The sequence below is a fragment of the Paenibacillus sp. J23TS9 genome, assembly GCF_018403225.1.
In the GTDB taxonomy this organism is placed as follows: domain Bacteria; phylum Bacillota; class Bacilli; order Paenibacillales; family Paenibacillaceae; genus Paenibacillus_AQ.
Genome location: NZ_BOSG01000001.1, coordinates 57,672 through 115,342, shown reverse-complemented (window position 1 = coordinate 115,342; position 57,671 = coordinate 57,672). Strand labels below are relative to the sequence as shown.

50 protein-coding genes, 1 pseudogene and 2 riboswitches (1 of these 53 only partly in view) are annotated in these 57,671 nt (G+C 48.7%); of the genes and pseudogenes, 11 read left to right on the top strand and 40 right to left on the bottom strand.

Translation table 11 applies throughout. The features are described from left to right. The first annotated feature begins 195 nt into the window (after positions 1-195). Positions 196-292, top strand: a riboswitch (glycine riboswitch). A gap of 3 nt (positions 293-295) precedes the next feature. Continuing rightward, positions 296-431: riboswitch (glycine riboswitch) on the top strand. Positions 432-638: 207 nt separating this feature from the next. From gcvT to gcvPB, 3 genes are read left to right on the top strand one after another with little or no spacing between them, the layout of a single operon-like run. Beyond that, complete coding sequence (gene gcvT, locus KJS65_RS00550) at positions 639-1,760, top strand: glycine cleavage system aminomethyltransferase GcvT (protein WP_213648120.1); 1,122 nt, start codon at positions 639-641, stop codon at positions 1,758-1,760. Positions 1,761-1,777: 17 nt separating this feature from the next. Next, entirely contained in the window at positions 1,778-3,109 is a 1,332-nt protein-coding gene (gene gcvPA, locus KJS65_RS00545) for an aminomethyl-transferring glycine dehydrogenase subunit GcvPA (RefSeq protein ID WP_374706163.1), read from the top strand. Beyond that, positions 3,106-4,563, top strand: coding sequence for an aminomethyl-transferring glycine dehydrogenase subunit GcvPB (gcvPB, locus tag KJS65_RS00540; RefSeq protein ID WP_213648118.1), 1,458 nt, complete (start codon positions 3,106-3,108; stop codon positions 4,561-4,563). The genes gcvPA and gcvPB overlap by 4 nt, the downstream gene beginning before the upstream one ends. 180 nt (positions 4,564-4,743) lie before the next feature. Here the strand turns inward: gcvPB and KJS65_RS00535 are convergent, their stop codons facing one another. Together KJS65_RS00535 and KJS65_RS00530 are read right to left on the bottom strand one after the other, a co-directional pair. After that, positions 4,744-6,270: a flotillin lipid rafts scaffold protein FloT gene (locus tag KJS65_RS00535; RefSeq protein ID WP_213648117.1), complete on the bottom strand. Its 1,527-nt coding sequence runs from the start codon at positions 6,268-6,270 to the stop codon at positions 4,744-4,746. Further along, a complete protein-coding gene (locus KJS65_RS00530) occupies positions 6,270-6,806 on the bottom strand; it encodes an NfeD family membrane protein (protein ID WP_213648116.1) in 537 nt (178 codons plus the stop codon). The genes KJS65_RS00535 and KJS65_RS00530 overlap by 1 nt, the downstream gene beginning before the upstream one ends. 164 nt (positions 6,807-6,970) lie before the next feature. On the opposite strand from KJS65_RS00530, the gene KJS65_RS00525 reads away from it, so the two are divergent. Both KJS65_RS00525 and KJS65_RS00520 read left to right on the top strand, forming a co-directional pair. Beyond that, a complete protein-coding gene (locus KJS65_RS00525) occupies positions 6,971-7,513 on the top strand; it encodes an RNA polymerase sigma factor (protein ID WP_213648115.1) in 543 nt (180 codons plus the stop codon). Further along, a complete protein-coding gene (locus tag KJS65_RS00520) occupies positions 7,500-8,459 on the top strand; it encodes a DUF4871 domain-containing protein (RefSeq protein WP_213648114.1) in 960 nt (319 codons plus the stop codon). Before KJS65_RS00525 ends, KJS65_RS00520 begins: the two co-directional genes overlap by 14 nt. 95 nt (positions 8,460-8,554) lie before the next feature. On the opposite strand, the gene KJS65_RS00515 is transcribed toward KJS65_RS00520, so the two are convergent. The 4 genes from KJS65_RS00515 to KJS65_RS00500 form a co-directional block, all read right to left on the bottom strand. Next, complete coding sequence (locus tag KJS65_RS00515; RefSeq protein ID WP_213648113.1) at positions 8,555-9,718, bottom strand: iron-containing alcohol dehydrogenase; 1,164 nt, start codon at positions 9,716-9,718, stop codon at positions 8,555-8,557. Positions 9,719-9,866: 148 nt separating this feature from the next. Then, positions 9,867-11,459: a UDP-glucose--hexose-1-phosphate uridylyltransferase gene (locus KJS65_RS00510; RefSeq protein WP_213648112.1), complete on the bottom strand. Its 1,593-nt coding sequence runs from the start codon at positions 11,457-11,459 to the stop codon at positions 9,867-9,869. A gap of 12 nt (positions 11,460-11,471) precedes the next feature. Next, positions 11,472-12,461 (bottom strand): UDP-glucose 4-epimerase GalE, encoded by a 990-nt coding sequence (gene galE / locus KJS65_RS00505; protein WP_213648111.1) that lies wholly within the window; start codon positions 12,459-12,461, stop codon positions 11,472-11,474. 1 nt (position 12,462) lies between these two features. Further along, complete coding sequence (locus KJS65_RS00500; RefSeq protein ID WP_213648110.1) at positions 12,463-13,641, bottom strand: galactokinase; 1,179 nt, start codon at positions 13,639-13,641, stop codon at positions 12,463-12,465. Positions 13,642-13,815: 174 nt separating this feature from the next. Here KJS65_RS00500 and KJS65_RS00495 point away from each other — a divergent pair, with 174 nt between their 5' ends. Beyond that, positions 13,816-14,697, top strand: coding sequence for an AraC family transcriptional regulator (locus KJS65_RS00495; RefSeq protein WP_213648109.1), 882 nt, complete (start codon positions 13,816-13,818; stop codon positions 14,695-14,697). 78 nt (positions 14,698-14,775) lie between these two features. Here KJS65_RS00495 and mgrA read toward each other — a convergent pair whose 3' ends face one another. The 4 genes from mgrA to KJS65_RS00475 form a co-directional block, all read right to left on the bottom strand. Continuing rightward, entirely contained in the window at positions 14,776-15,780 is a 1,005-nt protein-coding gene (mgrA, locus tag KJS65_RS00490) for an L-glyceraldehyde 3-phosphate reductase (protein ID WP_213648108.1), read from the bottom strand. Positions 15,781-15,893: 113 nt separating this feature from the next. Next, the gene (locus tag KJS65_RS00485; protein WP_213648107.1) at positions 15,894-16,637 is read right to left on the bottom strand and encodes an NAD-dependent protein deacylase; all 744 of its coding nucleotides are present in this window, start codon (positions 16,635-16,637) and stop codon (positions 15,894-15,896) included. Between the two features lie 187 nt (positions 16,638-16,824). Further along, the gene (locus tag KJS65_RS00480; RefSeq protein WP_213648106.1) at positions 16,825-17,487 is read right to left on the bottom strand and encodes a bifunctional 2-keto-4-hydroxyglutarate aldolase/2-keto-3-deoxy-6-phosphogluconate aldolase; all 663 of its coding nucleotides are present in this window, start codon (positions 17,485-17,487) and stop codon (positions 16,825-16,827) included. A gap of 138 nt (positions 17,488-17,625) precedes the next feature. Then, entirely contained in the window at positions 17,626-18,594 is a 969-nt protein-coding gene (locus KJS65_RS00475) for a sugar kinase (protein WP_213648105.1), read from the bottom strand. A gap of 190 nt (positions 18,595-18,784) precedes the next feature. Here KJS65_RS00475 and KJS65_RS00470 point away from each other — a divergent pair, with 190 nt between their 5' ends. The 3 genes and pseudogenes from KJS65_RS00470 to ilvD all read left to right on the top strand — a co-directional run bounded on the left by KJS65_RS00470 (position 18,785) and on the right by ilvD (position 22,191). Continuing rightward, positions 18,785-19,819, top strand: coding sequence for an acyltransferase family protein (locus tag KJS65_RS00470; RefSeq protein WP_213648104.1), 1,035 nt, complete (start codon positions 18,785-18,787; stop codon positions 19,817-19,819). A 194-nt stretch (positions 19,820-20,013) separates the two neighbouring features. Further along, positions 20,014-20,253: pseudogene (locus tag KJS65_RS00465) on the top strand (KGG domain-containing protein); the annotation flags it as partial. A gap of 249 nt (positions 20,254-20,502) precedes the next feature. Then, positions 20,503-22,191, top strand: coding sequence for a dihydroxy-acid dehydratase (gene ilvD / locus KJS65_RS00460; protein WP_213648103.1), 1,689 nt, complete (start codon positions 20,503-20,505; stop codon positions 22,189-22,191). Between the two features lie 200 nt (positions 22,192-22,391). Here the strand turns inward: ilvD and KJS65_RS00455 are convergent, their stop codons facing one another. Then, entirely contained in the window at positions 22,392-22,757 is a 366-nt protein-coding gene (locus KJS65_RS00455) for a VOC family protein (protein WP_136606690.1), read from the bottom strand. A gap of 175 nt (positions 22,758-22,932) precedes the next feature. Continuing rightward, complete coding sequence (locus KJS65_RS00450) at positions 22,933-24,351, bottom strand: polysaccharide deacetylase family protein (protein ID WP_213648102.1); 1,419 nt, start codon at positions 24,349-24,351, stop codon at positions 22,933-22,935. Positions 24,352-24,601: 250 nt separating this feature from the next. Here KJS65_RS00450 and KJS65_RS00445 point away from each other — a divergent pair, with 250 nt between their 5' ends. Next, positions 24,602-25,756, top strand: a complete 1,155-nt coding sequence (locus KJS65_RS00445) for an AI-2E family transporter (protein ID WP_213648101.1) — start codon at positions 24,602-24,604, stop codon at positions 25,754-25,756. Here the strand turns inward: KJS65_RS00445 and KJS65_RS00440 are convergent. From KJS65_RS00440 to cymR, 15 genes are all read right to left on the bottom strand, one after another. Beyond that, entirely contained in the window at positions 25,725-27,500 is a 1,776-nt protein-coding gene (locus tag KJS65_RS00440; RefSeq protein ID WP_213648100.1) for a peptidoglycan D,D-transpeptidase FtsI family protein, read from the bottom strand. The two genes, KJS65_RS00445 and KJS65_RS00440, sit on opposite strands and share 32 nt — an antisense overlap. 164 nt (positions 27,501-27,664) lie before the next feature. After that, positions 27,665-29,842, bottom strand: coding sequence for a methyl-accepting chemotaxis protein (locus KJS65_RS00435; RefSeq protein ID WP_213650578.1), 2,178 nt, complete (start codon positions 29,840-29,842; stop codon positions 27,665-27,667). A gap of 207 nt (positions 29,843-30,049) precedes the next feature. Continuing rightward, positions 30,050-31,366, bottom strand: a complete 1,317-nt coding sequence (locus KJS65_RS00430; protein ID WP_213648099.1) for a peptidase U32 family protein — start codon at positions 31,364-31,366, stop codon at positions 30,050-30,052. Between the two features lie 24 nt (positions 31,367-31,390). Further along, positions 31,391-32,323 (bottom strand): peptidase U32 family protein, encoded by a 933-nt coding sequence (locus KJS65_RS00425; RefSeq protein ID WP_213648098.1) that lies wholly within the window; start codon positions 32,321-32,323, stop codon positions 31,391-31,393. Positions 32,324-32,335: 12 nt separating this feature from the next. Next, on the bottom strand, positions 32,336-33,382 hold the full coding sequence (gene mltG, locus KJS65_RS00420) for an endolytic transglycosylase MltG (protein ID WP_244864341.1): 1,047 nt from the start codon (positions 33,380-33,382) through the stop codon (positions 32,336-32,338). Positions 33,383-33,485: 103 nt separating this feature from the next. Beyond that, a complete protein-coding gene (locus KJS65_RS00415) occupies positions 33,486-33,797 on the bottom strand; it encodes a DUF1292 domain-containing protein (RefSeq protein WP_211147024.1) in 312 nt (103 codons plus the stop codon). Then, positions 33,790-34,098, bottom strand: a complete 309-nt coding sequence (locus tag KJS65_RS00410) for a DUF1292 domain-containing protein (protein WP_136606696.1) — start codon at positions 34,096-34,098, stop codon at positions 33,790-33,792. Before KJS65_RS00410 ends, KJS65_RS00415 begins: the two co-directional genes overlap by 8 nt. A gap of 12 nt (positions 34,099-34,110) precedes the next feature. After that, positions 34,111-34,527, bottom strand: a complete 417-nt coding sequence (ruvX, locus tag KJS65_RS00405) for a Holliday junction resolvase RuvX (RefSeq protein ID WP_136606697.1) — start codon at positions 34,525-34,527, stop codon at positions 34,111-34,113. A 9-nt stretch (positions 34,528-34,536) separates the two neighbouring features. Continuing rightward, the gene (locus KJS65_RS00400; protein WP_127601893.1) at positions 34,537-34,797 is read right to left on the bottom strand and encodes an IreB family regulatory phosphoprotein; all 261 of its coding nucleotides are present in this window, start codon (positions 34,795-34,797) and stop codon (positions 34,537-34,539) included. A 227-nt stretch (positions 34,798-35,024) separates the two neighbouring features. Continuing rightward, positions 35,025-37,646 (bottom strand): alanine--tRNA ligase, encoded by a 2,622-nt coding sequence (gene alaS, locus KJS65_RS00395; RefSeq protein ID WP_213648097.1) that lies wholly within the window; start codon positions 37,644-37,646, stop codon positions 35,025-35,027. A gap of 402 nt (positions 37,647-38,048) precedes the next feature. Next, positions 38,049-39,116: an AI-2E family transporter gene (locus tag KJS65_RS00390; RefSeq protein WP_213648096.1), complete on the bottom strand. Its 1,068-nt coding sequence runs from the start codon at positions 39,114-39,116 to the stop codon at positions 38,049-38,051. A gap of 183 nt (positions 39,117-39,299) precedes the next feature. Then, positions 39,300-39,506: a hypothetical protein gene (locus KJS65_RS00385; RefSeq protein WP_136606700.1), complete on the bottom strand. Its 207-nt coding sequence runs from the start codon at positions 39,504-39,506 to the stop codon at positions 39,300-39,302. A gap of 13 nt (positions 39,507-39,519) precedes the next feature. Then, complete coding sequence (locus KJS65_RS00380; RefSeq protein ID WP_136606701.1) at positions 39,520-40,041, bottom strand: PRC-barrel domain-containing protein; 522 nt, start codon at positions 40,039-40,041, stop codon at positions 39,520-39,522. A gap of 140 nt (positions 40,042-40,181) precedes the next feature. Further along, a complete protein-coding gene (locus KJS65_RS00375; RefSeq protein WP_213648095.1) occupies positions 40,182-41,333 on the bottom strand; it encodes a cysteine desulfurase family protein in 1,152 nt (383 codons plus the stop codon). Positions 41,334-41,348: 15 nt separating this feature from the next. Then, a complete protein-coding gene (cymR, locus tag KJS65_RS00370; protein ID WP_213648094.1) occupies positions 41,349-41,768 on the bottom strand; it encodes a cysteine metabolism transcriptional regulator CymR in 420 nt (139 codons plus the stop codon). Between the two features lie 459 nt (positions 41,769-42,227). Between cymR and mnmA the strand changes: the two genes are divergently transcribed. Next, positions 42,228-43,364, top strand: coding sequence for a tRNA 2-thiouridine(34) synthase MnmA (gene mnmA, locus KJS65_RS00365; RefSeq protein ID WP_213648093.1), 1,137 nt, complete (start codon positions 42,228-42,230; stop codon positions 43,362-43,364). 122 nt (positions 43,365-43,486) lie between these two features. On the opposite strand, the gene KJS65_RS00360 is transcribed toward mnmA, so the two are convergent. The 13 genes from KJS65_RS00360 to KJS65_RS00300 all read right to left on the bottom strand — a co-directional run. Further along, positions 43,487-44,812: a replication-associated recombination protein A gene (locus KJS65_RS00360; RefSeq protein WP_213648092.1), complete on the bottom strand. Its 1,326-nt coding sequence runs from the start codon at positions 44,810-44,812 to the stop codon at positions 43,487-43,489. A gap of 87 nt (positions 44,813-44,899) precedes the next feature. Further along, positions 44,900-46,396: an alpha-L-fucosidase gene (locus KJS65_RS00355; RefSeq protein ID WP_213648091.1), complete on the bottom strand. Its 1,497-nt coding sequence runs from the start codon at positions 46,394-46,396 to the stop codon at positions 44,900-44,902. A gap of 26 nt (positions 46,397-46,422) precedes the next feature. Continuing rightward, complete coding sequence (locus KJS65_RS00350) at positions 46,423-48,027, bottom strand: ABC transporter substrate-binding protein (RefSeq protein ID WP_374706162.1); 1,605 nt, start codon at positions 48,025-48,027, stop codon at positions 46,423-46,425. 135 nt (positions 48,028-48,162) lie between these two features. Further along, positions 48,163-49,056 carry a carbohydrate ABC transporter permease gene (locus KJS65_RS00345; RefSeq protein WP_213648089.1) on the bottom strand — a complete coding sequence of 298 codons (894 nt, stop codon included), beginning with the start codon at positions 49,054-49,056 and terminating at the stop codon, positions 48,163-48,165. A 13-nt stretch (positions 49,057-49,069) separates the two neighbouring features. Beyond that, positions 49,070-50,044 carry an ABC transporter permease gene (locus KJS65_RS00340; protein ID WP_213648088.1) on the bottom strand — a complete coding sequence of 325 codons (975 nt, stop codon included), beginning with the start codon at positions 50,042-50,044 and terminating at the stop codon, positions 49,070-49,072. An 87-nt stretch (positions 50,045-50,131) separates the two neighbouring features. Beyond that, the gene (locus KJS65_RS00335; protein WP_213648087.1) at positions 50,132-50,287 is read right to left on the bottom strand and encodes a hypothetical protein; all 156 of its coding nucleotides are present in this window, start codon (positions 50,285-50,287) and stop codon (positions 50,132-50,134) included. Between the two features lie 18 nt (positions 50,288-50,305). Then, positions 50,306-52,558: a helix-turn-helix domain-containing protein gene (locus KJS65_RS00330; RefSeq protein ID WP_213648086.1), complete on the bottom strand. Its 2,253-nt coding sequence runs from the start codon at positions 52,556-52,558 to the stop codon at positions 50,306-50,308. A 231-nt stretch (positions 52,559-52,789) separates the two neighbouring features. Further along, positions 52,790-53,347 carry a GNAT family N-acetyltransferase gene (locus KJS65_RS00325; protein WP_213648085.1) on the bottom strand — a complete coding sequence of 186 codons (558 nt, stop codon included), beginning with the start codon at positions 53,345-53,347 and terminating at the stop codon, positions 52,790-52,792. 176 nt (positions 53,348-53,523) lie between these two features. After that, positions 53,524-54,477, bottom strand: coding sequence for an aminopeptidase (locus KJS65_RS00320; protein ID WP_213648084.1), 954 nt, complete (start codon positions 54,475-54,477; stop codon positions 53,524-53,526). Positions 54,478-54,525: 48 nt separating this feature from the next. After that, on the bottom strand, positions 54,526-55,197 hold the full coding sequence (locus KJS65_RS00315; RefSeq protein WP_213648083.1) for an AroM family protein: 672 nt from the start codon (positions 55,195-55,197) through the stop codon (positions 54,526-54,528). 108 nt (positions 55,198-55,305) lie between these two features. Then, positions 55,306-56,250 (bottom strand): DUF1177 domain-containing protein, encoded by a 945-nt coding sequence (locus tag KJS65_RS00310; protein ID WP_213648082.1) that lies wholly within the window; start codon positions 56,248-56,250, stop codon positions 55,306-55,308. A 46-nt stretch (positions 56,251-56,296) separates the two neighbouring features. Then, positions 56,297-57,355 carry an S-methyl thiohydantoin desulfurase family protein gene (locus KJS65_RS00305; protein WP_213648081.1) on the bottom strand — a complete coding sequence of 353 codons (1,059 nt, stop codon included), beginning with the start codon at positions 57,353-57,355 and terminating at the stop codon, positions 56,297-56,299. Between the two features lie 11 nt (positions 57,356-57,366). Continuing rightward, positions 57,367-57,671, bottom strand: the final stretch of a protein-coding gene (locus KJS65_RS00300; protein ID WP_213648080.1) for an OPT/YSL family transporter. The gene runs 1,306 nt beyond the window's last position; the window shows 305 of its 1,611 coding nt (coding positions 1,307-1,611); its start codon lies beyond the right edge, outside the window; its stop codon occupies positions 57,367-57,369.

Below are 57,671 nucleotides of genomic sequence, written 5' to 3'. Positions count from 1 at the left end.
AAATAAATCGTGTTTGCTTGGATGACTGTATAAACATTGTAACGTGTCCATATAGAAATCAATACAGTAAAATGGATGAAAATCCGTATTTTTACTTAATACTCCTCCTTGCCGCTGATCATGCCTCCTCCTATAATCTTGTTGACATTACAGTGGCCTTTGAGTATTAATGATATTAAGACAATTCAATAGCGGATGAAGGTAATGGGAGAGATTACTGAACTTTAGTGACGCCGAAGGAGTAAGCCCTTGCAAGGGTGAATCTCTCAGGCAAAAGGACCATTATTGGACGCATCTCTGGAGAGAATTCTTAAGCGAAAGAATCACCCAAGGGGAAATTTGCTGGCCGGTGCAGGAATCGTATGGACGCCTTTTGTTATCCCTTTTTTGCCCGGAATCAGCAAGGTAACTCTCAGGTACCAAGGACAGAGCATGAAGATCAGTATGCCGTAAAAAAGGCATGCTTGTTCTTCTGCCTGTCCTTTTTGTGTTACGTAAAACGTAAACCGACGTAATGCTTTTGCAGACGCATGGACCGCTTTTAGAGGTAGTTTTTCTTGCAATTAAAGAATTGATCAGCTTTGTTGAAAATGTATTAATTTTATATTTCCCAAAAATAAAAAAGAGAAGGTGATCTCGTGTCCGAGCTTAAACGAACCCCGCTTTACCCTCTTTATGCCGAAATATCCGGATTACGCTGCATCGATTTTGGCGGCTGGGAGCTGCCTGTTCAGTTCAGCGGTATTCATAAAGAGCATGAGGCTGTCCGTGAAGCCGCCGGTTTATTCGATGTATCGCATATGGGTGAATTCATGGTGAGTGGTCCTCAGGCTGAAAGCTTTATCCAGCATGTGACTGTCAACGATGTAACTACCCTTACCCCCGGACAGGCGCAGTACAGCGCGATGTGTTATCCGGATGGCGGCGTGGTCGATGATCTGCTGGTCTACAAGCTGGGCGAGCAGTCTTACATGCTGGTCGTGAATGCATCGAACCTGGATAAGGACTGGGAATGGCTGCAGCAGCATCTTGTGGATGGTGTTCAAATGACTAATGAGTCTGAAGGAACAGCTCTCCTTGCGCTTCAGGGACCCAAAGCTAAAGAGATTCTCGCTCCGCTCGTTGATACGGATCTTGCTCAGCTCGGGGCGTTTCACTTCCTGCAGCAAGTCCCCCTCCTCGGCGCATCTGTCCTCATCTCACGCACCGGTTACACCGGCGAAGATGGCTTTGAGATTTACCTGCCTGCTGGAGATGCTCCCGCTGTATGGAAGGGACTGCTTGAACACGGCGGCGCCCATGGTCTTCTTCCTGCTGGACTCGGTGCCCGCGATACGCTCCGTTTTGAAGCCAAGCTGCCTCTTTACGGACAAGAGCTGTCCCGAGATATCTCTCCGCTGGAAGGCGGCATTGGCTTTTTCGTGAAGCTGAACCAAGCTGATGATTTTATTGGCAAAGAAGCCCTCCGGCAGCAAAAAAATGATGGTGTACCACGAAAATTGGTTGGTATCGAAATGATCGATCGGGGAATCCCGCGTTCGCATTATCCGGTATATTCCGGTGAAACGCAGATAGGTGAAATTACTACAGGAACGCAGTCTCCCACGCTAAAGCGCAATCTGGGGCTTGCTCTGATTGAGAGTGGTCATGCCGCAATAGGCACACAGGTTGAAGTGGATGTCCGCGGCAAACGACTGAAAGCTGAAGTTGTAAGTGTCCCCTTTTATAAAAGAGCCCAAAAAGGAGCTGACTCCAAGTGAAGCACCGTTATCTGCCTATGACCGAGCAGGATCAGCAGGATATGCTGAAAACCGTCGGAGTGAACTCTATTGAAGAGCTGTTTAAAGATATTCCTGAAGAAATTCGTTTTAAGGGCGAACTGCCTGTCTCCAAAGGTTTGGACGAATATGCCCTCACCAGCCATTTATCCGCACTAGCCGCCAAAAACGCCAATACTGACCAGTATCCAAGCTTCCTTGGTGCCGGCCTGTATGACCATCATGTTCCCTCAGTGATTAACCATGTCGTTTCGAGATCCGAATTCTACACTGCTTATACGCCTTATCAGCCTGAGGTCAGCCAAGGCGAGCTGCAGGCCATTTTTGAATTTCAATCTTATATTTGTGAGCTGACAGGCATGGCTGTAGCCAACGCCAGCATGTATGACGGTGCAACCGCTCTTGCTGAAGCCGGTTCGCTGGCAAGTGCCGCCACCAAGCGCAGCAAGCTCGTGGTTTCCACAGCAGTTCATCCAGAATCCAGACAGGTGCTTCTCGCCTATGCGCATGGTCTTGGGCTTGAAATCATTGAGGTGGGCACGAAAAATGGCGTGACGGATATGGATGAGCTTGCGAAGGCTATTGCTGATGACACCGCAGCCGTTCTGGTGCAAAATCCAAACTTCTTCGGCTCGATCGAGGATCTCGCTTCCATCGGTGAACTGGTGCATGCTCAAAAGGGCCTCATGATCGTAAGTACGAATCCAATATCTCTTGGACTTCTGGAAGCCCCCGGCAAGCTTGGCGCAGACATCGTCGTCGGAGATGCACAGCCGCTTGGCATTTCTTCCTCCCTCGGCGGTCCGACATGCGGATTCTTCGCTGTTTCGAAGGATCATATGCGCAGAATGCCAGGCCGGATTGTAGGCCAGACCGTCGACCGAAACGGCAAGCGTGGCTTCGTGCTGACGCTGCAGGCCCGTGAACAGCATATCCGCCGTGAGAAGGCGACCTCGAACATCTGCTCAAACCAAGCGCTGCTTGCGCTCTGCGCTTCCGTATACATGTCTGTAATGGGCAAGCAGGGGATGATCGAGGTCAGCCAGTTGAATCTGCAAAAAAGCCATTATGCCGCAAAGCGCCTTGCAGATGTGCCTGGAGTGACAATGCCGTTTACATCCCCTTACTTCAACGAGTTTGTTGTTAAACTGCCTGATGGCGTTTCCGCTTCCGCTGTAAATTCCAAACTGCTGAAAGAAGGCTTCCTCGGTGGATATGACCTGGGCCGCTCTTATCCGGAGCTGGAAGGCCATATGCTGATTGCTGTCACGGAACGCAGAACCAAAGAACAGATAGACCAATTCGCATCACGGCTGGAGGGCTGTTTATGATACAGGAAAAAGCATTGATATTTGAGCTCAGTCACCCCGGCCGCATTGCCTATTCCCTGCCGGAACTCGACGTGCCTGCCCTGGATGCTGCGTCCGTCATTCCAGCCTCCATGCTGCGCAGCGAGCCTGCGGCTTTGCCAGAGGTTTATGAAGTGGATGTCATCCGCCATTACACGGAGCTCTCTCGCCGCAATTTCGGTGTGGATAACGGGTTCTACCCTTTGGGCTCCTGCACGATGAAATATAATCCGAAGGTCAATGAAGATGTGGCCCGTTATGCCGGATTTGCTAAAATTCACCCTTATCAGCCAGAGGAAAGCATTCAGGGAGCTTTGGAGCTGCTGTACCAGCTGCAGGTAGACTTGGCCGGACTCACAGGCATGGATGCAGTCACGTTGCAGCCTGCTGCCGGTGCTCACGGCGAGTGGACCGGTCTGATGATGATCCGCGCTTATCATGAAAGCCGCGGAGAGCATCGCGATAAGGTCATCGTACCTGATTCGTCACATGGTACTAATCCGGCAAGTGCTTCCGTTGCCGGCCTACAGACCATTACCATTCCGTCTACGGATAAAGGCCTTGTCGATCTGGATGCACTCCGCGCAGCTGTAGGAAGCGACACGGCTGCCCTGATGCTGACCAATCCGAATACGCTTGGTCTGTTCGAAGAACAAATTCAGGAGATTGCTGCTATCGTTCATGAAGCTGGCGGTCTGCTGTACTATGACGGCGCCAACTCCAATGCCATTATGGGTATTACCCGTCCTGGCGATATGGGCTTTGACGTTGTGCATTTGAACCTCCATAAAACGATGAGCACGCCGCATGGCGGCGGGGGTCCCGGAGCTGGTCCAGTCGGCGTGAAGAGCCTGCTCGTACCGTTCCTTCCGCGTCCATTCGTTTCAAAAACTGAACATGGAGCATTCACTCTTGAAGGCGGGAACGACCAATCTATCGGCCGTGTGAAGGCTTATTACGGTAACTTCGGTATCCTGGTGCGTGCTTACACCTATATGCGAAGCTATGGTCCGGAAGGTCTGCGCCGCGTATCCGAATGCGCTGTGCTGAACGCCAACTACATGATGAAACGACTCGAGCCTTATTTCGATGTACCCTATCCGGGCATCTGCAAGCATGAGTTTGTTATGTCCGGTACACCGCTGAAACAATACGGGATACGCACCTTGGACGTCGCGAAGCGGCTGCTCGATTTCGGGTATCATCCGCCAACCATTTACTTCCCGCTTAACGTGGAGGAGTGCATGATGATCGAACCGACGGAAACAGAAAGTAAAGATACCCTGGATGCGTTCATTGATACAATGATTCAAATTGCCAAGGAAGCCGAAGAGCAGCCGGAACTGCTCCTGAATGCCCCTTACGATACGCCGGTTACCCGTCTGGACGAAACGACAGCGGCACGCAAGCCGGTTCTGAACTGTGCCTGCAGCTGAGTAATCAGCCGGATATAAACCAAGTCGAAGAGTAGATGCCTTCCGTTCTTATATCTAAAAAAGCGCATTCCCAGGAGGGAATGCGCTTTTCCTTTATTTGAATATGTGAGAAACAATGCACGAAACGAAAATGCCATCTTCAACTTCTTGGTTCAGGGATGTGAACTACCGTTTCCGAATCTATTCCTGCGCTGCGCCCGCTTCCAGACTAACCAGCTCATGAGGTGATTGCTGGGCAACCGCCGGAGCAGGTTTCGATTTGCTGGTCAAATTCTTGATCAGACTCTCGACATCGATGCCGGACACATTTTTCAGCATTTCAGGTGCCGTAGACATCAGCTCCGTCACATAGTTGCTCACACGGGCTGCGCCTTCGCCTTTGCCTGTATCGACCACCGTAAGCTTGTCGATCGAGGAGAGCGGCTGGGCGATTTTCCCTGCCAGTTCTGGCAGCATCTTGACGATAATATCGAGCACTGCAGCTTCGCCGAATTTTTGGAAGGCTTCCGCCAGCTTCTCTTTTGCTTCCGCCTCAGCCAAACCGCGCAGCCGGATGACTTCGGCTTCTGCAGTACCTTTGGCCCGCTCTGCATCGGCAACAGCCTGACCTTCCAGACGTTTCTGCTCGGCAGAGGCCCTGGCCTGCGTTTCGATGGAGTATTGCAATGCGTCGGCTTCGCGCATTCTGCGAGCTTTATCCGCTTCAGCCGCCTGTTCAACCGCATAGCGGTCGGCATCCGCCTTTTTCTTCACTTCAGCGTCGTACTGCTTCTGACGTACCACAATTTCTTTTTCCTGCAGATCGATCTCCCGGTCTTTACGAACCAGTTCCACCTTCATCTGCTCTTCTACCATGGTTTGTTTAGCGCGTGCTTCCTGAATATGGTAGGCCTGATCCGCTTCCGCCTTAGCCGTATCCTGATCTTTCTTAAAGGACGCGACCTTAAGCTCTTTCTCCTTCGAGGCTTCCGCAATATTGGTATCCCGCAGCAGCTCCGCCTTCTGACCCTGCTCTTCTGCATTCGCCTTTTGGATCCGTGCATCGCGCACCGCCTCAGCTTCCGCTATTTCGGCATCCCGTTTGACTGCAGCGATCCGCGGTTTACCGAGAGCATCCAGATATCCCTGCTTATCGCGCACATCCTTAATGGTGAAAGATACGATCTGAAGGCCCATTTTCTTCAAATCGCGTGCCGCAACCCCTTGAACCTCCTGCGCGAACTTATCACGGTTCCGATATACTTCCTCTACGGTCATGGAGCCCAGAATCGCACGCAGATGGCCTTCAAGCACTTCCTGTGCCTCGCCTTTCAGCGCTTCAATTGGCTTACCAATGAACTGCTCTGCCGCGGTGGCTACGTCTTCAATGCTGCCTCCAACCTTGATGATCGCTACGCCATCAGCAATAACCGGCACTCCCTGCTCGGTGTATACCTCAGGTGTCGAAACGTCCAGCTTATGGGAAAGCAGCGAAATAAATTCCGATTGCTGGAAGACCGGCAGAATAAATGCGCCGCCCCCACGAACAATTTTAATTTTACGTCCGGAGTCATCCTCCGAGATGTTTTTACTGCCTAAAAAAGATCCCGTCACGATCATGGCCTCATCCGGTCCCACCGTCTTATAGCGTGCCCAGAAAGCCAAACCCAAAACGAAAATAACCCCTACAACAATAATCGGAATAATCAGGTACTCAGGCAAATCCATTAAACAACATCTCCTCTTCTCTCATCTAGATTGGTGACACGAAGTACCCCGTCTTGCACATCCACAACGACTACCCGTGTACCGGCAGACAGCTGGTGGCGCTCAAGGCTTGAAGCAATATGCAGCGTATTTCCGGCACCGAGCTTGATCATGACCTCGCCGTATCCCGTCTCGGGAATCGGAATCGTGACCTCTCCAATGCGGCCGGAAAGCTCGCGGATGGAATACCCGGTGGAATTTTCACTGTTATCCATGGGCTTGACATAAAAAAAGTAGACAAGCGCTGAAATCACAACAGCGATAACCACCGACAGCAAAACCACTACAAAACCGCTCCAGACCGTATAATGCGCCAATAAAATGCCCGCTCCGCCAAACACCGTTACTGCGCTTGCGATGACCATTGGCTTCAGGAAGTCAACTGACATAAAATCGAGCAGCCCGTCGAGTGCATGGCTGACCAGATCGCCCAGCAGCACGCTGACCGCCGCAAACAGGATTCCGCCTGCCAGACAGCTCCAAAACAGCGTTTCCATGGTAGCATCCTCCTAAATATGTTCCAAACTGTCTATATAAAGATATACGTATTAAGGTTCGATCTTGTTTCAAATCTTTCCTGCTTGATAAAATATTGTAAAGATATTTGCAGAATACGGAACTTTATTGCAGGTCAGTTGTCTACTTTACGGGAGGGATGAACATGGATGGCCTGGCTGATCTCATGATTGCCGATGACCCGTATGACGCGCTGCGCGATCTCATGCGCTGTTATTCGCAGGATGTCTGGAACTTCGCCTTTTTCTTAACGAGGAACAGGGAAGCCGCTGACGATATATCACAGGAAGTTTTTTTGAAAGCTTACGAACACTGGAGGGGTTTTGAGAGGCGTAGCTCCCCCAAAACCTGGCTGCTGGCCATGGCTCGCAACTTGAGCCGGAACTGGCTGAAATCCCACAGCGTGAGAAAAGTAGTTCTGATGGAGCAAATTTTTCATCGCAGTATGGTCAGCTCAGCCGAGACAGAATATTTGGACCAGCTGCAAACACAAACCATCTGGCACCATATGTTGCAGCTGCCTGCCAAATACCGGGAGGTGCTGCTTCTCGATGCCCATTACGGAATGGGTTATTCCGATATCGCAGAGCTGCTTGGCATTGCCCAAGGAACGGTCAAATCCCGGATACATCGTGCAAGAAAACGGATGGAGAAAGCGATGAAAGGAGACCTGCATGATGAACAATGAGACGAAACCACAGTGGTACGAACAGCTGAAAACGCCTCCTTTTGAAAAACCGATGTTCACACCTCAAATGGAGCAGCAGGTACTCCAGCAGCGGCTTCGAATGCAAAAGCAGTACCGTGCAGCCAAACAGCTCAAAGCTACCGCTATCATCGGCGTGGCCGTTGTAATGACGGTTGTACTAATTTTGGCCGTCACAGGAAGACTGGGCACGGACAGCTCTACCGATTTGGCTGGACTATGGCTCAAGAATGATGAAGCCAAAGCATGGGAGCCTCATTCGGTGTATATGCAGCACTCCACCCCCTTGATCGAAGCAATCCCCGGAGGTGACTACCAGGCGGGCAATGCATCAAGCTGTTACTGGCTGCTAAATATCCCTTATGAGCAGCTTCAGCAATCAACCATTCAAATCACAGCTACTGAACGGAACACCGGAATGGCAGTGACTGAGCTGCCTGAAACGGCCATTGACCGAACCATGAGCAATAAAGATTCAATTCGGTTCGGTTCCGATTTCGCGCTGCCTTTTGCCGGAACCTGGAGATTCGATGTCATGATTGACGGGCAAAAGAAGGGTGATGTCGTCTTTGACATCCCCGATTCCGATTGGCAGATCGCACCGGATTTTGAGTTTGAAAATTCGGTGATAACCGGAAAAAACATGAGAATGGGATATGTATCCAGCGGCTTTACAGCGGGCAAGCCAAACAAGTTTCTATGGCATTTGTTTAACGTTGAAAAGCTGGCAAAACAAATACGTGTCAATGCAGTCAAGCAGGGTTCCACGGATGTCCTTACCTTGCTGGAAACCAGGCTCAGCGGAAGTGAATGGCATAAAACCCTGCCAAGCTCCATGCAGCTGCCTGAATCCGGACTTTGGAGACTGCTGGTATATGTGGATGACAAGTTTTTTGACAGCATGATTGTTGTGGTGAAGGAGCCATAGAATGAGATATGCAATAAGAACAAATAGGCATACACGAAAAGGACCTCCCGGTCGGGAAGTCCTTTTCGTGTTCTATTGATCGTTGATCGTATATTTTACAGAGACATTTTATAAATTTCTACCACGTCTTCTTTATTCAAGGTTCTGAATTTGCCGAAAGGCCCGAAGCGAACGGTTTTCTCTGCCATCACATCAATTTGGCTATCATCGATGTCATAGTCCGCCAAGCGGCTAGGTGCGCCAATCGAGCTCCAGAAGTCGCTCAATGCCTGAATGCCTTCTTTTCCAACCTCTTCATCAGTTTTGCCGGACGGATCGATATGGAATACATTGACCGCCAGCTGCGTGAAGCGCTCAGGGTTCGTATGAAGGTTATATTTCATCCAGTTCGGGAACAGTATCGCAAGTCCGCCGCCATGTGGAATATCATAAACTGCCGACACGGCATGCTCGATATTATGGGTCGCCCAGTCCCCTGCATAACCCATATTCAGGATACCGTTCAGGGCCATCGTTCCGCAGTACATAATCGTTGAACGGTCCTCGTAATTTTCCAGATCATCGATCAGACGTGGTGCAGTGTCAATAACCGTGCGCAGGATCGTTTCGCAGAAACCGTCTTGTACCGGGGTGTTCCGCTCGGTATGGAAATAATGCTCCAGCACGTGGGACATCATATCCACCATGCCATAGACCGTTTGATCTTTAGGCAGCGTGAAGGTGTTAACCGGATCCAGAATTGAAAACACAGGGAAAGCATGGGGACTGCCCCAGCCCATTTTCTCCTGCGTCTTCTCGTTGGTAATGACCGAACCCGCATTCATCTCGGAGCCGGTTGCCGCAATAGTAAGGACGGTACCCAGCGGAAGTGCATCTTTGGCCGCTGCTTTGCGCTCTACAAAGTCCCACATATCTCCGTCATATTTGGCACCCACGGCAATGGCTTTCGCACAGTCGATGACACTGCCGCCGCCAACCGCCAGAATAAGGTCAATATTTTTCTCACGACACAGGTCTACACCCTTATGTACCGTGGACAAGCGTGGATTGGGTTCAACGCCGCCGAGTTCTGTCACCTCTGCGCCGATTTCCTTCAATAGGCCGTTTACATGATCGTACAGGCCGCTGCGCTTAATGCTGCCGCCACCGTAAACGAGCAGAACGTTCTTGCCATACTTCGGTACTTCTGTCTTTAATGTATCAAGCTTACCTTTGCCAAAGATGAGCTTGGTCGGATTATGGAATTCAAATGGATTCACGTAAAATCGCCTCCAGGTCAAATAAATAGATACTACCCATTTATTATAACCCTCAGTGCGGACAAGAAACAAACCGCCCTTATCCGAATACACGGAAATGAACGGTTTGTATGATTAATGCCTTGACAGCTATGCAATTAAAAGGAAATTAATGAGCCTGAACACATCCAATATGCGAAACAAATCGGTGGAACGCTTCCTTGCCCGCCTGGGTTCTCTTATAAACACCTGCATGACCGAGTATTTCAACAAAAATGCTGCCAACTTCGGACTGGACGAGCTTCCATGCTTCTTCCTTGCTGCGTTCCGTGCCAAACTTTGCAATGAGCTGTTCAATCCAAGGCTGATGCAGCTTCAAGGCATGATCCTTCTGGTCCATCATAGCATCGTACAGATCGCTGTCACCTGCAAGAATATCAGAAGTAAGATCCAGCTCCTCTTTCAGCCTTCCGGGCAAAATTGCGAGTCCCATCACTTCGATCAGGCCGATATTTTCCTTTTTAATATGATGCATCTCTTCATGCGGATGGAAAATACCTGCGGGATACTCCTCACTGGTACGGTTGTTCCGGAGCACCAGATCCATTTCATAGCTACCATCCGGTGTTCGATGCACGATCGGGGTTACCGTGTTATGTGGTATCTTTTCCCCATTCTCTTCGCTGAATGCCAGGATATCAACTTCCGGATCACTGTACTGCTTCCACGATTCATAAATCATATCCGCCAGCTCGAGCAGGACGCCGCTGTCTTGTCCGGTCAGACGGAGTACGGACATCGGCCATTTCACGATACTCACCGACACACCCGAGTAGTCCGAATGAGTGAATACCGCTTCCTTCGGCGCATTTTGAATCGGGAACGTATGCCGCCCCCCTTGAAAATGGTCATGGGTCAGGATGGATCCGCCCACGATCGGAAGATCGGCGTTCGAGCCGATAAAGTAATGCGGATACAGGTTCACAAATGCCAGGAGCCGCCTCAGACTGTCTTTGGTGAGCTTCATCGGCACATGATTATGATGGAACACAATGCAGTGCTCGTTATAATACACATAAGGCGAGTACTGAAATAACCACGGTTCTCCGTTCAGCGCAAGCGGAATTGCACGAAGATTCTGCCGTGCGGGATGGTTTACCCGTCCTGCATATCCGACGTTTTCGCGGCATAGCTGGCATTTAGGATACACCGGTGGCGGCAGCAGCTTCGCCATGGCGATTTCCTTCGGACTTTTTTCCGGCTTGGATAAATTAATCGTCATTTCGATAGTACCGTATTCCGATTCATGCTCCCAATACACGTTTTTGTTAACCCGATCCATACGGATGTAGTTGGAATCAATCGATAGCTGGTAAAAGCGTTCCGTTGCTGCCTCGATGCCCTGAGCTGCTTCCAATCTTTCGAACTCCCGGATCACCTCGGAAGGCCGTGCCATAAGATTGCCCATAATTTTGGCATCCAGCAGATCGCGGTACGTGTCCGTGTTCTCCGGAATGAGGCCGATACCGAAACCGTAATCAATCAATACATCCAGTGCGGGCTGCGGCCCTTCCAGACGCTCCAATGCCTCATCTCCCATAAAGGGCTCGCTGAAACCAAACAGCTCGAGCAGGAGATTGCGGCTGTAATCTTCATCCAGTGGTTCGATTAGTCTCCGTTCCAGCGCGAAGCTTACGAGCAGATCGATTGCTTTAAGGGCTTCATGCTGCGGTGTTGTTCTGGTTGCTTCAGATGCGTTCAATGCTCTTCCCCCTTACTCTTCTCCGTAGCCTTGCGGATGGCTCTGATGCCAGCTCCATGCGCTTTGAATGATGTCTTCCAGTTTTTCGCGGGACGGGTTCCAGCCGAGCACTTCCCTGGCTTTTTGAGAAGATGCGACCAGCACTGCCGGATCACCGGCACGCCGTGCTTGCATGACCACAGGAATATCTAAACCCGTCACCTTCTTCGCCGTTTCGATGACATCCTTCACCGAGAACCCTTCGCCGATTCCGAGGTTGAATACATTGCTGCTTTCTCCTTTGCGCAGATAATCAACGGCACGGAGATGGGCGTCGGCCAAATCGCTCACATGAATGTAGTCACGAACGCAGGTTCCGTCCTCCGTCGGATAATCGTCGCCAAACACCGCAATACTTTCCCGCTGCTTCAGTGCCGTTTGCAGCACGAGCGGAATCAAATGGCTTTCCGGGCGGTGATCCTCACCAATTTTTCCGCCGTCATGCGCACCCGCCGCATTGAAATATCGCAGAGCCACATATTTGATACCAAGTACTTGATCAAACCAGGACATCATCCGTTCCATCATGAGCTTGGTTTCCCCATATACGTTGGTCGGCTGTGTGCGGTCGTTTTCCATAATCGGTACGCGTTCCGGCTCGCCGTACGTCGCCGCTGTGGAGGAAAATACGATGTTACGCACATTCGCAGCATCCATTGCTTCCAGCAGGCATAGTGTACCGTATACGTTGTTGTCGTAATATTTCACCGGTTTCTGCATGCTCTCCCCGACAAGTGAATTGGCAGCAAAGTGGATAACAGCATCAATATTATTTTCGCTGAAAAGCTTCGCCAGCAGCTCCTTGTCTCTCAGATCACCTTCATAGAGCTTGCCGCCCAGCAGCGCATTCCGATGCCCCGTTTGCAGATAATCGAGTACAACAACCTCTTCGCCGCGTTCCAATAAAGCCGCTACCGTGTGGGAGCCGATATATCCCGCTCCGCCTGTCACCAATATAGCCATCTTATTTGTCCTCCTTCAGCTCTTTTACGCCGTCGCCGGTTCCACAAACATAGAATTCAGCCTTGAGTCCTGTACGCTCCTGGTAGGCTTGGCCTACTTGCTGCACGAACTGCTCTACCGAATCCTCATGCACGAGAGAAACTGTGCAACCCCCAAAGCCTGCTCCTGTCATACGGGCTCCAAGTGTTCCGGGAATGCGCTGCGCTTCTTCAACCATGGCATCAAGCTCTTCACAGCTCACCTCGTATAAATAACGCAATGATTCATGCGATTCGTTCATCAGCTTGCCGAATTGATCCAGATCATTATTTTTCAAAGCTTCCACAGAATCGAGCACCCGTTGGTTTTCCTCAACGACATGCTTCGCCCGCCGTCTGACCGTTTCATCCAGAATATGATCCTGCAGTGTTTCATACTGATCCGGTTTCAGCTGTGCCAAATATTTGAGTGCATGAATATCCTTCTTCAGAATCTCCAAGGCCGCTTCACACTGCTGTCTGCGCTCATTGTAAGCCGAATCCACCAGGCCTCTGCGTTTGTTGGTATTGCCGATAACAATTTTATAAGCACCCGTACGGAATGGTACATGCGTATATTCAAGCGTATCGCACATCAGCAAAATCGCATGATCCTGCTTGCCGTTAGCTACGGCAAACTGATCCATAATGCCGCAGTTCACGCCAACATATTGATTTTCTGCCCGCTGCGAAAGCAGCGAAATTTTTACCGTGTCTGTGTCACAGCCCTCCATCGTTTGCAGTGCAAATGCCGTCACCACTTCAATGGAAGCTGAGGAAGATAGGCCTGCGCCATTGGGGATCTCTCCATGATAGAGCAGGTCATAGCCTGTCGTGACCGGACAGCCGGATTTTTTATTTTCTACCATCACGCCAACCGCATAATCTACCCATTCACCGGTTTTTTCCTTGCCCAGCTCCTTCAGGCTGAATTCCTTTTCATATGGAAAATTGGTTGTTGCGAGGTGGATCTTTTCATCATCACGCCGGCGCGCCAGCAATGTCGTTCCGAATTCAAGGGCTGCGGGAAGGACATAACCTCCGTTATAATCGATATGCTCCCCGATCAAATTCACACGGCCCGGAGCAAAAAATACCTCCACGTCATGCTTGCTGTCTCCGTACTTTTCGATAAACTGCTTTTTAAGTAATTCTGTTTTCATTTGTGATGCACCATCCTTTCCTTATGGTTACTTCCTGACTTTATTATAGAAAAAAGCGCTGCCTTTCGTAATGCAATTATGTTTGTTCTATATGGATATATGTGACCTCAAAGATTATAATAGCAATATCCTTCATCTATCATTACCCACCTTAATAAAAAAGGAGTCTTTTTTATGGCAGTTCAGGAAAGCTACAGCGTGGCATCCAATCCGGTTTATCATGATAAAAGCCCTCTGCATGTGCTGTTTGCCGGCGAAAGCCAGACCAAGCCGCTGCATATCGTCGGACCAAAAATATATGACTACTATCTGCTTCACTACGTGGAAAGCGGTAGGGGGATGTTTCGCTCTGAACATCATACCTATGAGCTGGGAGAAGGAAGCTGTTTCCTCATTCATCCAGGCCGGCTTGTCAGCTACGCTTCGGATGCAAATGATCCCTGGCGCTACCGCTGGACTGCTTTTTCCGGGAGCGAGGCCCAGGCGCTTGCAGACTCAGCCGGCTTCTCCGGCGGGCAATCCGTTCTTTTCACAAGCAGCGGCAGCCTTATCCCCTCATCAATCAAACGGATAGCCGATGTCTTTTACAGTAAAAAGGAAAGTGCTGACATGGCTGCACTTGGTTATCTCTATCTTATTTTTTCCGAAGCCAGGGAGATTCTGACCAGCGAAATCCGTCTGACAGGAACCGAATCTCAGGTGCAGAGGACCGTTAAGCAAATGATCCACTATATGTCCGCTCAATATGCGCATCCCGTATCGATTGAACAAATGTGTGAAAGCCTCGGCTACAACCGCGCGTACCTATCCCGGATATTCAAAAAAGAGACCGGCATGTCTCCTGTTACGTATCTCCTAAAGCTCCGGATCGACAAGTCGCGCCAACTGCTCAGAGAAAGGCCGGAGCTCTCGATTGAACAGGTCGCAGCCTCAGTCGGGCTCACCGATGCCTTATACTTTTCGCGTCAGTTTAAGCGGCTGTGCGGCCATGCTCCGAGCCATTATCGTACACTCGTCGCAACCTCCCCCTCCTCCCTGCATGACTGTCTCTATTAACCCGCAATTTCATTCCATTCACAAAATAAGCCCGCATACTCCATCAGGAGCATGCGGGCTGGGTCATGAGCAGGATATTTATGACTCGCTTTCCGTTTTCAAAATCGCCTCGATACGGTCCAGCTCTTCGCTGCTAAACTCGAGATTTTTCAGGGCGGCGACGTTATCTTCAATCTGGCTGACACGGCTGGCGCCAATCAAGGCAGAAGTGACTTTGCCTCCGCGAAGCGCCCAAGCCAGTGCAAGCTGCGCCAGACTTTGACCGCGGGCCGCCGCAAGCTGGTTCAATGCGCGTATTTTACGTTGAACCTCAGGTGTAATATCATTGACGTTTAAAAATACGGATGAACTCGCAGCCCGGGAATCCTCCGGAACGCCATTCAAATATTTATTGGTGAGCAGTCCTTGTTGAAGAGGTGTGAAAGCAATGCTGCCCACACCGTTCTCATCAAGCACGTCCTGCAGGCCGTTCTCAATCCAGCGGTTGAGCATCGAGTAGCTAGGCTGGTGAATAAGCAGCGGGGTCCCTAAAGATTTTAGTATCGATATGGCTTCCGCCGTCTTCTCGGCCGTATAGTTAGAAATGCCGACATATAACGCCTTGCCGGAACGCACGATATGATCCAGTGCCATCATGGTTTCCTCAAGCGGCGTGTTCGGATCGAATCGATGGGAATAGAAAATATCAACATAATCCAGATCCAACCGTTTCAGGCTTTGATCAAGGCTGGAAATCAGATTTTTACGGGAGCCCCACTCGCCATAAGGTCCCGGCCACATATAATATCCGGCTTTGGAGGAGATGATCAGCTCATCCCGATAGCCCTTCAAGTCCTGCTTGAGAATTCTTCCGAAGGTTTCCTCGGCGGAGCCGGGAGGCGGGCCATAATTATTCGCCAAATCAAAATGGGTAATGCCCAGATCAAACGCTCGCGTGACCATATTGCGGGCATTCTCAAACGTATCCACTCCGCCGAAATTATGCCAAAGGCCAAGAGATATGGCCGGAAGCTTGAGTCCCGACCGGCCGCAGCGGTTATAAACCATCTCTTCATACCGTGCTTCGCTAGGTGTATATACCATTGCAATCCGCCTTTCTATGATAAGGTGCCATTACTTAGAAAATATCATATCTCTTTTGCGCCTGCTTTGACAAGAAACCGATTACAAGGCTCGTTGAACCGCGTTTGATACCATCAGATGCCGAGAATTCGACTAACCTGATCCATAACTTCACCAATTTTATCATTGATCAACAGGTTGGCCCTCTGATCATAAGGCGTCGGGTCCATATTGAGCAGCACCGAACGCGGCCCTTCATAATAAGAAACAAGCTCTGCTGCTGGATGAACCGTCAATGACGTCCCTCCGACGATGAGCAGATCCGCATTCGTGATCGCATCCATGGAGCTGATGAGCACCTGCTGATCAAGTGCTTCCTCATAAAGAACCACATCCGGTTTCACGATTCCTTGGCAAAATGGGCAACGCGGTACCAGATGCTTGCTGGCCATCACCTGCTCCAGTCCGAAAAAGCGTCTGCAGCCCATACAATAATTACGGTGCACCGAGCCATGCAGCTCAAGAACCTCTTTACTGCCTGCCTTTTGATGCAGTCCATCGATATTTTGCGTCACCACGGCCTTCAGCTTCCCCTGTTCCTCCAGCTTAGCCAAAAGCCGGTGGCAGCCGTTCGGCTGGGCGTCCGGATGAAGCATTTTGCTGCGGTAAAAATCAAAAAAGATTTCGGGCATTTTGACGAAAAAAGAGCGGCTGAGCATAAGCTCGGGTGGATAAGGAGAATGCTGCTCGGTTTGGTACAAGCCTGCGGCGGAGCGGAAATCGGGAATGCCACTCTCTGTAGAGGAACCCGCTCCGCCAAAAAAGACGATATTATCACTCTGTTCAATCCAAGAGGCTAATGTTTCAATCTTCTGCACTTTCTGTGCACCTCCACATATGATCGGGTTCCATGCCCTTGCTTTCTAATTTTTTTCGATTTCGATAAAGTAATGGATACATGATCAGCCTGCCTCCCATGGGGACGGCAGGCTGACTTCATAAGCCGCTTTGACACGGCCGAGCTGCCGCATTGCCCTCGAGGGCTTTTTTCACGTTTAACGATCTCTACTGTTTGGCGTCACGGTAAGCTTGCATATATTGCTGAGCTTTATCACGCACCAGTTCCATATTTCCAGTCTTTATCGCGTCGTTTGTTAAATCCGATCCGATCCCAACGGCTACAGCCCCGCCATGGATCCAATCTTTCAGATTGGAAAGCGAAACTCCGCCTGTCGGCATAAAGTTAGCCTGCGGCATAGGACCCTTCATTGTCTTGATAATTCCCGGTTCATACAAATTACCCGGGAACAGCTTAACAATATCGACCCCAAGCTCCAGCGCATGCTGGACTTCGGCTATGGTCATGACGCCAGGCATAATTGGTATGCGGTACAGATTGCATATTTTAACCGTTTCTGGATTGAGCGAAGGCCCTACCACAAACTCGGCACCCGCCATCATTGCAGCACGTGCAGTCTGAGGCTCCAGCACGGTGCCTGCTCCAATCACAGCAAATTTTTCGGGATCACTGGTTTTCCAGCTGTACAAGCGGCTCAGCTTCTCAATCGCCTGGAGTGCGCCTGGTACTGTCAATGTCACTTCAATAACTTTAATTCCACCGGCAATGGCCGCTTCCGCCATGGCGAAAACCTGATCCGCAGAATCGCCCCGCAGCACAGCCACAACGCCGTTATCGATAATCTTCTGTAATACCTGGAGTTTTTTCACAATCAAACGCTCCTTTTCACTCATTATATGGAAATCCCGCCGGGATGTCTATCGATTGCAGCGATGGCTGAATATGTCAGGAATTTCACAATAATACCCATTGAATTATGTAACATCTTAAAATCTTGCAGAACCAAATTATCTTTCAATATGCGTCTTACGCTCAAGCTTTGCTTCCACCTGCTCCCAGGTTGGTAGCGCTTCCCAATCTCCCACGGCTTGAATGACCATGGAGCCCATCAGGTTGCCAAGGCGCACGGCTTCCACCGTTGTTTGTCCCTTAAGCAGTCCGGCAATGAAGCCCGCACAGAAGCCATCGCCCGCCCCGACAGTGTCCAACACCTGATCCGCTTTAAAATAAGGAACTTCCGTCAGGGTACCATGCTCCAATACATAGGTCAACTCCGGTCCGCCCTTAATAATGGAAACTGCATTCAGACGGGACAGCTCGGCAAAAACAGCCTCATCCTCTTCCACATCGTAAAGAAGCTTCAATTCATCCAGCCCCGGCAGGAAGTAATCTGCTTTCTCAGCTAATCGCAAGAGAACGCTGCGCGCTTCTTCCAGCGTCCACAGCTTGAGCCGCAAGTTGGGATCAAAGCTGACTTTGACTCCGGCGCTTCGCGCAATATCCATGGCTCTTTCCACACAAGCTAAAGCCGAAGGACTAATGGCTGCTGTAATTCCCGTCACGTGAAGTATTTTCGAGCCCTGAATATATGAAGCGTCCAGATTCTCTGCCTTCATTTGACTTGCAGCCGAAGCTTTACGGTAATAATATACCGAAGACTTTCCTGCTGTGTTTTCACGGATCATCAGGCCTGTCGGAGCCTCGCTGCTCAGAACAGCACGCGACACATCAACGCCTTCGCCACGTATCGCTTTATATATCATCGTCCCGATCGGATCGCTGCCAAGCGCACCGAACCAGCCTGCGCGATGTCCTAACCGGGCAACTCCAATAGCCACATTGCTTTCTGCCCCGCCAAATGACTTGTTCAGAGTAGAAGCATACTCCAATCCCCGGGAGTCTTGTGCCGTAAACAATCCCATGCTTTCGCCGAAAGTAACCAGTTCAGGTGCCAAAAGTGCTGTGTCCTGCTGCATAATAGTCCCCTCTCCGTTTTTAAAGTCTGTACCTATTGTCAGCGGATGAGGTTTTGTTGTCAATATGTAACAATTTCATCGCTTTGACACACTTAGATTGAATGTTAGCGTTTTCTCTTGTGATTAAAATCACAATACCTCCTTTCAAAGCGTAGTATTTTTAAAGTGAAAGAAAATGGAGGGAATCATCATGGAGAAGACATTAGCCAAACAGGGAGAAACCTACTTTTTGAATCTACGGTTCGTATTGATCCTGACCGTTTTTATAGGAAACGCCATCGAGCCGCTCATTCGTCAAATGGACGGTATACATGCGCTATATTTGTGGATATTCACTTTTCATATGCCGCTGTTTGTATTCGTGACCGGGTACTTTGCCAAAGGCGGACTCAGGGGCGCCAGGGGACGCAATACACTGCTGCAAATCGGCCTGCAGTATATCATTTTTCAAAGCCTGTACTCGTTTCTGGATCTTACGGTCTTTCAATTACAGAACATTCATCATTCGTTTTTTGCCCCTTACCTGCTGCTCTGGTTTCTCGCGAGTCATGTAGGATGGCGCCTGCTGACCTTAGGGATGCATAAATTAAGCCCGGCAGCACAGATTACTCTCTCGCTGATTTTGGGCGTACTGGTCGGCTATATCCAGTTGGACGGAGCTTGGCTGAGCTTTAGCCGGACATTTGTATACCTTCCCTTCTTTGTCATTGGCTATCATTTTTCGTTTCCGACCCTTGTGCAATTTTTCACCAAGCAAAAAAAGAGAATCGCTGCTGCTGCATCGGCCCTTCTCTTCATCATTATCGCCCTGTGGGGACTGCATATGCCGGAAGGCTGGCTCTTTGGCAGCATGACCTACCTTCAGCTCGGACATCAGGAATGGTACGCCGGATTGTACCGGATCGCCCTTTACGGCCTCCAATTGATATCGGGTGCTGCATTTCTGGCTTGGGTACCTTTCCGGGAGAGCCAATTGACCGATCTGGGACGCCGTACATTGTATGTATTCCTCCTCCACGGCTTTATCATCCGCTTGGCCGCCAAGTCGGGGTTGTATAGCTACATCCACCATCCAGCGGCAGCACTTCTGCTCATCGCCGGGGCCATTTTGCTGACCATCGCTCTCGCCCAGCCTGTCGTGCGAAAACTAGCACATCCAGTGATTGAGCCGCCGGTGACGTGGATTATTCGACTGGAGCGTTTCGCTTTGGGCAGACCGCTGTAAAAGTTATTGCTTCATATCAAGAAAACAGCATTTTGATAAAAATGATGACTAAGTGCATGGCAAAACAGTTCAAGGATACAAGCAAGTTATTTACCAATGATTGCATAAATTAATTGTTTCACTCCATTTAGAAGGTGGTAAGTAAATGATGCGCGCAACAATAACAAAAAACGACTACCAAGGAGTGATTTGTAATGGCACGTAATAATAACGGTAAAATGAGCAGAGAAGAAGCTGGACGTATGGGTGGAGAAGCAACCGCTAAGAACCATGACAAAGACTTCTATCAGGAAATCGGTAAAAAAGGCGGAGACGCAACTTCCAAATCCCATGATAAAGATTTTTATCAGGAAATCGGCCGCAAAGGCGGAGAAGCTACTTCCGATTCCCATGACAAGGATTTCTATAAAGAAATCGGCCGCAAAGGCGGAAAAAACTAATATAAGCTTGCGTGAAGTATAACAACGGCTGAAAAAAGGCATCTTCCATCCGTATGAGGATTGGGAATGCCTTTTTTCTTGCTATTAACAGCTCCTGACAGCTCTCAAGCCTTTATTCGTCGCTAGAAAAACCTCTCATTTTGTGATAGACTCATTTAAAATCGTTTATTCGGGCACTTCTTTCGGTAACCGCGCTAAAGCGAGATGGGTTTATACATTCACTAAATAGGGGGAAGAGACATCATGGCAGCTAATAAAATGCGTTCAGACATGATCAAAAAAGGCTTCGACCGCGCTCCGCACCGCAGTCTGCTGCGTGCAGCCGGCGTAAAAGAAGAGGATTTCGGCAAACCGTTTATCGCGGTGTGTAACTCCTATATCGACATCGTTCCTGGGCATGTGCATCTGCAGGAATTCGGCAAGATCGTGAAGGAAGCGATCCGCGAAGCTGGCGGTGTTCCTTTCGAATTCAACACCATCGGCGTTGATGATGGCATTGCAATGGGCCATATCGGTATGCGCTACTCCCTTCCAAGCCGCGAGATTATTGCGGATTCCCTGGAAACCGTCGTTTCCGCTCACTGGTTTGACGGCATGGTCTGCATTCCAAACTGCGACAAAATTACACCAGGCATGCTGATGGGCGCGCTGCGCGTTAACATTCCGACTATTTTTGTCAGCGGTGGACCGATGAAAGCTGGCGTAGACAGCAAAGGTCGCAAACTTTCCCTGACATCAGTATTTGAAGGCGTCGGCGCTCACCAGGTTGGCAAAATCACGGACGATGAGCTGATGGAACTCGAACAATACGGTTGTCCGACCTGCGGTTCCTGCTCCGGCATGTTTACGGCCAATTCCATGAACTGTCTGGCAGAAGCTCTTGGCCTCGCGATGCCGGGTAACGGAACCATCCTCGCCGTCGCTGAAGAGCGTAAAGAATTCGTTAAGCAATCGGCGCGCCAGCTGATGGAACTCGTGAAAATGGATCTCAAACCACGTGACATTGTCACCCGCGAATCGATCGACAATGCTTTCGCACTGGATATGGCCATGGGCGGATCCACCAACACCGTACTGCATACCCTGGCACTTGCACAGGAAGCAGGCATCGACTATCCGCTGGAGCGGATTAACGAAGTCGCAAACCGCGTACCTCATATTTCGAAGCTGGCACCTGCTTCCGATTACTTCATCGAAGACGTTCATATTGCGGGCGGCGTAAGCGCCGTGCTGCACGAGCTTCTCAAAAAACCGGATGCATTGTTTGGCGATTGCATGACCGTAACCGGCAAAACGATCGCTGAGAACGTGGCCGGCTGCGAAATTCAAGATAAGAATGTCATTCATCCAATCGATCAGCCTTACTCCGAGCGCGGTGGTCTGGCCGTATTGTACGGCAACCTGGCTCCGGAAGGTTCGATCATTAAAGTCGGTGCTGTTGATGCCTCGGTTGGTGGCTACCATAAAGGTCCAGCCATCTGCTTCGACTCCCAGGAGCAAGCTCTCGAAGGCATCGCGAACGGCAAAGTCAAGGAAGGCATGGTCGTTGTTATCCGTTATGAAGGTCCTAAGGGCGGACCGGGCATGCCGGAAATGCTGGCTCCAACTTCCCAGATCGTGGGCATGGGACTCGGCGCCAAAGTCGGTTTGATTACCGACGGACGTTTCTCCGGCGCATCCCGCGGCATCAGCATCGGCCATATTTCTCCGGAAGCTGCCGAAGGCGGACCGATCGCTTTCGTTCATGACGGAGACATCATCGAGCTTGACCTGAACAACCGGAAGATCGAACTGCTGGTGAGCGAAGAAGAAATGGCTTCCCGCCGTACCAACGAGTGGAAGGACTTTGAGCCGAAAGTAAAAACAGGCTATCTCGCCCGTTATTCCAAGCTTGTCACCAACGCAAGCCAAGGCGGCGTCTTAAAGATCTAATATAATATCTTCTCATAGAAAGGGGAGTACTACCGGTATCTCAGAACGGTGGTACTCCCCTTCTTCATGTCTGCATATAAAAAAGATGCCGCCGATCCGTAGATAAATCCACTTTAGGAGCACCTCTTGATATAAAACTGATTACAAAGACATTCGCAGTTGACTACATTCGAATGACCCTATTTCAGTGATCGTTAAGATTATTTTCCAACTAAAACAAACACATTTCCATCGGGAGCTTGCATAATAGCGACATGCCCTGATTCCGTCTCAAAAGGCAAGCCAATCCACTCGATCTCTTCATGCTTGCTCAATTCGTTGTATGTTTCCTGCACATCATCAACAAGGATTTCAATTTCGGTAGACTGATTCTGAGGGTGATTGCTGAGAACGAGTTCAGAACTGTTAAGCTCTGGGAATACCAATCCGACCAGCGTCCATATAAACCCACTATCCAGAACTCGTTCAATTCTCCAATTCTCTTTCAGCCCCATGATGGTATAGAATGCCAAAGATTTATCGATATCCTTTGTATGAATACATACGCATTCCAGCTTCTTAAACATCGGAAGATCCCCTCCTCACCATATCAGAACAAATGTTCCTATGAACCAATATTATTCTATTATTAGTGGGAATGCAAGTATTAATTTCTATAAAATAGAAAATGCAGTTTAAGGGAATACATATAAAAGAGCTCCGCAAGCATTTGGCTTACGGAGCTCTTATCGTATAAATAAATTAGATGGCGGGTGTGGAACTTTCCAGTCCTTGTGCCGAGGCGCTCAAGCTGAGGTCATTATTATCAGCAGTTTGTTCCGGTTGATTCCCTCTTTCGCGTTTCATTTCATGATGAGGGCGGTGGGATCCATTTTCAGCATACCGTTCCATTAAGACACTAATAGGCATTAAGATCATTTTAGGAATCAACCGTTGTGTATGTTCCTTAAGACGAGATTGTCCAGACGGATGAATGACGCTTAATAAAAATTTCAAATAGAGCTGTGATGATCTTGCAAAAAGCCCGTCCTTCAAATCAAGAACCTGAAATCCGAACTGCTGTGGTCCGCGATTTACCATGGTGACACCATAAAGAGCTTTGGCATTTTTCGCACCTGCAATCCCCATCACTTGATGGGCCAATACCGGCAGCTCCTTCTCCATCGAGCGAATCATTTGTATAGCCAAATGCACCGTCGAGCGCGACCTGATTCCAAAGCGGAAAAGCTTCTCATTATCAAAATGCAGTTCTACGACTTTATCGCCCTTTTGAAGCAGCTCCCCATCATCCAGCTCAACGGTCTGACCACTGTATTTTCGCAGCCGGTAATGGAGAAAGGGATTCTGAGGATTGACCGTTTTAAGCCGGAACACTTTGTGAAAAATCGTTTCCCAAATCAGCCATAGCTTGACGACAGCAAGTTTGCCGCGGGAAAGCTTCTTTTCAGGAGCATTTTCCTTGGCCTTAATCATTTCGTCAACCCGGATACTCTTCAGTCCGCGTTGTTCTGCTTCTTGCAGCACACGTTCCAGAGCAATCAACATCTGCTGCGGAGCATCGGGATTCGCACCTGCCGTCGTGCCGCAATCATGAAGAAGAAGTACCTCTCCCGGCTGAAGCTTACTCAGAATCCGCTCCGTTAACCGGTCAGCACCGATTCTTTCTCTCCAATCCCCAAACATGGCGGACCAGAGCACAATTTTAAACTTGCCGCCGCGCTTCTTCAAATCGAAGAGATTGACGATTCCCCATGGCGGACGGTAATACGATGTACGCTCTCCGGTGATGGAGTGAATAATCTTATCCGTCTTCATAATTTGCTTGGTTACGGTCGCCGGCCGCATCAGCCAGTTCGACTTGTGAATGTAATTATGAATGCCGATAAGATGACCTTCGTCATGCATTCGTTTTACGAGCTCCGGATTGTTCTCGGCATGCGTTCCAACGACGAAAAAGGTCGCCTTTGCATCATACCGCTTCAATAAGTCCAGCAGCTTGGGCGTATACACCGCGTCAGGCCCGTCATCAAAGGTCAGGGCATATTCATGCTCACCGCTGCCTTTCCGGAAAACACGGAACCCGAAAATACGGGTGATGAGTCCGGGAATAAACGCATAAAAAGATGAAATATAAAACAACCAAAGCAGCAAAGTCTGCATGTCATAATCCCCACTTTTCTCTGATTGACTTTGACTTGCCGAAAGGCAGGTTACTCTATAGAATGAACTAAGAGCGGAAGGCTGTTACCAGTATAGGAAACCCGTCTCATTTCTGCATAAAAAATCAAACGTTCGATGAAAAATATAAAGACGCTATCTTTTATTTTATCACAGCCATTCGCGAAATAGGCATTTTTTTATAAATTTAGTTAAGCTTTAAAATACATACTTTAAGGAGTGACGTTCGTTCATGCTTCCTCTCTACAAAAAATACTGGAGGACCTTTATAGACATTGGGATGATCGTGCTGACCGTCTTGTTGATTATGTACGTATTCAGCAAGCTTTACCAGATCGCAGCCCCCGTCTTTTTGTCCTTTCTCGTCTTTTTCATGATTGAGCCCTTGGCTAAATTCCTTCACCGGAGAGGCCTCCCTAAAACGCTCGCCGCAGCCATTTCGGTCCTGCTGTTCGTGCTTGTCATTCTGGGCATCCTCTTTGGTATCGGATTGATCGTGGTCTCCCAAATAGCCCAGGTCCAAGATAATTTGCCCCAATACACACAAATGATCCAATCGGCATTTACCAAAACAACTGCATTTCTCCAGCATAAAATCGAAGCTCTGCCTCCGAACATTACCGATAAGATGAATGAAAACTTTAAAAATTTCACGGATTACGCGACCGGATGGGCCACCAGCTTCTTAAAGTATATGGTATCCTTGTTCAGCTCGTTCTCATCTTTTATGGCTAATTTTGGCGTAGCGATTATTCTTGCCTTCTTCCTCAGTACTGAAATTGGCGGATGGCGCAAAATTGTCAAGGACAAGTCCCCCAAAACCCTAAAAAACGCTTATACATTCCTGACAACCTACGTACTGAAAGCCATCGGTTCATACATAAAAGCCCAAATGATTATGGTGTTGATAACCATGGTTCTTATTTACATAGGTCTTCTGATTCTGCGTACTGGCAATGAGTTGTCGCTCGCACTGGTATGCGCCGTTTTTGATATTCTGCCGTTGGTCGGTGTACCGGTCATCCTGATTCCATGGATCGTATACCTTTTCATCGTCGGAAATATCAGTCTTGCCATCGGACTTTGCGTTTTGCTCGTCGTTGTCCTGTTGACACGTCAGCTGCTGGAACCAAGAATTACCGGTAATTCCATCGGTATATCCTCAGCCTTTCTCATGCTGTCGTTCATGATTATTTCGCTTTCCATCTTCGGCGTTGCCGGCCTGATCCTGTCACCGGTACTGCTGATCTTGCTGAAAGAGCTATTGCAGCAGGGGTATTTGCAGCGCTGGATTCGACTGCCGCAGGAAGAGTTTGATGTTTCCCCATTTGATATGGCCGTAAAAGCACCTGAACCTACGATTTCTGAGAAGCAAGCAGATTCATAATCTCACCGAATAAGGCTGTAGCTTGATTACTGCCTTCGGTCGGCATATTTTGGAACAGTACGGCTGCAGCGTATTTCGGCCGATCAACCGGCCCATACCCGATGAACCACTGGTTGTTACGCTGCCGCCCCTGAACGGTAATCTGCGCCGTACCTGATTTTCCCGCCAGCCTCCACTTCGATTTCAGCAGCGATTTACCTGTCCCTTCTGTAACGACCTTCTCCATCCAGCTGCTTACCAGCCGGGCCGTTTCAGGCCGTATGCTCCCCGATCGTGAAGGGGATAAATGCGGCTTGAATTCTTTCATGACCTGTCCATTCGCGTAAACAAGGCTCTCCAGAATACGCGGTGCCCGAACCTGTCCCCCATGTAAAAGCGTAACCACCAAATTTGCTGCCTGCAGCGGGGTTACACGTACATCCCTTTGCCCGATTCCGGACTGGGCTCTCGTGCCTCCATCGAGCGCAGAAGCTGCACTCGAATAAATGGTTCCCGCTTCCTCATGATCAAAGGGCTGCAGCAATGGCATTCCTGCCATATTCTTCGCTTCCCAACCAATGGTACGACCAAGCCCTAGCCTGCTGGCTGTGATCTCCAGCTCTTCCCCTGATAAACGTTCCGACAGCTGAGCAAATACAACGTTGCAGGATTCGGCGAAAGCCTGTTCCAGTGAGAGAGATCCATGTCCCGAGGGTTTCCAGCAGGATAATCCATAGTTGCCGTAATCGCCTGAGCAATAGAATGATTCGTCTGTGGACGTCACCCCCGCTTCCAGCGCCGCTGCGGCCACCACGGTTTTGAAAATAGAGCCCGGAGCAGCTGCCTGTACCGCCCTGTTGTTCCAGGCGCCAAGCTCAGGATGGATATCGAGCGGATTATAAAAAGGCTTTGATATCATGGTTAAAACATCCGCATTGCTCGCATCCAGGAGTACAACTGCCCCCTCTTTCATCCCCGCCTTCTGCGTCAGCGCTTCGATTTGTTGCTGAAGAGAGAGATCAATGGTTGTATGAAGCCGAAGCGGATAGTATGGATTGTTAGGTGACTTTAATTGGATGCCCGTACCGGGAATCGAGCGGTTTGTACCATCAACGGAATAGTAGGCGGTCGTGGGACCAATGCCACGCAGCAGCGGCTCCAGCGTCTTCTCAAGACCGGAAGCACCTTCCTTGAATGCAAAGCCGGTATGCGGCATATGCTTTTGACCGGATAGCTCTGATAAGTGACCGAGCCACTGCATACCACTTTTCTTGTTTACATACCTTTGGGTGTAAGGAAGCACTTCAATGCCGCTAACCTTCAGCTCAGAGATATGTTCGGCCTGACTTGGATTTAGCGCCTGCGGTGTGTTTTTAAGTGCTCCTTGCCAAAAAACAGGCACACTGAGCTTGTTCCAAATATTCGTTAGCTTGGCCGTATCCGTACCCAGAGCTCCGGCGACCAAGTCCATACTCCCATCTTGATTGGTTAAAGACTTATTATCTATTGGAAATAGAACGGCTGTAGAGACGGTTTCACCTGTGATGGGCTTCCCATTCCGGTCAAAGATATTTCCCCTGCCGGAATCCAGCACGACTCCACGCTCGCGTTGGAGGACCGACATTTCCTGCAGTGTATATACGCTGTCCGGCAGCTTGGAGGTACGGGATACGAGCTGAATATAAGCCAATCTCAATATGAGAACGACCAGAATACCTGTCAGAATGACCAATCCATAAAAGACCCGCTGTTTCTGTTTAAACATGACCAGCACACCGTCCCTTTTTTCGACGTTTTTCCCATTATGTCCTATTCTGAAGGCTTCCAATCGAATCAGCGCCGTGTATCGCTGCAGACGGCAAAAGGCTGTCCTTAAAGGTCAGCAACCTTCAAGGACAGCCTTTTGGCTGTATTTTCCAAATAATCTTCTTATATCGTGAATCGCGAAAGTGTTTCCTTCAGTTCACTGGATACATTCTCGAGTTTACCCGATAGCTGTACCAGCTGGCTGCCGATGCTTTGCTGCTCATTACTGAGCGAAGCAACCTCTTCGGATGTTGCGGAGGACTCTTCGGCTACCGCACTGACATTGCTCATGGCATCGGACAGAACTTCTTGTGAGTGATTCAATGTCTCTATCGATTGCGTCACGGAATCCAGGCGCTGTGTGAAATCAGCCATCTGCTCCTGTACAGAAACAAATATATCATTCGTCTCTTTAACCGAATCCATTTGCTGCTGGAATAAAGGATTCGCTTCCTGTAAAGCCTCAACCGTTTCATTCATTTCACTCATGATTTTCTCTGTGATTTGGCCAACCATATCAATGGATTGTCTGGACTGGTCTGCCAATTGGCGGATTTCGTCAGCAACCACCATAAATCCTCTGCCCGCGGCACCCGCACGTGCAGCTTCTATTGTTGCGTTGAGTGACAGGATATTCGTTTGCTTCGTGATATTCTGCAATACTTCAAGGACTTTATTGACGGACATCGTCGTTTGTTTCAGATTGTCCACTTTATGCATGAGAGAACGCGTCATGTCTTCCGTCTGATGCGTCTTATCCATCAAGCTGCTCAAGTGCTTCGTACCCAGCTCACTGGATTGCTCGACATGATGGGCTGCGCTTCCCATCTCTTCATTAGCATTCACCACGAGCTGCATTTGACGCGAAATGTTATCCGTCAGCTCGTTGCCGCGCTCTGCTTCGGTAGCCAGGCTGCTCGCTCCATTGGCAATTTCCTCTGTTGCTATAGCAATTTCTCTCGCAGAGAGGGCTGTCTTTTTCGATGCATCCGTCAGCTCGCTCGCCGTTTCGAGAACAGCTTGAGCTGTTGTGTTCGTCTGCTGCACAAGCTTCGTGATTTGATCCATCATCAAGTTGAAGCTTTTGCCCAGCTCACCAATTTCATCGGATGATTTATGATTCGTCCGCACTTTAAGATTTCCTTTGGAACCTTCGATCATCAGATCCTTAAGCTGGCTTAACGGTCTTGCAATCAAACGAATCATCCACCATCCAATGAGGATCGCGATAATGATTACAATCAATACAAATCCTAAGGTCAGCCGCAGAATCCCTTGAGCGTCTTTCACAAGCAGTTCCGTTGGAATTGTACCTACTAGCTTCCAACCGTTCGTCTCCAAGGTGTTATAGACTGCCAGGATACTGTTACGCTGACTATCCTCCGTATACAGACTGTTGGCCGCATCTTTCTGATCTTTCATAAAAGTAAAGTTCGTCGCATTTCCTGCTTCATCATCTTGATTGGAACCAGCCACCTTGTTATCGGTAGAGATTAACTGCAGCTTACTGCCCTCGCCCAAATTGATGGCCTTCAGTTGATCCTCAATCAGAGCTGTTTTCAGTTCTATAACGATCACATAGGATTTCCCACCACGGGTTAAGCTTTGCAGAGGGCGGACCAATTTGAAGTTTTCCCCTCCATCCTTGCCTTTATCCGATGTAACCCAATAGGCTCTACTCTGACCTTGCGCTTGCTTAAACCATGCTTCATCACGGATGGTAGTTATATCACTGCCAGCGCTGCCTGCCATAATCGGATTCTGTCCGTCTGACGGCGGAACGAGATAGATGGCTTTGATTGTACTGTTGCTGTTAATCTGATTGCTTAGCTTTTTGCTGATCTTATCATTCAGAACGAACATATCATACGCGCTTACATCTGATGAGGACATATCATCAATCAATGTCTGAGTTTCCGGATCAAAAAAGATTTGCAATGAGATATCCTCATACTGCTTCAGAATAATATCAAGCTTCTGTGATGTCTGAATCATGGTTTGTTTGTTCGCTGAAGCGGCATTATTCTTGATGGTGCTCTTAGCCTTGTTGTATGACGTTAGGCCTAGAATTAATACAAAAGATACAATCGCTATAAAGAAGATCAAAAACAGCTTCACACCGACTGATTTTGCAGGATTGAATTTCTCTATCCGGGAACCCGCATTCCGCAAATTGAATCTTTCTTTTTTAGCGTCAGCCTGAACCTTAACAGTTTTCCCTTCCTGTTTCTCTTTCTTCCGCTGTTTCCCCCAACGGTTTTTTTTGCCTTCTTCCAGTTCCTTCTTCTGAACCTCTCCCATTTCCTCACCTACCACTTTAATTTCTTGCCTCACGTAATATGTAAGCAACACCTACTTTATTCTTCGACATTTTCCACCATTATCCTTTGGTTTTTCGGAAAATTCTTTATAACTATTTTCCTAATACGAATGGTCCATACGTCCTTGCATGAAAAAAACCGCTGTACACAAGGAGTCAGCGGCCTAAAATATAGTTTCTGGGACTTGCTAATGTTTTCTGCGCAGCATGTCGAAATATGCGACGGGCTGATCTACCTTCACGCGGATTCTCTGCAGCGGGTGACGCGCTGCTTCCAGAGGCTGTCCCTCCTCATCCCACATTTCATGTACCGTTTGCTTGAAAAAGGCTCCCTTTGGCCCAAAGAACTCAATCTCCTGACCTTGTTTAAAGAAATTGCGCTGTTGAATGACCGCCGTTTGAGTAGATTCATCATACTCAAGCACCAGTCCTGCAAAATCATAAGGAGCTGCCTTTTCCTCCGGCTCATAAATATGATCCTCATGATCTGGTATGTCGTAGAAAAAACCAGTATTCAGCGGGCGGTTTGCTGCTTTATGTAGATCATCCAGCCACTCAGGTTTAAGGGCATAATGGTCCGGGTCCTCAAAATAAGCATCAATCGCCTGGCGATATACATTAACGACCGTAGCTACATAGTGTATGGATTTCATACGCCCTTCAATCTTAAAGCTGTCAATGCCAACTTCAATTAAATCCGGGATATGCTCAAGCATACATAGATCCTTGGATCCCATCGTAAAAGCATGATCCTTTTCATCAAAAAGAGGAAGCTGCGTTATTCCCGGTTTCAAAGCTGCTGGCTGCACCGCCATAGCGGATTCTTCTTCACTGTCTCTGCCATCTTCAAATAGATCATATTTCCAGCGGCAGGATTGGCAGCATCCGCCGCGGTTGGAATCACGGTCTGTAAAGTGGTTCGACAGCACGCAGCGGCCTGAAATCGATGAGCACATCGCACCATGAATAAACGCTTCGATCTCAATCTCCACATTGTTTTTAATCTCTGCGATTTCTTCCAGACTCGCTTCCCTGCCGAGAACAACACGGGGAAGCCCCTCATCCTTCCAGAATTTCACCGCCTGCCAGTTTAACGTGGACTGCTGTGTACTGAGATGCACCTCAAGCAATGGAACTGCACGCTGTGCCACTTCGATAATGGCCGGGTCGGCAGCAATAATAGCCGAGATTCCGGCATCGTAGAGACTGCGTAAATACTTCTCTATACCATCAATATCTTCATTATGCACGTAGATATTGGTGGCCACGAATACCTTCGCACCATATTTCTTTGCAAATTCCACACCTTCGCGCATTTCCTCAAACGTAAAGTTATCTGCATTCGAACGCAACCCGTATTTTTGTCCGCCAATGTATACCGCATCCGCACCGTAATGAATAGCGAATTTCAACTTTTCCAAATTTCCGGCAGGTGCCAGCAGTTCCGGTTTTTCGAGACGGACTCTTTTCCCCCGGTATTTCGGTTTAGAAAGCACTTCCTTCACGATTATGACACCTCCCTCTCTATCCTAATAGACTTGTTCCTTATAAAAGAATCCAAATGTCAGCTCGCGCTCCGGATCCTGAAGCTCCCGGATCATTTCCAGCCATTCTTCGCGGAACTTATATCTGTCGGGATCCGCCGTATAAGCATCGATAGCCAATCGATATGCCTTAATTACCGCGGTATTATAGGATACTGGTTTCATAAAACCATCAATCTTAAAGCTTTCGATTCCGGCCCGCATCAGCAGATGAAGGTCTTCCAAAATGCAGATGTCATCCGAGCTCATAATATGCGTTCCATGCTCATCCTCGAAGATAGGATACTTTTCCTGAACGCGGTCCGCCTCAACGAGAAATAAACCGCGGTCTTTGTCCAAACTGCCGTTCTGGATTGGCTGTCCCTGATGAGCCATATAGCTTTCAACCAGTCTCCGCTTTGAATGGTACATATTCGTCATGCCGTGTACCTGAACCTGTGCTTCAATTTCCAGATGCTGCTTCAGTTCCAGAATTTCATCCATGCTGAGTTCCTTGGCGGCAGCAACGCGAGATGCCCCTTTACGACCCCAATAATTGGCTGTAGCATAGTTGGTGGACATCATCTCGCCGTTCCAGTGCAGCCTAATCGCAGGCGCATAAGCTTTAATTGCAGCAAGAACGGAAGGATCACTGTATTCCACCGCATCGACGCCAGCATCCTTCAAAAACAAAATATAGTCCGGCAGCCGTCTGAGCATATCATTGGTCATGATGTTAGTCATACTCACCATTACTTTGACGTTGCGGGCATGTCCCAGACGGACAACTTCACGAATATCCGAATCCGAAAAATATCCGGGCATTCTAATTCCGTAACAGGCATCACCAATAAGCAGTTCACTTGCTCCCGCATCCATGTATGCAGAGCATTCCTGCAAAGAGCCGGCTGTAACCATAAGCTCATGTCGTTTTGTCATACGGCACCTCTTTTATTTCGTCGTGCTATTGCTCTTCTTTATGTTCTTTAAATGTTCCTGATACGTTTTGGCAAACAAATGCTCATGCGAACCGTCTTTCTTGGTGACATAATACAAATAATCGGATGCTTTAGGACTCAGCGCCGCTTTAATGGAAGCGATGCTTGGACTGCAAATAGGCCCTGGCGGAAGTCCATCATGCAAATAGGTGTTATATGGACTCTCTACCTTCAGATCTTTATAAAGCAGACGTTCCTTTGGCTCAGCGAGGGCATACTGCACCGTGGCATCAATCTCAAGCTTCATTTTTTTATCCAGGCGGTTATAGATGACACCAGCTACCAGCGGCCGCTCTTCATCCACTACAACCTCACGTTCAACAAGCGATGCAATTGTCAGAAGCTCATGCAGGGTGATGCCCCGGTCTTTAAGCTTTTGCTGCAAATCAGGAATATTGTCCAGTTTACTTTGCATTTGCTCCATCATTCTATGAAAAATGTCATTGTCATTTGTTCCTTTTTTAAATTCATAGGTATCCGGGAATAAATATCCTTCTGCTGCATGCTTCAGATTAGCGCTTTCAGGAACATCCTTAAAGGCAGCAACCGCTTGATCTCCCGGGTGATTCGCCAGCTTCAAGAATTCATCCGTTGACGTCCCCGTTGCTTCACTTACCTTCTTCGCAATTTGCTCAATGGTGTAACCTTCCGGAATGGTAATACGGATCATCGCTTCCTTCACGACTTCCCCGCTGTTCAGCTTGGCAATAAGCTCATCGAATGTGGCCCCAGGCTTAACCTCATAAACGCCGGCTTGAAAATGGGAGCCTTCATTTTTCCACTTCAAATAACCTTTAAAAACAGATTCATTTTTAATTAGGCCATTTTTATACAGTACATCGGCGATTTTCGAGGTACCCATGCCCGATTCAATCGTGAATTTGATGGCCTGGTCAGACGCTTTAACCGGCTGCAGACCATTCCATATGTAATACGCCCCTCCGCCTGCTCCAAGAAGGAGAATGACCAGAATAACAATCACAACTTTGACAGCTTTCAAGAAAAATCCAACCCTTCACAACCAAAAAGGGCGGTCTGCACCGCCCTCTTAGGTTTATTCATTTTGAAATTTTGTCTACTCTGGGAAGCTGTAAATCTGTAAATTAATTCTCAATGTCGTCCGGGAAAGTCATTTCGTCGTAAAGCTCGGTAACATTTTCCCATTCATCATCGTCATCAATGGTCGCCAGTTCGAGATTTCCGTCTGGTGCCTTAACGACTTTCAATATATTGTACTCGCCATCCTCATCACCGGGGCTTTGCAGCACCGCATAGGTTTGGCCGCCTACTTCAAACTCCGCTGTAAGATCATAGACTTCAATGGAACCGTCTTCGTCTTCCAGCTCTACAGTCGGGCCGAATGCTTCCTTCAATACGGAAGTCCAGGCAGCCTGGTCTGCAGAAAAATCATTCATGATCATTACCTCCATCAAGTTCAGCAACTAAGGTGTTGAAGGTTTCCTCCACGATCTGCCACTCTTCATCATCTTCGATCATGTAGAGCTTGAGATCGTCCCCGTCTTCTTCATAACGGAATGCGTAAACCTCATCAGAATCATCGTCCGCTGCTTCCAGCGGAACAACCATCATGTATTTGGAGTCTGATCCATCAACCTCAAATTTCATGATGACTTCAAATTCTTCCTCGTTACCTTCGTCGTCAGGAATATAAATAATATCCGGTTCTTCCTCAAAATAGTCACGCTCATTGGTCATCTGTTATCACCCTCACCCTTTAGTCTTTGAGTCCAAATAATTTTGCAAAATCAAGCTTGCAGCCATTTTATCCACAACTTGCTTTCGCTTCTTCCGGCTGACGTCAGCCTCAATCAGCGTCCGCTCGGCAGACACGGTGGTCAGCCGCTCATCCCACAGGTGGACGGGTAATTCCAGCATTTCTTTAAGCTTGTCAGCGAAATCGATACAGATTTCACCGCGGGGACCAATGCTGCCGTTCATGTTCTTTGGCAGTCCGACAACGAGCTCCTCGACCTCATACTCGCGGACCAGATCCGCAATACGCTGCATCTCGGCACCGTCACGCCGGCGTTCTACCACCTCTAGTCCCTGGGCAGTCCATCCGAATAAATCACTGACGGCAACACCAATTTTGCGGTCGCCGTAGTCCAATCCCAAGATCCTCATAAAGCTCTCCTATCGGTGATTGGCTAAGTAGAACCGGACCAGCTCTTCAATCAACTCATCACGCTCTTTTTTTCTCACCAAGCTTCTGGCATTGTTATGGCGCGGAATGTAAGCGGGATCTCCCGATAGGAGATAGCCGACAATCTGGTTGATTGGATTATATTCCTTCTCAACCAACGCGTCATATACCGTAAGAAGGATATCCTTGGAGGAAGCTTCCTTCTCATCGCCTTTGACATTAAACTTCATTGTCTTATCCATGGAGTCCATTTGTGACACCTCGCTTCTTCAAATGCATGCCCCTAAGCACACTTTGACGAATTGATTCTTAGGCTTCATATCTTATTCTAATATAACATACTCATCCCGTTGTAAGGAAACTTCAGGGACAAATAAAACGAATTTTATTCGAATTTATTTGTCATACAATCTATTTTAATCGAAGAATATTGCATGAACCGCCTTTTTGGATTCATGCAATATTCTCAATATATGCTTTATGCCTGTGCTACTAGCTCTTCTGCCAACTTCAGTGCCTCATCCAGCTTACTTGCGTCCTTAGCTCCAGCCTGTGCCATATCCGGACGTCCGCCGCCGCCGCCGCCGCAAACCGATGCGATTTCCTTAACAAGCTTGCCTGCATGCAGTCCCGACTTGATCTGCTCCTGTGGAACGGATACGACGAAATTGACTTTGTCTTCGATCGCCGCGCCCAGAACCAGTACAGCCGATGGAAGTTTATTCTTGAGCTCGTCAGCAAGGTTACGCAAGCCATCCATACTGCCCACGCTGACGCGGACTGCCAATAGCTCTTTGCCCCCTACCGTTTTCACCTGATCCGTTAGCTGGCCTGCTTCAATCAAGCTTAGCTTGCCTTGCAGTGATTCATTTTCCCGGCCAAGTTCCTTCATCTGGGCATGTACGGACTCAATTCGCTTCGGCACATCATTCAGATTGGATTTCAGCAATTCAGCAGACTGTTTCAACAGATCAAGCTGTCCTTCAATGAACTGATATGCGGAGCGGCCAGTTACGGCCTCAATCCGGCGTACACCTGAACCAATGCCGCTTTCGCTCACGAGCTTGAAGATCCCAATTTCTGATGTGTTGCTGACATGGCATCCGCCGCAAAGCTCAAGGCTGTAATCTCCTACCTGAACGACACGTACAATATCACCGTATTTCTCACCGAATAGAGCCATGGCTCCCATCGATCTGGCTTCATCAATCGGTTTGAGCTCGATATTAACACGAATACCGTTCCAAATCTGTTCGTTGACGCGTTGTTCAATATCTGTGAGCTCCTCCGGAGTTATACTGCCGAAATGCGAGAAGTCAAAGCGCAGTCGCTGCGGCTCCACCAATGATCCTGCCTGGTTTACATGCTCGCCCAGCACTTCTTTTAGAGCCTTGTGCAAGAGATGCGTTGCTGTGTGATTCTTGACCGTATCGCGGCGCTTGGCTTGATCCACTTCCGCTTTTACGGTTTCGCCTACCTTCAGTTCACCGGCTTCAACCGTTACGACATGAACATGCTGTCCGTGTGGAGCTTTATAAAGACCTTCCACTTTCGCAGTCACGCTTCCACCGCGCAAGAGTCCTTGATCACTGACCTGTCCGCCACTTTCAGCATAGAATGGAGTCGCATCCAGAATAACCTGACAATTTTGTCCTTCGCCGGCAGTATCCACCATGGCATCATTCACAATGATCGCCAAAATTTTCGAATCCGTTACGGTGTCATTATATCCAACAAACTCACTTTTAACCGTATAGTCAGAGAGTACGCCGCCTTGAATTTTCATGCCACCGTTATCTTGACGGGCTGCGCGCGCACGGTCACGCTGCTCCTGCATGGAAGCATCGAAGCCTTCACGGTCAACGGAAAGGCCATGCTCCATTGCATAGTCCTCGGTCAAATCAAGCGGGAATCCGTAGGTATCATACAGCTTAAATGCATCAGAACCGCTGATCATTTTGCTGCTGTCTTCGAGCGCTTTTTTACTGATGTCTTCGAGAATGGCAAGACCATCGGATAATGTCTCATGGAAACGTTCTTCCTCGGTACGGATGACCTTTTCAATAAACTCACGCTTTTCGACAACCTCCGGATAATACACGCCCATAATATTGCCAACGGTTTCGGTCAGTGTATAGAGGAACGGACGGTCCAGACCCAGCACTTTGCCATAGCGTACAGCGCGGCGGAGCAAGCGGCGGATGACGTAACCGCGTCCTTCATTGGAAGGAAGCACACCGTCAGCTACCGCAAAAGCAACCGTACGGACATGGTCGGCAATGACCTTAAGCGCAACGTCTTTTTCCACGCTGTCGTTATAGTTAACGCCTGCAAGCTTGGCTGTCTGCTGGATGAGCGGCTGGAACAAATCTGTGTCAAAGTTCGAATCCACATTTTGCAAAATGGAAGCAAAACGTTCCAGACCAGCGCCCGTATCAATATTCTTATTAGGAAGCGGTGTATAGGAACCGTCCTTGTTATGGTTGAATTGGGAGAATACGAGGTTCCACACTTCCAGGAAGCGTTCGTTTTCTCCGCCCGGGAACATTTCAGGATCGGACAAATCTCCATAAGCGTCACCGCGATCGTAGAAGATTTCAGTACATGGACCGCAAGGGCCCTCGCCGATATCCCAGAAATTATCCTCCAGCTTCACAATACGCTCAGCCGGCAATCCAACTTTCTCATTCCAGAGCTTGAAGGCTTCCTCGTCCTCAGGATATACCGTTACAGACAGGCGTTCAGGATCAAAACCAATCCATTCCTTGCCGGTCAGAAACTCCCACGCCCAAGTAATGGCTTCTTCTTTAAAATAATCTCCGATTGAGAAATTGCCGAGCATTTCGAAAAACGTATGGTGACGGCGGGTTTTGCCGACATTCTCGATATCATTCGTACGAATGCATTTCTGCGAGTTCGTCAGACGCGGATTCTCCGGGATGACCCGTCCGTCAAAATATGGCTTGAGCGGCGCCATACCCGCATTAATCCACAGAAGCGATGGGTCATTGTGTGGGACGAGCGGGGAGCTCGGTTCAATCTTGTGTCCTTTACTTGCGAAAAATTCCAGCCATTTGGAACGGATTTCACTTGCTTTCATGGTATACAGCCTCCATCATCAAATTATCTTCATTTTAAGTCCTTGGAAAACAACATAAAAACGCCCCTGAATAATTTTTCAGGGACGATCATAATCGCGGTACCACCCTGGTTATCGCTCAAAGCTTCCACGGTATCATGCATCCGTTTGTTCCCTAAAGAGCGATCTCCTCGTAAAAGCCTCTAACGGGGCCAACCGGCGGGTTTTGCCCGCACTCCGAAATCAGCTTTCCGGCCAGTAGCCCGCATGCGGATTCTTGCAGCCAACACGTTTCTAACGTGGAGGAACCCGTTCTCTGTCACAAGGAGCTTTCTGCCGTACTTCATTTCATCGCCGTTTTGTCCATTTTAATCAACTGTCTACAAGTATATCGGCGGCGCTAATGAATGTCAATGAGGCATCTCAGACGGTATTTCGCTTCACATAATAGGCAAAAAAATGCTGGAGAAGCACTTTAAATACCGCGAAAACCGGAACCGCCAAAATAAGACCCACGATGCCTGCGAGCTCTCCGCCGACCAAGAGCGCAAATATAATCACAATCGGATGCAGATGGAGCTTTTTACCGACCACCTGAGGCGATATGACATTACTTTCCAGAAGTTGACAGATCCAATTGACGACAATGACCAGCAGCACCATCTTCCAGGAAATCGTGGAGGCCATGACCACGGCTGGGGCTGCCCCCAGAAATGGTCCAAGATACGGAACGATATTGAAGACTGCGACGATACTCGCCATCAGCAGCGCATACTGCATGCCAATCAGCATGTATCCGATATAAGCCAGAACACCAATGATCAAGCAGACCAGAAACTGTCCCCGCACATAATTCCCGAGCGCAAGATCAATTTCCTTTAAAAGGCCTACCATCTCTTTTCTACGAGAACGAGGCAGGTAAGAAACAATAGTTCTTTCAAAAACATCGAAGTCCTTAAGAATATAGAAAATGAGAAACGGTATGATGAAAAGATTCAGGACCACATTAATGGTCGTCCCAATATTGTCAATAAAATCGGAAATACCTTTTGCAAGCCTGTCTTCCCACTGTAAAAACCACTGATCCACACCGGCCATTACTCCGTCTGGCAGCAGCTTTTGATCCAGCCGGGTCATTAGGCTCTGGGCATGCATAGTCATCTCCGGCAGATGCTCATTCAGTTCCTCCATCTGCTCCACCAGCATCGGTATCATGTTGATAAGGATGACGGCTAGACAAGTCAGAAAGACTGCATAGATAAGCAGCACCGCGATCCCCCGGGGCATTTTGCGGTCAGCCAGCATACAGACAACCGGATTCAGCACGTAAGAGATGATCATGGACACAATGAACGGAGCCAGAATCGCTTTGAAAAAATGGTATACATTCATGAACATGGGCCGGAGCATCCAGATAAAATAGAGAGCGATAAGGCTGAGAATGACCCAAATCAAGAGACGGAACCATTTGTTTGCGATCATCTTCTCCATGCGGTTTCCTCCTTTCGGACTTGCTGTACACGTTATTATATGTACGAAAGGAAAAAATTAACCTTCAATCTATACACGAAGCTGCCGCGGCATGACAAAAGAAACCCATCACTAACGTGCGCCGCAAGCGGGCGCTAGTGATGGGTTTCTTTCTAATAAACATGCTTGTTCATAAGTTCACTTTCAATTGGATGCATGAATCTGCGGGAAATCCTGAGGGATCTCCTCGAAGAACAAATCATCCAGTGAACTGAGCGTTCCATCTTCTTCTACCTGGTAGACGGACATTTTCTCTCCGTTGACTGTCAGTTCGATAAAGCAGCCCCAGCAATAAAACTGGTGTGAACCGATTTTACCGATATCTTTGGAATTGCAGTTGGGACATCTCATATTCATTTATCACCTATCCGTTAACAGAATGAATGGTTTTCTCCAAGCGCTCCTCGCTCATCGGAGGTACCATAATCGCATTTTTACCGATGGACATGTCCTGTGTAAGCGGCAGCCATTTGCGGCCTTCCATCAAATCCGAGACGAAGCCGTCGCTGATTTCAAGACCTAGTATTGTATTTCCCATTTCCTGGTCAAAATAAACGTCCGTCACTTTACCCAGCAGGACGCCATCCTCCGTCAATACATTTAAATCCTTAAATTTATTTTTACCCAGAAGATAGGTGTAGTGTATGTCGTCGGCCCCCGTCTTTCGAACAGCCTGTTGATTACGAATCATCACAGCATCTTCGCCGTAAGCCATAATGTCCTCCCAGGACACTGACTTAGCCGAGCTGGAAAAGAACCCTTTGCCTTCAAGCTCCAAAGCTTGAATCTTCCAGTCCTCGCTGATCATAACATCGCTGATTTTGCCGATCTCCTTGCCTTCTTCAACATCAAAAACGGCAAGTCCGATCAATTCTTGGAACTTCATGGCCAGGATCCCACCTATCCCTATTTAGATTAAAACCAAGGAATCCCGCCTGCGCGGGACTGATGCGTGGCAGCATCAATCCTTTGATTTTCCGGATGGTATGGAACACTCCTCCCTCCTTGTCCATACATAGAGAATCCCTAACTTCTATTACGTAAACGACGAAGAATGGTTGCAATTTTTTGGGCGGTGTATTCCATATCTTCAGTAGTATTACCCAATCCAAAGCTAAAACGAATCGCAGAGCGCAAAACATTTTGTGGAAGTTTCATAGCCTGGAGTACATGAGAAACTTCAAGGGAACCCGAGGTGCATGCAGAGCCGCTGGCTGCCGCAATGCCTTCCATATCCAGGTTCATCAGGAGAGTCTCCGTATCTGTATCCGGGAAGCTGATATTCAGAATGTGGGGTAAAAATTCAGAGGGATGTCCATTGATGATAAACGAGTCTTTTCCAAGTTCCTGTTCCAGCATGCGAATAAACGTATGCCGTAGCATAAGATCATGATCCCTGCGTTCCTCCAAATGGGAAGCTGCAATCCGTACAGCTTGACCAAATCCGGCGATTCCCGCCATATTTTCCGTCCCTGCGCGGCGTTTCTTCTCCTGAAGTCCTCCGTGCTGTCTCGGTGCAAGATGAATCCCACGGCGAATATACAGAGCGCCAACGCCCTGGGGTCCATTAATTTTATGAGCAGAAAAGCTCATGAGATCTACAGGCAGATCATGGCAGGATATTGGAATGGCTCCTAAAGCCTGTACTGCATCCACATGAAAAATAATGCCGCGTTCTCTCGCTAGCTCTCCGATTTCCGTGATCGGCTGCACTGTACCAATTTCGTTGTTGGCATACATGATGCTGATCAGCACCGTTTCCTCCGTCAGAGCGTTCTCCACATCCTCTATCCGAACCCGTCCGGTGGAATCAACAGGAAGATAAGTTACCCGGTATCCCAGCTTCTCCAGCTCTTCGCAGGCATGCAGAACCGCATGATGCTCGATTGATGACGTAATAATGTGCTTGCCTGAACCGCTTAATGCGGATAAGGCACCGAACAGGGCAAGATTATCGCTTTCCGTTCCGCCCCCGGTAAATACCAGTTCATCCGGATGGCAGCCCAGAGATGTTGCAATCATATCCCTGGCACTGCTCACCGTACGCTTAGCGGAACGGCCAAAAGCATGGACGCTTGAAGCATTGCCGAACTGCCCGGTCATCACTTTCATCATTTCTTCGGCTACTTGCGGATGTACGGGTGTGGATGCCGCATGATCCAAGTAAATGGAATTCATTATTGCATCTCCTTTTTAAATGTAGAACATGTAGTTATCTGCCGCGTCCTGCTCCTGGTAGGATATAAGATCAAACAGCGTGGTTGAATCAAGCACGGCGGCAATGCCATCACGGATGCGCAGCCATAAGTTACGTTTGGCAGGATCGTCTTCTTCTGTAAAATCAACCGGAGAAATCGGTCCCTCAAGAACGCGGATCACATCCCCAGCGGTAATTTCGCTGGATTCGCGAGAAAGAATGTACCCGCCGTATGCACCGCGGATACTTTTTACCAAGCCCGCATTCCGCAGCGGAGCAATTAACTGCTCTAAATAATGTTCGGAAAGTTGATTTTTCTCAGCAATGCTCTTCAGAGAGATGGGGCCTTCGCCGTATTTTGCTGCAAGTTCCATCATTATAGTCAGGCCATAACGCCCTTTTGTTGATATCTTCAAAGGTGGCACCTCTTTCAAAAATTCATGTTTTCTATATAGAATGAACTAAAGATGCAAATAACCATCACAAAATCATGTTTTTGATCAGGTTGATGGCAAAAGAAGCTTTAGTTTAACCTATAGTATATGAACGATCAATAGGCAGACCTGGGCTATTAAGCATATCTGCGTATTCCGATCATAACCCTTTGCTTATGTTAACATACCTGGCAGCTATTTGGTAAGAAAAACGTCCACCGGAGTATCTCCACAGAAGACAGACTGTTTTCTGTGGTTTTTTCTTTCGATTAAATAATCGTTCAGCTTCGCTGAAACTTATCAATTCTTTAATCTTAAATCAACAGTCACAAAACTGCAAAATGTTCTCCTACCGTGGACAAAGCTTTTCTGATGTGATCCGGTGCAGGTTGTGTTAAAATACGATATGGGCACAATTTCAAATAGAAATGGTGATTACTCTTGTCAAACAACAATCAAAATACACGCGTTGTCGTCGGTATGTCCGGCGGCGTCGATTCCTCGGTCACTGCACTCCTGCTGAAGGAGCAAGGCTACGATGTCATCGGGATTTTCATGAAAAACTGGGATGACACCGACGAATTCGGGGTTTGCACCGCCGAGCAGGATGCGGAGGATGTGCGCCGTGTTTGCGAACAGATAGATATTCCCTATTACACGGTCAACTTCGAAAAGGAATATTTCGATAAAGTATTTTCCTATTTCCTGGATGAATATAAGTCTGGACGCACACCAAATCCTGACGTGATGTGCAACCGTGAAATCAAGTTTGGTGAATTTCTCAATAAAGCGCTCGATCTCGGCGCTGATTATGTAGCCACAGGTCATTATGCCCGTGTCGTGGAAGAAGACGGCGTCTTAAAGCTCCTTCGCGGCGTGGACAGCAACAAAGACCAGACCTACTTCTTGAATGCGCTCAATCAGCAGCAGCTTTCGAAGGCCATGTTCCCGATCGGTCATTTACCCAAGCCGGAAGTGCGCCGCATAGCGGAAGCCGCAGGTCTGTATACGGCCAAGAAGAAAGACAGCACCGGCGTCTGCTTCATCGGTGAACGCAATTTCAAGGAGTTCTTAAGCCAGTATCTACCCGCCCAAGCCGGGAATATGGTGGATATTGCTACCGGTGAAATCAAGGGCCGCCATGACGGCCTGATGTATTACACCCTTGGTCAGCGTCAAGGCCTCGGAATCGGTGGATCCGGTAACGGCGAGCCATGGTTCGTGGCCGACAAAGATTTGCAGCAGAACATTTTGTATGTCGTGCAAGGAGACAAGCATCCCAGCATGTATTCAAAAGGTCTTATTGCCACAGGCGTAAACTGGATTGCAGGTGAAGGGAATGTGCCCAAAGAACCTTTCAGCTGCACGGCCAAGTTCCGCTATCGGCAGCCTGATCAGCAGGTTACGTTGCAATGGCTGGAAGATGGAACTGTTCATATACAGTTTGCTCAGCAGCAAAAAGCCATTACACCTGGTCAAGCGGTTGTCTTCTACCAAGGGGATGATTGCCTCGGCGGCGGCACCATTGATCAAGTGGAGAAAATCCCTTACAAGATACCTGCCACACAAAAAAAATAAAGCACAGACCTTGAGCCATTGCCCAGTGAACCTGCGGCAGTGGCTTTTTTCGTCTGTGCAAAACATTCTCTATAAATACGATAGAATCCTGCTCATTCTTTGAATATTTCCTTGTAAAGCTATTATTCTTCCCCGGAAAGAAACTGATTGCGTCGGCGCTGCTGATTGATCTGGATTTTGGACTCGTTTCCCTGCTCGGTCGCCTGATAAAATACCCGCCGTGAGATCTCTTTCGGCAGATAATCCTGCTTAACGTAATGACCAGGGAAGTCATGCGGGTACTTATAACCCTCATGTCCAAGTTTCACGGCGCCTTTGTAGTGAGTGTCCCGCAGATGCATCGGCACCTCCGGCGATTTCAGCTCATCAATTGCCGACGTTGCACGTGAAATTGCCGTATATACAGCGTTAGATTTCGGACTCTCCACCGCGAATAATATCGCCTGTGCAATATTGAGTTTTGCTTCCGGCCAACCGTTGTTCCGGTAAGCATCCAGCGCGCTTACCGCCTGAACCATGGCTTGCGGATTGGCAAGACCGATATCTTCGCTGCTCGCAGCAATCAGACGGCGGATGAATACCATCGGGTCCATCCCCAGCTTCTCGACCGCGTACAGAAACCAGAACAGCGCAGCGTCGCTGGATCCGCGGATGCTTTTATGAAACGCGGACAATACATCATATTGCGTCGACTCGTCCGCACGTACCGTTGGGCGCCTGATAGACTCCTCCGCTACTTCTAACGTGACATGGACGGTGCCATCGTCTTCCGGCGGCGTAGTCATGGCCGCAAGCTCAAGCGCATTAAGCGCTCGCCGGATATCTCCGTTCGCCATTGAGGCAATATGATCCAGCGCTTCATCGTCAACCTTAAGACTCATGAAACCAAGACCCTTGTCCGAATCTGCAAGCGCGCGCTTCATCGCAATCAGAGAATGCTCCTTCGTCAGGGGCTGCAGCTGGAACAAGGTGGAGCGGCTCATCAAGGCCCCGTTCACATAATGAAACGGGTTTTCCGTCGTCGCCCCGATAAAAATAATCGTCCCCTTCTCGACAGCCGGCAGCAGGGCATCCTGCCGAGAGCTGTTAAAGCGGTGTACCTCGTCCAGAAACAATATGGTCTTCGTGCCATACATCGCTTTATTGCTTTGTGCCCGGTCAATAATCTCGCGCACATCCTTGACAGATGCATCGACCGCGTTCAGCTTAACGAAATCCGCCTGCGTTTTTTGCGAAATGATGTTGGCCAGCGTTGTTTTACCACATCCCGGCGGGCCATACAGAAGAATCGAAGATACCTGATCCGCTTCTATCGCCCGGCGCAGCAGCTTGCCGGGGCCTATAATATGTTCCTGCCCGATATATTCATCCAGACTGGTCGGACGCATCCGGTCAGCTAGCAGCCTGCTGCTCGGCTCTGACTCCTGCTGGAAAGAGAATAAATCCATTTGTATTCACGTCCCTCGAGCTAATTTCGTTATGAATTTAGGCAAACTATAACTGTCCCTTTATCATAACATATCAGCCCGCTCAGATCATGCGTTCGTATCGCTGCTGTACACCTCAAACGCGGAAAGATTCGGCCACCACCGCGATTCGGAGATGGTCAGACGCAGGTAGCGGCTGCTAACGGCTTCGAATCCGCATATTTTTTTGTAACCGACCACGGTTCCGTTATAAATCGTTGACCATTCACCGCCGATCTTGCATTCGAGCGTGAAACGCTCGATCCGCTGGCTGTAGCGGTACTCCTGCAGAATGACACTGTCAAATGCCGTTTCCCGCCCTAAGTCAACTTCGATCCAAGCCTGCTCCGTACCTTGAAGTGGTGCCCAGAATGAGTCGCGACTGCCGTCCACTGCTTGCTTCGCTTCATGTCCCTCTGACGATTCAGACGCACTTGCAGCAGCCTCGGACGCCAAATTGACGCTATATCTATGCCGGATTGCATCTCCCAGCTCCTGCAGTCTTCGTACATCATTCTCATGAATAAGTCCGCGGCGATCCGGCGGCAAATTCAGCAGAAATGTTGCATTGCCGCCAACGGATCCCTCATACACATGCAAAAGCTCCTCCAGTGATTTTACCTTGTCATCCTCAGACGCATGATAAAACCATCCCGGACGGATCGACGTATTCACTTCCGCCGGATACCAGATCAGCTTCGGGGTATCAAGAATGATCTCCCTGCTGCCCAGGTCCTCGTCCTCGGAGCTGAATTTCCGGGCAAACTCCCGGTCGTCCTGCTGCTGCGAATTCTCATGAATTTTCTCGTTGTCTTGAATGGATGCCGGAACGACACTCCATTCCGAGCTCCGGCAGTGTCCCGCTTCATTCCCGCACCAGCGGATGTCCGGACCGCATACCGAAATGGAGGCCTCCGGCTGAAGCTCACGGATCAATGCATAATACGCATCCCAGTCGTAAACCTGCCGCTTGCCGTTTGGCCCTTCCCCGCAAGCGCCGTCAAACCAGACGCAGAAAATATCTCCATATTCGGTAAGGAGCTCGCGCAGCTGGCTTTTAAAATATTGATTATATACCTCCGAATCACCATAGGTAGGCTCATGTCTGTCCCATGGGGAAAGATAGATGCCGAATTTGATCCCCCCCCTTCGGCAGGCATCGGATACTTCACGAACCACATCTCCTAGTCCGTTCTTCCATGGGCTGTTCTTGACGGAATGCTCTGTATAACGGCTTGGCCACAAACAAAACCCGTCATGATGCTTGCAGGTCAAAATCAGTCCCTTCATACCCGCAGATTTAACAGCCTCCACCCACTGATCAGCATCCAGCTCAGCAGGATTAAAGATCGACGGATCCTCTTCCCCCGTTCCCCACTCGGCATCGGTATATGTATTGATCGTAAAATGAATAAACGAATAGAACTCCATTTCCTGTACAGCCAGCTGTCTTTCTGACGGTTTCACCTGTGCGGCATACTTAATTCTTTCATTCATTGTTCGATCCCTCCAGTTTTTATGCTTGCCTATTACATTCTCCTCAGAAAAACAGGATACCTGCCGCATACAGCAGGTACCCTTGACTTCATGCCCTACTTCCTTAGCGATTTTTGGTAAATCGCCAAATACTGCTCCAGCTGCAGCCCCTTAAACCCGGCCAAATAACTATCCCAATCCTTATCGAGATCTTTATTGCCCGTCACGAATTGGGCCAGATTCGATTTAACATAGTCCGATAGTGTCTTCTGCATCTGGGCTATCGTTAACGCATCCGTTGGATCTACGAAGGTATCGGACGGATACACCACTTCAGGCTTCGCAAATGGCTCATATTTTTTGGCTGCCAGCCATAAACGGTATTCAAAAGCCCCGTTTCCGAGTGGATCAGCAGGCGCTACAAAAGATTCACGGACCGAGTTGAGCATCTGCATCGTTCCAAGCTGCCACCAGTAGTCATCCGGCTTGGTCTCCCCATTATCTGAAGCCGCTTTGGCGATCACTTCGTATTTCGCTGGTTTACCATTGTAATCCTTTTGACTGCTGTCAGCCTTTTTCCAACCTTCCCCTTCAAAGCCCCAGGACTGCATAACCGTCCCTTCTTCGGACCAGAGGAAATCTGCCAGCTTGACCGCTGCAATCTGCTGCTCCTTGGTTGCCTTATTCGTGATGACAAACTGGCCGTCACCCGCCCCTACGCTGTATCCAGCAAGCTGTACTCCATCCGGTCCTTTGAGCGGTGGAACCACGTCATAATCCTTATGTCTCGGATGGGCATCATTAACATCGAAAACGCTGCTGATCAGGGCATAACCTACAGCTCCTACATCCGCGTCCGGTTTATTGGCCATCTGCTTCACCGCATCATTATTTTGGGTGAAGACGCCTTTGTCCATCAGGCCCTCCGCAAACAATTTCCGCAAGTATTTAAGCCCTTCTTTCCATTCCGGCTGGGCCGGTGAAAAGATAACCTTGCCGTCCTTCACACTTAAATAATCCGAACTGTTGTCATAAATAAAAGCGTTCATCAGGAATGTATCGACTCCGCCGCCCCAGACGTTGTCCGAGGTTGAGGTCGTGAAAGGAACTTCATCCGCTTTGCCGTTGCCGTTAGGGTCCTTTTCTTTGAAAGCTTTCAGGACATTATAAAATTCATCCGTAGTCGTCGGCATGGTCAGCCCGAGCTTTTTCAGCCATTCCGTATTGATCCACATTCTTTGCCCATACGTGCAGTGCAGACATTCATTCAGCTTGGGCAGCGCATAAATATTTCCGTCCGGTGCCACCATCCCCTGCTTCAGGTAGGACACGCTATCCATTGCTTTTTTGATATTCGGGGCATACTGATCGATCAAATCGTTTAACGGAAGAAAAGCGCCCTGCTGACCGTACTTAATTTGATCCGCTTTGGATATTCCGGCATTCATAATGACGGCGGGATAGTCTCCGCTTGCCAGAAGCAGCAGTTTTTTATCGCTAAAGGCTGCATCCGGCACCGTATTCCAATTGAATTTGATGTTCAGCTTCTCCTCGATATATTTGGAAAGCTTGTTCACATCCAGGTTCTCAATGCCCACGTTTTGCGGAGCAAATACGGTCAGCGTTGTCGGTTTGTTCGGATCGGATGAAGAAGCCCCGGCATCTTCCTGTTTCTTTTGGGAACTGCCGCATGCAGATAGTAGAAGAGATACAATCATCATGATACTGATTCCGATAAATACCCGTTTTTTCAAAAAAACTCCCCCTTATGAGTAATGATCTCAAATACTGCCTCCTCAGAAAAGCCTTCGCTCCAAAATGTCCGGCACACACCTCCTTAAATTAATCAAAAACAATCAGCCCTTTAACGATCCGATCATGACCCCTTTGACAAAGTGCTTTTGGACAAATGGATAAATGATTAGAACCGGAGCGGTGGATACAACGATCAGTGAATATTTGAGCAAATCTTTGAGTCCCTGCTGGACAAGCAGGCTGTTCACATTGGTCAGCATATCGGAGTTTTCCGAATTCAGGATCAGAATGTTCCGCAGGAAAATTTGCAGCGGGAACATGCTGCTGTCCTTTAAATAAATCAGTGCATTAAAGTAAGCGTTCCAATGCCCGACGGCATACATGAGAAACAGTACGGCCAAAATCGGCTTGGAGAGCGGCAGCACAATCCGCAGAAAAAACCTCATGTCGCTGCAGCCATCCATGTCAGCAGCTTCGGCGAGCTCTTCCGGAATGGATTGGAAGAAGGTCCGTGCGATAATGACCTGAAATACCGCAAGCGCTCCAGGAATGATCATCGCCCATCTCGTATTCACCATTCCAAGGGATTTGACCAGCAAATAATTGGGGATCAGCCCCCCGTCGAAGAACATCGTGAAGACGAGCAGTATCATAATGAGACCGCGTCCGTAAAAGGTTTTGCGGGCGAGCGGATAGGCAAGCATGGCAGTAAAGGAAACATTGACCAGCGTACCCACGATGGTATAAAAAAACGAGTTGCCGAAGCCAACGAGAATATCGGAATTTTGGAAAACGGCCTTGTATCCAATCAAACTGAAATCAACCGGCCAGAGCCATACTTTCCCTGAAGTCACAGCCGATGGCGAGCTGAATGAAGCGCTTAAAATATGCAGCAGCGGGAACAAAATCAGAATGAGGACAAGAGATAGAAAAATATAGACGATGCCAAGAAAGAACTTGTCTGTTACTGATTCCCGTATCGATGTTTTATTCAACACGCAGCCCTCCTTACCATAAACTGTTGGATGATATTTTTTTGGAAATGAAATTCACCAGGATCAGCAGAACAAAATTGATGACCGAATTAAACAATCCGATCGCGGCCGAGAAGCTGAAATTGGCTCCCAACAGACCGACCTTGTACACATAGGTGGAAATGACCTCGGATGTATTCTGATTTAAGGGGTTTTGCATTAAATAAATCTTTTCGAAGCCAAGGCTCATCATCTGTCCCAGGTTCAGGATGAGTAAAATGACGATGACCGGAATCAGGCTTGGAATATCGATATTGATAATTTTTTGAAACCGTGAAGCCCCGTCCACCTTGGCAGCCTCATATAAATCCGGATTCACTCCGGATAAAGCAGCAATATAAATGATGGCCCCGTAGCCTGTAAACTGCCATACATCGGAGAAGACATAAATCGTTTTGAAAAATCCGGCCTTGCCCATAAAATCGATTGGTTCCCATCCAAGCGCCCTGAAGGCATTGCTGAGCAGTCCCACATTAGGAGATAAATTAACGATCAAAATGGACACGATAACCACCGTTGATATGAAATAGGGAGCGTAGGTAACCATTTGTACCGATTTCTTGAATACGCCATTCCTGATTTCATTAAGGGCAAGAGCCAAAATAATAGGTGCGGGAAATCCGATGGCCATGCCGTAAAGCGATATTTCCAGCGTGTTTTTAAAATACTGCCAGAAGAATGGAACCTCAAACAGCTGCTTGAAATATTTCAGCCCGACCCATGGGCTTCCGAGTATCCCCTGTACAACGTTGTACTCCTTAAAAGCAATGATCACGCCGAACATGGGAATGTACTTAAAAATAATGATGTAAAGCAGAGGGAGAAAGACCAGCAAATAAAACTGCCAATGCTTCATGATTTTCCGGCCTGCGCTTGTCCCTGCCCTCTTCCGCGGGGCAACCCGTTCAGACGGATTCGGCGGAACCGCTTTGCTGCTTGTCACTTCCATACCTGCCGACTCTCCTTCACGTTTTGTTGCTCTTATGTTATAGGCATGGACTAATTCCGTTCAATATACATGTTTCTCGGAGCCAACTTATTTCCCTAGAGAGCCACAGATACCGCTAAAAGCAACGGTTCCGCTCTGGTAAACTTTTTTCTCAGGCAAACCTTTTTTCATTCCTTTCCATTCCTGTGAAAACAACAAAAATCCCGCAAGAACAGCATCCAGCGGGACAAAAAAATCGGACAAAAGCTTGCCTTCCAGTTATTAAAGCGCGGTCTTATCTTTATTTCTCCGGATCATGTGATCACGGTATTCGCCTGGAGACAGGCACACGATCTTTTTAAACATCCGACCGAACGATATCGCATTCACATATCCTACTTCTTCGGCAATTTCCTGGATTGTCTGATCCGTTTCCGCAAGAAGGGTCTGGGCATGGCCGATTCTGAGCTCGATCAAATAATCCACAAACTTCTGTCCGGTTTCCTCTTTGAATAATTTACTGAGCATTTTGGAAGAAAGATTGAACAGATCGCTTAAAAAGTCCAGGGACAGATCCGGATTGGCGAATTCCCGGTCCATGTATTCACGTACACTTCGGATCGTTTCGGAATGATTCCGTGTCACCTGAACCTTCTGAAGCTCCCCGTAAAACTGCTCCAGAGTCTGCTCGAAATTCACCTCCACCTGCTCCAGCGTATCCGATAGCTGAATTGCCTCCAGTAAGGTAGGCCGTCCTGTATGTTCCCACAGCTCCTGGTATTCCTTCGTCATTTTATCCATTTCACGTCCGATGGAGTAAATCAAATAATCCGCCAGGCTTATGATATGATCGCTGCTCAATATATTTTGTTCAATGCTGCGGATCAGCGTCTTGTATTTCTCCCGCCATTCCTCTTTTCCAAGCCTGAATGACTGGGCGATCGAATGCACCAGCTGAAAATAATCGAACATGGCGCCGTGCTCTTCCTTAGCGAGCAGATTATAGAAAATGATCCGGTTATTACCCAGAATCATTTTATATTTCAAAGCCTGCTGCGCTTGAGCATAAGAATCCGGAATTTCTTCCAGGTTATAGGCGGTCCCACCCGCACCAACCGTCACTGTGAGCTTCAAATGCTCCTCCACCCACTTCCTGGCATGATCCAAAATTTCTGTAACCTGCTTCTGCGGATCCTGCAGCTCTTCGATTTGCAAAAGCACTCCCAATGCATCATTGGCAATCCATTCGGTCCAAACGAAGCCGCCATGCTCTTGGGCTGTTTCTTGGATGACGCTTTTCAGGGCAAACTTCATCAAGTACTGGTCCTGCTGGGTGAACTGGCCACAGAACTGCGTGTATTTATCGATTTCGATGACGCATGCAACTTGTCGTTCAGCAAAATCATTCAGCTGCATCGTATCCCGCATGACCTCCCATTCTTCAGGTCTTGAGAAATGCTGGCCTTCCATTAACTGCTGAAACAAATAAGCCTTTTTCACATGAAGATCTTCGCGGTACTGCCGTTGGTAGCTGTTGGATTGCTCCAGCATCTGGTTAATGGCTGACTGGAGAAAAGTGAATTCGTCCTGCCCGTTCCCATGCAGCAGGGTTGTAGCTTTATTTTGAGAAAATTTCTGCACCTGGGAAACAATTTGCTCAATTGGCTTATAGCTTTTTTTGGCGGCATACACAATCCACGCCACTCCAGCTAAAATCATCAAGATTCCCAGCATAAACCAGATGTTGAAAAGCTGATTCGCCACGTTAACCCACTTTCCGTTAATCAGCCCACTCTGGTACTGCCAGCCGGTCACGGGAGAAATGGCCTGTGAAACGATATTTTGCTTCTTCTCTGCTTCAGAGACCGGAAGAACATCGCTGCCGCCTTGGTCAAGAATATGGATGTAGCTGACATCCTGGCTGTACATGCTTTCAATCGAATGATTGATTGCATCGGCGGATACGTTGACGACGAGGAAGCCTTGGCCGGTTTTGAGGAAGGGGGCTTTCAACGCTAAAGTAACAACCCGGTTTGGTCCCTTGATGCTGAACTCTTCGAATTTTCTGACCCCTGTCCAGCCGGCATCCTTCTTTTCCTGATTGATGTACGGTTTGATGAAAGGGTAATCCGGATAATCCTGCAATCCGGAGCTGGTGGCGCTGCTCAGGATGAAGTTGTCCTTAGTCCGAACGAGATAAATGGAGTCGACCAGAGGGTACGCGTTTTTGAAATTATTAATAATCTCAACGAGCTTGATATTCAAATAATAATCATTTTGTGTGCCGTTTTTATAAAATGCGGATATATCCGTGTTCTTCAGCATTTCGGTCATCAGCATCTGCTCGATGGTTTTGAGGGAGGAGTCGATGGAACTCATTGCTTGCAGAAGGAGGGTTTCATTGGCCTTAACGGCTTCCTTGCGGCTCTGATCACTAAGCAGCTGAAAAAACATGAAGAAAATAAAGGATATAACAATAAAAAAAGCAGGCATGTACGAAAAAAGCTGGCGGTAAAACCATTTGCGATTCCGCATCGGCTCCCTCTCCTTACGCTTGGATTCTCTTTCGGATGTCGTCTATATTCTGGACTTGCATTCCCTGAGAGGGTCGCAAATTAATTAAAACGCTTTCAAACACATGTGCATATTATAACATTCCAATCCATGGAATTCATTAGTGCCAAAGTAGGCAAATAAAACCCCCTCGGTATTCCGGGCTCAATAGCCATGGACTGCCGAAGGGGCTGATTACTAATGACTTCCGCTTTATTTTTTGTTCCGATAAGCTTTTTCGTGGTAACGGAGAATAGATTTGAATACGTTTATTCCATTATCATCAGGTTTTATGGGGCTATTCGCATCCAGGCTTACGTACATTGCTTTGTATGTCTCAGGCACCCAAATATACGTGTGGACATAATCCGTTGCCGTGTACCCCGCTTTTTTCCAAAAAGCGATTCTCTTGGCATTTTCTTCGCTGGGGTCTGCTTCCGCCTCAATCACGATGCCTCTGCAGTTTCTGGATTTCGCCCATCTTTTCAAATCTTCGAGGCAAGCCAGCCCCAAGCCTTTTCCGCGTTCACGTCTGCTTACCGCAATATAATCGATGACAAGCAAATTCTCCTTCGAATCCATTCCCGTCAGAGCCATGGCGACCGGAGCGGCTTGGATATACCACACATGCAGCGCACAGAGGCCTCTTTCAAACATTTTAACAATAATGCCCCTGTTTTTTCGCCCATGCTCCGGAAAGGCTTCTTCATAGACAGGCTCTGCCTGAAGCCACATTTCTTCATCCCATTGATCGGTAACCTGATGCCGCATACCATGATCTCCTTTATCAAAATCTTTTCTTTTCTAACTGCTCCCTTTAGTGTATCTCTGCATTCTCCCCATAAGCAAACGATAGGGTACAATATTTAAATTTGTAAACGAAAAAACACCGCAGACAAAATATGCTCTACGGTGTTTCTGTAAATATCGGTTAAGAATCAATCATGCTATTTGCCGATCAGCTCACCATTTTTCATGATAAGCTCATCGTTCAAGTACACGTCCGGCTTGCCGACGACGCAGTCGATATGAACCCCCGCCGCAACCGTTCCACCGAACGTGTTATTGCTGCCAAAGGCCACATGGATCGTGCCGTAGACCTTCTCGTCTTCCAGCACAACACCAGTAATTCTGGCCTTTTCATTCGTGCCTATGCCGAATTCTCCGAGCAATCTGCCATCGCCGTCTCCCAGCATTTGCAGCAGCTTTCCCCCTTCTTCCCCGCCTTCGGCAGCAACGAGACGCCCCTTCTCAACGCTCAGGACAATCGGACCTGCCAGCTTGCCGACACCGGCGATCGAACCGTCAACGACGATTTGACCTGTTGCAGAACCTTCGACGGGTGCAATGTAAGCCTCGCCGGAAGGTAGATTACCCGATTGACCCGGCTCCAGATACATGCCTGTGCTTGGTACGCCATCGCGGCCCTCAATGGAAAATTCCAGCGAATGGCCGTCTTTTTCGATTCGTACCTTGCGGCTTTGGGTCAGCATCTTCGTGACCTTCTCCGTCAGTGCTTTGACCTGCGTGTAGTCGGCGGCAATCGCGCCCTCCAGGAACATATCCTCCGTGATTCCCGGCATTGTCGCAACCCGGGCTCCGGCCGCTGCAGCCTGCTTGCGCGCCTGTGTGTGGGTAAGAGAATGCTTCGTGATGCACACGACAGCCTGTGAGTTGACCATAGCTGCGGCGACAGCCGCAGGCGGTTCTTGCCCGGACTTGCCCCGCTCCTTCATGACCATCAGCATAGCCTCTGCGCCCATACGTCTTCCCGCTTCGTAAAGTGACTCCGCCAGTTCCTTTCGGGTATCGTCGGTAACGACGAGAAAGGTCTCTCCGGCGTTTAGTCCAAGGCAATCCGCTAACGTTTTCATGCTTATTTCAATGATTTTTTCGCTCATTTTTTTATTAGCTTCCTTTCATTCGGGAAATATCTTGTATGGGCCGAATTATATCATTTCCGATACGATTTTTGCCATAATGGCATTGGAGAGGATGACAGGCAAGCCTGTCTCTTCGGCAACGAGTGCCCGCGCTTCTTCTGTATAACCCATGCAATCCAGCAGGAAAATATCCGCTTTGTCCTTCAGCTCGAATGCGGCGGCTTGGAAATTCCCATCCATGAACAAATACGGCGAAGCAACGGCAAACTCCGGATGAAGCCCCTGCGGCTCATATTTTGGCCTCAGGCTCTCCATCTGCTCTTCAAGCGGGACGATAACGCCCAGCCTTCTGCTGCCGACCATTGCTTTCACAACCGGAGGAATAATATGATCAGGCTCGATCAAATAAGACGTTCTGGTATGAAGTCCCGGGAATACGCCCGTGCACAGCAGGAGAATATGCTTTACTCCCTGCTCTTCCATTTCGAATATTTTATTTTGCAGGAGTGGCTGAATTTTATTCCGCCCCATAATAACGGACTCGCCGGTTGTTAACCGGGATGTCAATACGTAGTCATGTTCACCCGGCTGCAAATGGACGTCGATATATTCCTTCGTCAATCCATCCAGCACGCCGCACTGGATAATCTCTACCCGCTTAGGCAAATGCGCTTCCAGAATCGGGGTGACGTCTTTACGCGGCGCCTGACCGATCGTAATTACCCCAAGCTTCGTCATTGGTAATCCCCTCCACGCTTCATCATGAAACTTTCCTCAAAATCTTTCCAACAGCTTCGTTGACCTGTTTAAAAAAGGGAAGAGAACTATCTCCCTTCCCTTCCACATTTATTTTCCTTGGGCTTTGCCTGCGGTTTGCAGAGTTTTCATCGACCCGTAAAGCTTGCCGATCAATTCATATTCCACTTCATCATAGAAGGCACAGGTTCCATTCGTTACTTCCTTAGCGGTCTCCACTGCAAACCGAACCGCTGCAGCAATGTCTACTTCGTGACTGGCTCCCGTACCGCAGCCCGGAACAACGGATTGCGTAGTCACTGCGACGCCTACCACAGGTGCGGATGTCGCAACTGCCGGCTGCAAAATGGAGTTGATGTGATATAAATCGTTACCATAGGGCGTAATATCCTGCATTGTAATCGGGAAGGTCACCGGAAGTAGACCGGTCGTCATTTCCATAATACGCAAGAGATCTTCGCTAACCCGTAAAATATAGCCTTCTTTCACGGTAGGTGAAATGGCAAAACCCTTGTGATTGATCACGCGGTTGCCCTTGGTCGTATCGATTGAAAGAACAGCCTCCATCTCGGGCAAAACCTCATGAGCATTCATGGCACCAATATCAACCGGCGAATCCATAAAGTCGACCGGCTCATGCGGACGAGTCGGAGCATCGGGGCAGATATGAGTTGTCACGATGACATCGCCTTTCAAACGATCTCCTTTCGCCTGCATATCCGCCAGCTTCAGCGCTGAGGCCACCGCGGCTACAGCGCCATCGGCGTCGGACACGAGTCCGGTTCTGGTCGGACGGGCTCCTATCCCGCCAAGGCGTCCTACGATGCCAAATGTCGCGGCGCTCCCTCCATTTGCCTTGCCCTCGGTTCCCGGGATCATGATTTTAATGAAATCCGTGCTACCCTTCTCACCGGTCACTTTTTTGACCTCTACAGTGACATCCGGATAGCTGCCGAGCAGCTCCTTTACCTTTTCTCCGGTTGCATTTGCATCGTCCAGCGCGTCCAGCGCAATCATCGTTTGTTTTAATGTCATTTTTCGATACCTCCATGCTAGTCTGAAATGATGAGCCGAACATTTATTAAAAAATGTAATCCAAAACCGGCTTTTTAATGATATCTTCTACAGGCTGCAATAACTTTCTGTTATTCATCGTGCTGCTCAGCAGTAATTTCTCCCTTGGGACGACGATGATCGCGAGCTGCTGTCCTTTTTTAAGAGCGGCCGTAACGATCGGTTTTGCCGTTTTGACATCCAGTGTCATCATGAGATCCGGGAAAGTTGCGTAACGCTCTCCCCCCTTTTCCAGAGTCATGTATTCATTCCAGAAGGTCATCTCGAAGCCATCAATTCTTACCGTTCCGACATCGAAACCTCCCACTGTTTCAATCTCAAAATCCGTCACTTCCCCGGCGGCGACAACTTGTCCTCCGAGTTTCGTGGCGACGGCGGTGATTGCGGCTTCACCCTTTGCTCCAAGCAGCGCTTCGCCAACTTCAATCGCCTGCGTGATCGCGCCGGGAGCCCCGTTATTTCTGGCATACGCTGCCGTAACCGGGTTTCTCGCTACGGCGACCAAACCACCGGCTTCAACAGAAGCCTTGCGGATGAGCGAAGCTGCTTTGCCAAGTGAACCTGTGATGCTGAACTCCAAGTAATTATCGTCTTTACCGCCAACTGCGGTTTGATGCGATACATAATCCCCGACCTCAGTCAAATTCATCGCGCCCATCGTTCCTGTAGGGTGAGCTCTTCCATTGCAGGCAAAATCTACTAGAGGGATGCCTGTCATGACCGATTGCAGCCATCCGTTCACCGTTGTCCCGGCCCCGTTCTCATTCGTATGAATCGCGGAAATCGGTTTATGAAGCCCACGGGCCAGCATTTCCAGTGACCGTGCATAATGAATAGGCTTCAGAAATTTATCCTTTGCTCCGGGTGCCCCGACAAGCGATACCGTCACAAACGTATCGTTGTCAGCGAACTGGTCGATCGTATGCAGCTCAGGGGAACCCAATTCAAGCGCCAACCGTCCAATCTGCAGCCCCTCTTCGATCCAGCCTCCACCGCCGCCTCCCAAAATGGCGCCACCGAATACGGCACTTTCCATCATTCTCTCGTCCAATTTAATCGTGTTCATATCTTCAGCACCTACTTTCTGATTTTAAATATAGAATTAAAGAAGCTGTATATAGCATCGCCTGCGATGAAACCGGCAGCCAAAATACTCATTGAGGTCTCAGCTTCCTTGCCTTTCACTTTCAGCACGACGATCCGGATCAGGAGACCCGCAAGGACCGCCCAACAGGCATTTGGTGTCAGGATGAGCAGACCGGTTGCGAACATGACACCAACCTGGCGCTTCGCACCACCGATCCATTGCAAAATGGCTCCAGGTATCGCCCACACCAGCAGCTTCATCGCTACATCCGGTGAAGCTCCGGCTTGAATGGTTG

Bases quoted from the DNA above. Each gene is read 5' to 3' on its own strand.
- gcvPA (WP_374706163.1), top strand. From the start codon at position 1,778: ATGACCGAGCAGGATCAGCAGGATATGCTGAAAACCGTCGGAGTGAAC.
- gcvPB (WP_213648118.1), top strand. From the start codon at position 3,106: ATGATACAGGAAAAAGCATTGATATTTGAGCTCAGTCACCCCGGCCGC.
- KJS65_RS00535 (WP_213648117.1), bottom strand. From the start codon at position 6,270: ATGGATTTGCCTGAGTACCTGATTATTCCGATTATTGTTGTAGGGGTT.
- KJS65_RS00530 (WP_213648116.1), bottom strand. From the start codon at position 6,806: ATGGAAACGCTGTTTTGGAGCTGTCTGGCAGGCGGAATCCTGTTTGCG.
- KJS65_RS00525 (WP_213648115.1), top strand. From the start codon at position 6,971: ATGGATGGCCTGGCTGATCTCATGATTGCCGATGACCCGTATGACGCG.
- KJS65_RS00520 (WP_213648114.1), top strand. From the start codon at position 7,500: ATGATGAACAATGAGACGAAACCACAGTGGTACGAACAGCTGAAAACG.
- galE (WP_213648111.1), bottom strand. From the start codon at position 12,461: ATGGCTATATTGGTGACAGGCGGAGCGGGATATATCGGCTCCCACACG.
- KJS65_RS00500 (WP_213648110.1), bottom strand. From the start codon at position 13,641: ATGAAAACAGAATTACTTAAAAAGCAGTTTATCGAAAAGTACGGAGAC.
- KJS65_RS00495 (WP_213648109.1), top strand. From the start codon at position 13,816: ATGGCAGTTCAGGAAAGCTACAGCGTGGCATCCAATCCGGTTTATCAT.
- mgrA (WP_213648108.1), bottom strand. From the start codon at position 15,780: ATGGTATATACACCTAGCGAAGCACGGTATGAAGAGATGGTTTATAAC.
- KJS65_RS00475 (WP_213648105.1), bottom strand. From the start codon at position 18,594: ATGCAGCAGGACACAGCACTTTTGGCACCTGAACTGGTTACTTTCGGC.
- KJS65_RS00470 (WP_213648104.1), top strand. From the start codon at position 18,785: ATGGAGAAGACATTAGCCAAACAGGGAGAAACCTACTTTTTGAATCTA.
- ilvD (WP_213648103.1), top strand. From the start codon at position 20,503: ATGGCAGCTAATAAAATGCGTTCAGACATGATCAAAAAAGGCTTCGAC.
- KJS65_RS00455 (WP_136606690.1), bottom strand. From the start codon at position 22,757: ATGTTTAAGAAGCTGGAATGCGTATGTATTCATACAAAGGATATCGAT.
- KJS65_RS00450 (WP_213648102.1), bottom strand. From the start codon at position 24,351: ATGCAGACTTTGCTGCTTTGGTTGTTTTATATTTCATCTTTTTATGCG.
- KJS65_RS00445 (WP_213648101.1), top strand. From the start codon at position 24,602: ATGCTTCCTCTCTACAAAAAATACTGGAGGACCTTTATAGACATTGGG.
- KJS65_RS00440 (WP_213648100.1), bottom strand. From the start codon at position 27,500: ATGTTTAAACAGAAACAGCGGGTCTTTTATGGATTGGTCATTCTGACA.
- KJS65_RS00435 (WP_213650578.1), bottom strand. From the start codon at position 29,842: ATGGGAGAGGTTCAGAAGAAGGAACTGGAAGAAGGCAAAAAAAACCGT.
- KJS65_RS00425 (WP_213648098.1), bottom strand. From the start codon at position 32,323: ATGACAAAACGACATGAGCTTATGGTTACAGCCGGCTCTTTGCAGGAA.
- KJS65_RS00415 (WP_211147024.1), bottom strand. From the start codon at position 33,797: ATGAATGATTTTTCTGCAGACCAGGCTGCCTGGACTTCCGTATTGAAG.
- KJS65_RS00410 (WP_136606696.1), bottom strand. From the start codon at position 34,098: ATGACCAATGAGCGTGACTATTTTGAGGAAGAACCGGATATTATTTAT.
- ruvX (WP_136606697.1), bottom strand. From the start codon at position 34,527: ATGAGGATCTTGGGATTGGACTACGGCGACCGCAAAATTGGTGTTGCC.
- KJS65_RS00400 (WP_127601893.1), bottom strand. From the start codon at position 34,797: ATGGACTCCATGGATAAGACAATGAAGTTTAATGTCAAAGGCGATGAG.
- alaS (WP_213648097.1), bottom strand. From the start codon at position 37,646: ATGAAAGCAAGTGAAATCCGTTCCAAATGGCTGGAATTTTTCGCAAGT.
- KJS65_RS00390 (WP_213648096.1), bottom strand. From the start codon at position 39,116: ATGGAGAAGATGATCGCAAACAAATGGTTCCGTCTCTTGATTTGGGTC.
- KJS65_RS00385 (WP_136606700.1), bottom strand. From the start codon at position 39,506: ATGAGATGTCCCAACTGCAATTCCAAAGATATCGGTAAAATCGGTTCA.
- KJS65_RS00380 (WP_136606701.1), bottom strand. From the start codon at position 40,041: ATGAAGTTCCAAGAATTGATCGGACTTGCCGTTTTTGATGTTGAAGAA.
- KJS65_RS00375 (WP_213648095.1), bottom strand. From the start codon at position 41,333: ATGAATTCCATTTACTTGGATCATGCGGCATCCACACCCGTACATCCG.
- KJS65_RS00360 (WP_213648092.1), bottom strand. From the start codon at position 44,812: ATGGATTTATTCTCTTTCCAGCAGGAGTCAGAGCCGAGCAGCAGGCTG.
- KJS65_RS00355 (WP_213648091.1), bottom strand. From the start codon at position 46,396: ATGCGGCAGGTATCCTGTTTTTCTGAGGAGAATGTAATAGGCAAGCAT.
- KJS65_RS00350 (WP_374706162.1), bottom strand. From the start codon at position 48,027: ATGATGATTGTATCTCTTCTACTATCTGCATGCGGCAGTTCCCAAAAG.
- KJS65_RS00340 (WP_213648088.1), bottom strand. From the start codon at position 50,044: ATGGAAGTGACAAGCAGCAAAGCGGTTCCGCCGAATCCGTCTGAACGG.
- KJS65_RS00330 (WP_213648086.1), bottom strand. From the start codon at position 52,558: ATGCGGAATCGCAAATGGTTTTACCGCCAGCTTTTTTCGTACATGCCT.
- KJS65_RS00325 (WP_213648085.1), bottom strand. From the start codon at position 53,347: ATGCGGCATCAGGTTACCGATCAATGGGATGAAGAAATGTGGCTTCAG.
- KJS65_RS00320 (WP_213648084.1), bottom strand. From the start codon at position 54,477: ATGAGCGAAAAAATCATTGAAATAAGCATGAAAACGTTAGCGGATTGC.
- KJS65_RS00315 (WP_213648083.1), bottom strand. From the start codon at position 55,197: ATGACGAAGCTTGGGGTAATTACGATCGGTCAGGCGCCGCGTAAAGAC.
- KJS65_RS00310 (WP_213648082.1), bottom strand. From the start codon at position 56,250: ATGACATTAAAACAAACGATGATTGCGCTGGACGCGCTGGACGATGCA.
- KJS65_RS00305 (WP_213648081.1), bottom strand. From the start codon at position 57,355: ATGAACACGATTAAATTGGACGAGAGAATGATGGAAAGTGCCGTATTC.